Origin of the sequence: Rhodococcus yunnanensis NBRC 103083, assembly GCF_001895005.1 — a bacterium.
Classification (GTDB): Bacteria; Actinomycetota; Actinomycetes; order Mycobacteriales; family Mycobacteriaceae; genus Rhodococcoides; species Rhodococcoides yunnanense.
The window spans coordinates 576,472-634,142 of the sequence record NZ_BCXH01000001.1 but is presented as its reverse complement, the minus strand read 5'-3'; the positions used below and the strand labels follow the sequence as shown (position 1 = coordinate 634,142).

The window sequence follows — 57,671 nt, the reverse complement described above, 5'->3', positions numbered from 1 at the left end:
CGAAGCTGAGCGACGCGACCACCGCAAGCTCGGGTCGGAACTCGACCTGTTCAGCTTCCCCGACGAGCTGGGATCCGGACTCCCGGTGTTCCATCCCAAGGGCGGAATCATCAGGAACGAGCTGGAGAACTATTCGCGTCAGAGGCACATCGAAGAGGGCTACGACTTCGTCAACACCCCGCACATCACCAAAGGGCATCTGTACGAGGTCTCCGGCCACCTCGACTGGTACCGCGACGGAATGTTTCCGGCGATGCACCTCGACGCCGAACTCGACGAGCACGGTGCGGTACGCAAACCCGGCCAGGACTACTACCTCAAACCGATGAACTGCCCGATGCACAACCTGATCTTTCGCTCGCGGGGCCGTTCCTACCGTGAACTCCCGCTGCGCTTGTTCGAATTCGGGACGGTCTATCGCTACGAGAAGTCCGGTGTCATCCACGGGTTGACTCGTGTGCGCGGAATGACCCAGGACGACGCGCACATCTTCTGCACCCGGGAGCAGATGCGTGGTGAGTTGACCAGCACCCTCGAATTCGTGCTGGGCCTGCTCAAGGACTACGGCCTCGACGACTTCTACCTTGAGCTGTCCACTCGTAACCCCGACAAGTCGGTCGGCAGCGACGAGGTGTGGGAGGAAGCGACCAACACTCTCGCCGAGGTGGCGGCGGCGTCGGGCCTCGATCTGGTTCCCGATCCGGGCGGTGCAGCGTTCTACGGTCCGAAGATCTCCGTGCAGGCCAAGGACGCGTTGGGGCGCACTTGGCAGATGTCGACCATCCAGCTCGACTTCAACCTGCCCGAGCGTTTCGAGCTCGAATACACCGGGTCCGGCGGCGTCAAGGAACGTCCGGTGATGATTCACCGCGCACTCTTCGGCTCGATCGAGCGATTCTTCGGTGTGCTCACCGAGCACTACGCAGGCGCATTCCCGGCATGGCTCTCACCGGTTCAGGTCGTCGGTATTCCGGTCGCAGAGGTGCATCAGGACCACTTGTTCGCCGTGATCGCCGAGCTGAAGAAGCGTGGTATCCGCGCCGAGGTCGACGCGAGCGACGACCGCATGCAGAAGAAGATCTTCAATCAGACGGCCCAGAAGGTTCCGTTCATGCTTCTCGCAGGTGAGCGCGACGTCGAAGCGGGAGCCGTCAGTTTCCGGTTCCGCGACGGTACTCAGGTCAACGGCGTTCCGACGGCGCAGGCAGTCGACCTGATCGCCGACTGGGTGGCAGCGCGCGCCAACGTATCTCCGACTGCCTCGCTCGTTCTTCCCGACACGTCAGGAGTGAGCTGAACAATGCCCGAACAGGACGCCGCGATCGTCGACACCGGGCTGGGTGATCCGGATCGTCTGCAGCGATTGTGGACGCCGCACCGGATGTCGTACATCACCGAAGCACCAGGGTCGAAGAATCATTCGAGCGAGCCGTTCTCGGATATTCCCAAATTGACCGACGAGGAAGGCCTCGTGGTCGCTCGCGGCGAACAGGTGTACGCCGTGCTCAACCTGTACCCGTACAACCCGGGGCACACGATGATCGTGCCGTATCGGCGTGTCGCCGCGTTGGAGGATCTGACTCGGGCCGAGAGCGACGAGCTCATGGCCTTCACTCAGCAGATGATCCGAGTCGTCAAGCGGGTGTCGAGTCCGCATGGCTTCAACGTCGGGCTCAACCTCGGTGCAGCTGCGGGCGGCTCGTTGGCCGAACATCTGCATCAGCACATCGTGCCCAGGTGGGGTGGTGACGCCAACTTCATCACCGTTGTGGGCGGCGCGAAAGTGATGCCACAGTTGCTGCGGGACACGCGGGCGCTGCTTGCGTCGGCTTGGACCGAATGAACACAATGCTGCAGGGGGGTGCGTGGTGCTGAGCGTCTTCGGTCGAGCTCCGATGTCCAAGGTGACCGCACCGTTGGGTCGCGCTCTCAACAGCACCGGACTGACTCCCAACTCGGTGACGTTGATAGGCACTGTCGTCACCGTCGCCGCCGCTGTGACCATGTTTCCGGCCGGGTACCTGTTCTGGGGAACCATGGTGATCACCCTGTTCGTGCTGTTCGACATGCTCGACGGTGCCATGGCGCGTGCGCGCGGCGGGGGCACGAAATACGGCGCTGTCCTGGATGCGACGTGCGATCGTGTTGCCGACGGTGCGATCTTCGGTGGACTCGCCTGGTGGGCGGTGTACAGCGAGGACAACAGGTATCTTTTGATCGCCACACTCGTGTGTCTGGTGACCTCGCAGGTCATCTCCTACGCGAAGGCGCGTGCCGAAGCCAGTGGATTGTCGGCGGACGGCGGTTGGATCGAACGGCCGGACAGACTGGTCATCGTCCTCGTCGGAGCCGGCTTGACCGGTGCCGGTCGACATTTCGGCATTCCATGGCTCGACAGCCTGATCTATCCGGCGATGTGGGTACTTGCCGTGCTCAGCGTGGTCACCGTCGTTCAACGGGTGCTGGCCGTACGTCGGTCCGAAGGTGCGCGCGACATCATCGTCAAACCCGAGACGGTGGTTGGCAACGACCGAGACCAGAACGATCAAGGCGATCAGGCCGGATCGTCATGACGATTGCCGAACGCGCCTCCGACGCAGGGTATGCGGCGGGTTGGCGGTTGGTTCGGGCACTCCCCGACGGGCTCGCGCGGAGACTGTTCGACAAGGGCGCCGACGTAGCGGCTGCACGCCACGGCGGACCGAAACAACTTCGCAAGAATCTGGCTCGAGTGCTGGGTGTTGCGCCCGCCGAGGTCCCCGATGAGCTGATTCGAGCCAGCGTCCGGTCCTACGCCAGATACTGGCGGGAGGCATTTCGTCTGCCGTCGATGGATCTGGACTCGCAGGCGGCGGTCATCGACCGCTGCGTGCACGGGCGCGAACATCTCGACGCCGCTCTGGCCGCAGGGTCGGGAGCTGTTCTCGCGCTACCGCACAGCGGGAACTGGGACATGGCCGGAATGTGGCTCGTGCGGTTCTACGGACAGTTCGCCACGGTTGCGGAGCGACTCGAACCCGAATCGCTCTACCAGCGCTTCGTCGACTACCGCGAGAGTCTCGGTTTCGAGATCTTCCCGCTCAGCGGAGGTGAGGTTCCACCTTTCGCCGCGCTGTCGGACCGACTGCGGGCGAACAAGATCGTGTGCCTGCTCAGTGAGCGCGATCTGGCCCGGCACGGAGTTCCCGTGACCTTCTTCGGAGAACCGACCCGCATGGCGGCAGGCCCGGCGAAGCTGGCGGTGGACACGGGCGCTCACCTGCTCGCCGTCCATTGCTATTTCGACGGCGACGGCTGGGGATTCTCCATCTCTCCGCGCATCGACTGCTCTGCCGGAGTCGCCAGCGCCACCCAGGAACTGGCCGATCGCTTCGCGGCGAACATCGCAGCTCACCCAGCGGACTGGCACATGCTGCAGCCTCTGTGGCTCGCGGATCTGAGCGAGCAGCGACGCGCACGGATCGAGGGCACGTGAAGATCGGAATGGTCTGCCCGTACTCACTCGACGTGCCAGGGGGAGTGCAGGCACACGTCGAGCAGCTGGCAAGGGTGTTCATCGAGCGAGGCCACCGTGTCAGTGTTCTTGCGCCCGCGTCCGAGGAGACGGCTCTGCCGGACTTCGTGGTGTCCGCGGGTGAGGCGCTTGCCATTCCGTACAACGGTTCGGTGGCCCGGCTGCGTTTCGGCCCCGTCACGTACGCCCGAATCCGTAGGTGGATCTCGGAGAACGACTTCGACGTGCTTCACATCCACGAGCCGAACGCGCCGAGCCTGTCGATGCTCGCGTTGAAGGCTGCCGAGGGTCCTATCGTGGCGACGTTCCACACGTCGACGACCAAGTCGTTGGTACTGAGTACGTTTCAAGGCGTACTGAGGCCGTACCACGAGAAGATCAGTGGGCGGATCGCGGTGTCGGAGTTGGCCCGGCGGTGGCAGGTCGAGGCGCTCGGTAGCGATGCCGTCGAGATCCCGAACGGTGTCGACGTTCCCGCGTTCGCTCGAGCCCCGATGCTGCCCGGCTATCCGCGGGCCGGTCGTACCGTGCTGTTCCTCGGAAGATTCGACGAGCCGCGCAAGGGGATGTCGGTACTCCTCGGCGCGCTACCTGCACTCGTCGAGCGTCACCACGATCTGGAGATCCTGGTCGTCGGGCGCGGAGACGAGGAGAAGCTGCGCAGGGACGCAGGTGCACTCGCAGGTCACCTCACGTTCCTCGGTCAGGTCGACGACGACGTCAAAGCGTCGGCCATGCGCGGCGCCGACGTCTACTGCGCGCCGAATCTCGGCGGCGAAAGCTTCGGGATCGTGTTGGTCGAGGCAATGGCGTCGGGAACTGCGGTGGTGGCAAGCGAGTTGGATGCATTCCGGCGGGTTCTGCGTGACGGAGTCGCAGGTCTGCTCGTGCCGGTCGACGACTCGGCTGCCCTGGCGGCGGCCATCGACTCGGTGCTGTCGTCCGAGGACGTGCGCCGCTCCCTTGTCGACGCCGCGAGCCGTGTGGTCGTCGAGTACGACTGGCCTGTGGTCGCCGAGCAGATCATGCGGGTGTACGACACCGTGACCGTCGGAGGACAGAAAGTGCGGGCGGCGAGCTGATGACGTTCTCCGCTTTGACGATCCTGATCCTCGCCGTCGTCGCCGCGGTGATTCTGGTGGTCGGACTCTGGGCATACGGCACCGCAAATCGTCTCGACCGACTGCACGTGCGGTCGGACCTCGCCTGGCAGTCGCTCGATGCAGCGCTGGCGCGGCGAGCGGTCGTCGCACGGGCGGTGTCGGCGGCAACCCGCGACAGACTGGACGAATCCAAACATCTGGCGGCGTTGGCCGACGCGGCCGAACGCGCCGATCGCGACATTCGCGAGGACGCCGAGAATGCGGTGTCGGTGGCACTGGGGTCGCTCGATTCTGCAGATCTGCCGCCGCAGCTCGTCGCGGAACTCGCGGACGCCGAAGCCAGGGTCCTGATCGCCAGGCGCTTTCACAACGACGCGGTTCGCGACACATTGGCCCTGCGAACGACGCGTCCGGTGCGGATGTTGCACCTCGGCGGAACCGCACCGCTGCCCAGTTACTTCGAGATCGCCGAACGCTCGGGCGCGGCCACGTTCGGTCATGGGGGTAGGGCAGTTCAGCGGACGTCGTCGCGAGTCGTTCTCGTGGACGAGCGAGGACGGGTATTGCTGCTGCGCGGACACGACCCGACCGTGCCCGAGGTGTACTTCTGGTTCACGATCGGCGGGGCCGTCGAGTCGGGAGAAACCCTCCGCGAGGCCGCATCACGTGAGATTAAGGAAGAGACGGGTCTCGACGTCGCCGCAGAGGACCTGAAGGGGCCGATGTGGCGACGTGTGGCCACGTTCCCGTTCAACGGCACGCTGATCAGGTCCGAGGAGCTGTTCTTCGCGCACAGAACGCAGGAGTTCGAACCCGAGAACGGCGGGTTCACCGATTTCGAGCGCCGAACCGTCACCGGACATCGCTGGTGCACCGAGGACGACATCCGCTTGCTGGCAGCGACCGGTGAGATCGTCTACCCCCAGGATCTGGCCGAGTTGCTCGACGAGGTCAACATCGTGCTCGCGCGTCGCGTCGAACCCGAGGTGCGCGGGATCCGCTGAGTGCAGCGGATGTGATCGGCTTCACTGCAGTCCAGCACTTGCCGATTGGTTATGGGATGGACGCGGTGCGGCGCCTACGATCGACCCGAATTCTTCGTCCGAACCAGCTTCTTCGAATCAGCGAAAAGAACACAGGAGTTTCTCGTGAGCACCCCCATCGTCACCGACAACAGCGGTTCACACGACGCGGTGTCGCAGCCCGGAACCGGGACCGCCCGCGTCAAGCGCGGTATGGCCGAGATGCTCAAGGGTGGCGTGATCATGGATGTCGTCACCGCAGAGCAGGCCAAGATCGCCGAGGACGCGGGAGCCGTCGCGGTGATGGCGCTCGAGCGGGTCCCGGCAGATATCCGGGCGCAGGGTGGCGTGTCGCGGATGAGTGATCCGGACATGATCGACAGCATCATCGCGACGGTGTCGATTCCCGTGATGGCGAAGGCGCGCATCGGGCACTTCGTCGAGGCCCAGATCCTGCAGAGCCTCGGCGTCGACTACATCGACGAGTCCGAGGTGTTGACTCCGGCCGATTACGCCAACCACATCGACAAGTGGAACTTCACTGCCCCGTTCGTCTGCGGCGCGACCAACCTCGGCGAGGCGCTTCGTCGAATCACCGAGGGCGCGGCGATGATTCGTTCGAAGGGTGAGGCAGGTACGGGTGACGTCTCCAACGCCACCACCCACATGCGCAAGATCCGCGACGAGATCCGTCGACTCACCTCGCTTCCCGAGGACGAGCTGTACGTCGCAGCCAAGGAGCTGCAGGCACCGTACGACCTCGTGGTCGAGGTCGCAAAGGCCGGAAAACTTCCCGTCACGCTGTTCACCGCGGGCGGTATCGCCACTCCGGCAGACGCGGCGATGATGATGCAGCTCGGTGCCGAGGGCGTCTTCGTCGGTTCGGGAATCTTCAAGTCCGGCAATCCGAAGGAACGCGCCGAGGCGATCGTCAAGGCTACGACGTTCTACGACGACCCGGACGTTCTCGCCAAGGTGTCCAGGGGGCTCGGCGAGGCGATGGTCGGCATCAACGTCGACGACCTTCCGGTCGGACACCGCTTGGCCGAGCGCGGCTGGTGATGCGAGGGTGAGAGCGCGGTCGTCCGCGCTCTCACCGGTATGCGGCGCGTGAGACCGAGGGTGTGACGACTGCGGGACGGTCGGGGTGATCCCATCGAACGGTGATGTCGGGTTCGGCTGTGCTGTCGCGGTAGTACTGCATGAGCGGCTCGACGGTCCACCGGTCGGACTCGGAGGTACGCCGGCGAAGTGCTCCCTCGCTGAGCAGCAGATGGACGACGACCGCGGCGGAGTCCACACGTCCGAGAAGCGTCGGTCCTGCCAGGACGAGAAGATGATCGGGCGCCGCCTCGACCAGCCGTGATCGTGCGGACCGGTCCGAGGCTTCGTCCCACAGTCTCGGTAGGAAGCTTCCGCGGCCGCCTGCGCGCATCGGAGCGACCACTTCTCGGTCGAGCGCATCGAAATCGAACCAGGCGGTGCGGTACGACAGTTCGTCGGTGCGCGAGTACTCGAAACGCAACGACGCAGGACGCACGTAGTCGTGTAGATCGACGACAGTCGCCGAGCGCCCTTCAGCAGCGGCTCGATCGCGCAGACGTACCGCGAACTCGACCGGATCGGCTGCATCAGCTCCGTCGACGACGACGATTGCGCGCTCGCCGCGTGGGGTGCGTTCGAGGATCGACGAGGTCAGACGGTTGGGGAATATCGGTTCGACGGCAGCCACGGCGCCCATCTTGCCTGGATTCCCGGTTGTTAGCCTTCAGCGTGAGTTACGAGAAAGGTGAACCATGGCCAGTATCGAGGACATTCTCGAACTCGAGCGCATCGAGAACGACATCTTTCGAGGCAGGACATTTCCCAGTCTGCTTCAGCGCACCTTCGGTGGGCAGGTTGCAGGACAGGCGCTCGTGTCGGCAGTCAGCACTGTCGCCGCGGAGTTCCGCGTCCATTCCCTCCACGGCTATTTCATCCGGCCGGGAAACCCGACGGAGCCGACCGTCTACCTGGTCGATCGACTGCGCGATGGTAGGTCGTTCTGTACGCGTCGTGTGACAGGAATCCAGGACGGTCAGGCGATCTTCACGATGTCGGCGTCGTTCCACGTGGAGGACGACGGAATTTCGCATCAGGACACGATGCCGAAAACCATCGCACCGGAAAATCTTCCCGACCCACGTGAGCTGCCCGATTACGACAATTCCTACTACGAGGAGTGGAAGGAATGGGACATCCGGCGTATTCCGCCGGAACAGACCGACAAGCACTCCACCTTCGCAGCTCAGCAGCGTGTGTGGTTCCGCTACCGAGACCGTCTGCCCGACAGCCAGGTGTTCCATGTCTGCGCGCTCGCGTACATGTCGGACATGACGCTCATCAGCTCGGCCAGGGTTCCGCACCCCGGTGTGGTGACGCAGACGGCGTCGCTGGATCACGCACTGTGGTTTCTTCGGCCGTTCCGCGCGGACGAATGGTTGTTGTACGACCAGACGTCGCCGTCTGCCGACTTCGGTCGAGCACTGGCACAGGGCCGAATATTCGACATCGAAGGCAACATGGTGGCAGCTGTCGTCCAGGAGGGACTGATGCGCATCGAGCGCGACACGACCAAGACCGTCTCCGACCCGTTCACCCCGTCGTGAGCGAGCCCACGATCGGCGTGCTCGCGCTGCAGGGTGATGTCCGCGAGCACCTCGCTGCGCTCGAGGCCAGCGGCGCACGCGGAATCGGAATCCGTCGGCCGACCGAACTCGACGCCGTCGACGGTGTGATCATTCCCGGTGGCGAGTCGACGACGATGAGCACTCTGCTGTCGGTGTTCGATCTACTGGAACCGCTGCGGGCTCGGCTGAAGGACGGTCTGCCCGCATATGGATCCTGTGCGGGCATGATCCTGCTCGCCACCGAGATTCTCGACACCAGGCCCGACGCGCAGCACCTGGACGGCCTCGACATCACAGTTCGGCGCAATGCCTTCGGAAGGCAGGTCGACTCCTTCGAGACCGATCTCGATTTCGCCGGCATCGCCGGAGATCCAGTGCGTGCCGTCTTCATCCGGGCGCCGTGGGTGGAGCGTGTCGGACCCGCGGTCGAGGTGTTGGCGACGGTGCCGCAGGGTCCGGCCGAGGGGCGGGTGGTCGCGGTCCGGCAGGCGAACGTGATGGCGACGAGTTTTCACCCCGAGGTGACCGGCGACAGGCGGGTTCATCGGTTGTTCGTCGACCTCGTGCGCTCGGTTTGACCCTGCGCGCGCCATCTGGAGTCGGGCGCGCGTACGCACGCGTAAACTACGCAGACACTTGTATGCAGTACGAAAGGGGCTCCATCGCATGAGCGGCCACTCCAAATGGGCCACCACCAAGCACAAGAAGGCGGTGATCGACGCCAAGCGTGGCAAGTCGTTCGCCAAGCTGATCAAGAACATCGAGGTGGCGGCCCGCACCGGTGGTGGAGATCCCACGGGCAACCCGACGCTCTTCGACGCCATCCAGAAGGCGAAGAAGACCTCGGTGCCCATCGACAACATCGAACGCGCCCGTAAACGCGGTGCCGGTGAGGAAACCGGTGGCGCGGACTGGCAGACGATCATGTACGAGGGCTACGGACCCAACGGCGTGGCCGTACTCATCGAGTGCCTGACCGACAATCGCAACCGTGCCGCAGGCGAGGTACGTGTGGCGATGACGCGCAACGGTGGCAACATGGCCGATCCGGGCTCGGTGTCCTATCTGTTCTCGCGCAAAGGGCTGGTGACCTTGGAGAAGAACGGTCAGAGCGAGGACGACCTCCTCCTGGCCGTACTCGATGCGGGCGCCGAGGAGATCACCGACAACGGCGATACGTTCGAGATCGTCAGCGAACCGACCGATCTGGTCGCTGTCCGTACTGCGTTGCAGGACGCCGGAATCGACTACGACTCGGCCGAAGCCAGTTTCCAGGCCTCGGTTTCCGTTCCGGTCGACGTCGACGGCGCTCGGAAGGTGTTCAAGCTGATCGACGCGCTGGAAGACAGCGACGACGTGCAGAACGTCTACTCCAACGTCGAACTGTCGGACGAGGTGCTGGCCGAGCTCGACGCCGAGTAGTCACCGAGAACTTCCGTCGGTGGGGGTGTCGTACGTCGGTGCGCGAGGATGCCTCCGATACGCTATCGAACAACAGTTCGTAAGCGGAAGGTGTGCAGCGTGATCCTCGAGGTGGCAGGGTGCGTGTGATGGGTGTCGATCCTGGCCTGACCAGGTGCGGGTTGAGCTTGATCGAGGGTGGGGTGGGTCGCAGTGTCGTCGCCCTCGATGTCGACGTGGTGCGTACGCCCGCCGACATGGACCTGGCTCGACGGTTGCTGCGAATCTCCGAAGCTGCGGAGTACTGGCTCGACACCCACAAGCCGACCGTCGTGGCGATCGAGCGAGTGTTCGCGCAACACAACGTCCGGACGGCGATGGGCACCGCTCAGGCCGGGGGAGTCATCGCGCTCGCCGCGGCGCGTCGTGGCATCGATGTCTGCTTTCACACACCCAGTGAGGTCAAGGCTGCGGTAACCGGAAACGGAAGCGCGGACAAGGCCCAGGTGACTGCAATGGTGATGCGGATTCTGGGTCTCCAGACCGCGCCGACACCCGCTGACGCAGCGGATGCGCTCGCCCTCGGAATCTGTCACTGCTGGCGGGCTCCGATGATGGCCAGGATGGCGCAGGCAGAAGCGATGGCTGCGGAACAGAAACGCAAGTACGAACTGCGCCTCGCCGAGGAGCGCAAGGTGCGCGCCGCGGCCGCCAAGAAGCTCGAACGTGCGAAAAGAGAGGCTGGAGCGCGATGATCGCATCGATACGCGGCGAGGTCCTCGAGATCGCGCTCGATCACGCCGTGCTCGAGGCGGCCGGGGTGGGATACCGCGTCAACGCAACACCGGTGACTCTCGGCACCCTCACCCGCGGCGCCGAATCACGTCTGTTGACGACCATGATCGTCCGCGAGGACTCGATGACGCTCTACGGATTCTCCGACAGTGAAGCGCGGGAACTGTTCTCCCTGCTGCTGACGGTGTCCGGGGTCGGGCCGAGAATCGCGATGGCAACTCTGGCCGTCCTCGATCCGCACTCGCTCAGGACGGCGCTGGCCGACAGCAACCTCGCAGCGTTGACCCGGGTACCCGGCATCGGTAAACGCGGAGCCGAACGCATGATCGTGGAATTGCGCGACAAGGTCGACGCGATCGTCGGTTCCTCGGGTGGCTCGTCCATTTCGCCCGGAGCCGCATCAGGCAGTTCGGTGCGCGACCAGATAGTCGAGGCGCTCACCGGCCTCGGGTTCGCCGTCAAGCAGGCCGAGGACGCCACCGACTCCGTGCTGGCAGCTCAGCCGGATGCATCGACGTCGGCTGCGCTGCGTTCGGCACTGGCCTCGCTCGGTAAGAGCAGATGACAGGCGACGACGAGCAGGACGAGTTCGAGGAGTCACAGGTCGTTGCCGGAATGACCGGCGACGACGCCGACGTCGAGACGAGCCTGCGGCCCAAGAGTCTCACGGACTTCATCGGCCAGCCTCGCGTGCGCGAACAACTCCAGCTCGTTCTCACCGGTGCAAAACTTCGCGGTGGAACTCCGGACCACATTCTGATGTCCGGTCCTCCCGGTCTCGGCAAGACATCGATGGCGATGATCATCGCCCAGGAACTCGGAACTTCGCTTCGTCTGACGTCGGGTCCGGCGCTCGAACGCGCGGGTGATCTCGCGGCGATGCTCAGCAACCTCGTCGAAGGCGACGTGCTGTTCATCGACGAGATTCACCGCATCGCGCGACCGGCGGAGGAGATGCTCTACCTGGCCATGGAGGACTTCCGGGTGGACGTCATCGTCGGAAAGGGTCCGGGTGCGACGTCGATCCCGTTGGAAGTCGCGCCCTTCACCCTCGTCGGTGCAACGACTCGTTCCGGAGCTCTCACCGGTCCGCTGCGGGATCGTTTCGGGTTCGTGGCACACATGGACTTCTACGAACCGGAGGAGCTCGAGCGAATACTTCTTCGGTCGGCCGGGATTCTCGGTGTTCCCATCGACAAGGACGGGTGCGCCGAGATCGCCGGTCGCTCGCGCGGAACCCCGCGTATCGCCAACCGGTTGCTCCGTCGCGTGCGGGACTACGCCGAGGTCCGCGGCGACGGAACGGTCACCAAGGACACCGCGAAGGCCGCTCTCGTCGTCTACGACGTCGATCAGCTCGGGCTCGACCGCCTCGATCGTGCGGTACTGAGTGCGTTGATCCGCAGTTTCGGCGGCGGACCCGTCGGGGTCTCGACGCTGGCGGTTGCCGTCGGCGAGGAGCCCGCGACCGTCGAAGAGGTGTGCGAGCCGTTCCTCGTACGTGCGGGCATGGTGGCACGCACCCCGCGAGGACGCGTCGCGACCGCGGCAGCGTGGCAGCATCTCGGCCTCGTGCCACCACCGGATCTGGCAATCGGCGGCATTTCGGTCCGAACCAACGAGTCCCAGCAGGGCTTATTCGAATAATCTGCTGATAATCGGTGGGAGCCGAGCAGATGAACACTGTAGTAATGGCACACTGGGTGCCATGCACGGACTCCGTCGCGGAGTTCGAGCGTGCGCACAGCACGCGACACCAAAGTCGACAACGAAACTTCGAGGACTGACGTAAAAGATGGAACTGCTATTCCCACTCCTGATCGTGGCTCTGCTCGTACCCATGTTCCTCAACGTCCGCAAGCAGAAGCGGGCATTGGCCGACACTCAGTCGTTGCAGGACTCACTGAAGGTCGGTGACGAGGTCGTGACCACCGCGGGCCTGTACGCACGCGTTGTTCTCGTCGAGGACGACACCGTGGACCTTGAGATCGCCGACGGCATCGTCACCACCTGGTCGCGAGCTGTCGTGCGTGAGGTTCTACCCGCGGACACCGACGGTGAAGAAGAATTCACCGCACCGGACGACATCTCCGGGATCGGCGAGACGTCACCGTCGCTCGAGAAGAAGGCGCCCGAGGTTCCGGCAGACGAAACCGTCGAGCAGACAGCGCGTCGGCTCGACAAAGAGTGATTCGACCGCCCACCGTCACCGCTGCCGGATCTGATCCGGCAGCGGTTTCGCGTGCCGGGGAGCGGTCCGTCCGATTCGCGAAGAATTCTTTTCGGATTTTCGTGTCCTGACCACCCACCGCCTGCGTTCACCAGATCGTCCACGCATGCCGTCCATCGCCAAGAGGAGAATCACACACCGTGGCACCTTCCAGCGGATCGGTGCATCCAGCTCGCTATCTCGCCGTCTTCGCGGTGCTGATGGCCGCTGTGTATGCATTGGTCTTCTTCACCGGAGACAAGTCGCCGACTCCCAAACTGGGAATCGATCTTCAGGGCGGTACGCGCGTCACGCTGACCGCACGCACTCCTGACGGCAGCGCACCGAGCCAGGACAGTCTGAAGCAGGCGCAGCAGATCATCGAGACCCGTGTCAACGGACTCGGTGTCTCCGGATCCGAGGTCGTGATCGACGGAGACAACCTCGTCATCACGGTTCCCGGCGACGACAGTGCCCAGGCTCGCTCGCTCGGCCAGACCGCAAGATTGTTCATCCGTCCCGTCGTGACCGCCGCGCAGCCGTCGGCAGGTCAGGCTCCCGCGGCAGAGGCGCCCGCAACTCAAGCTCCTGCTGCCACCGGTGATGCGGTACCGCAGGGGCGTCCGTTCCCGGCGCAGGATCCCAGTGCCGTCGATCCGACGCCTGCGCCCGCCGACCCCACGACGACGGATGTTCCGGGAACGGAAGCTCCAGCCGCGCCCGCGACCGGCACCGAGGCCGAGCAGGCAGCCGACCAGATCGCCGATGCCAAGGCGCTGCGGCAGAGTGAGGACGCTCAGGTCCAGCAGGCTGCACTGGCCACGATCGACTGCAACGCCCCCGATCCACTGCAGGGCAACGACGATCCGGCGCTGCCGCTCGTGGCGTGCTCGACGGATGGCACTGCGGTGTACGTGCTCGGCCCGAGCATCATCGACGGACAACAGATCGACGACGCCACATCGGGGTTCAACTCCCAGCAGTCACGGCACGAAGTAAGTCTGAGCTTCGACTCGGAGGGCAGCAACACCTGGGCCCAGTTCACCGGGGCGAACATCGGCAAGCAGGCGGCGTTCACGCTCGACTCGAAGGTTGTCAGTGCACCGCAGATTCAGGGTGCGACGCCTGCCGGTAGCGCCACGTCCATCACGGGGCAGTTCACTGCTCAGTCGGCATCCGAACTCGCCAACACGCTCAAGTACGGTTCGCTGCCACTGTCGTTCGCTTCGTCGGAAGCCGAGACCGTGTCGGCCACTCTGGGACTCGCGTCGTTGGAGGCGGGTTTGATCGCCGGAGCGATCGGACTGGCTCTCGTTCTCGTGTACTGCCTCGTCTACTACCGGGCTCTCGGACTCCTGACCGCACTGTCGCTGGTGTTGGCAGGTCTGATGGTCTACGGGATTCTCGTTCTGCTCGGCCGATGGATCGATTTCACACTCGACCTTGCCGGAATTGCCGGTCTGATCATCGGCATCGGTATGACCGCCGACTCGTTCGTCGTGTTCTTCGAACGGATCAAGGACGAGATTCGCGAGGGGCGCAGTTTCCGATCGGCGGTGCCACGCGGTTGGGCACGTGCCCGCAAGACGATTCTCTCCGGTAACGCGGTGAGCTTCATCGCCGCCGCGGTGCTGTACGTTCTGGCCGTCGGTCAGGTTCGCGGTTTCGCGTTCACTCTCGGTCTGACGACCATCCTCGATGTCGTCGTGGTGATCCTCGTGACGTGGCCGCTGGTGTACCTGGCGTCGAAGTCCAAGTTCTGGTCCAAGCCCGGGGTCAACGGCCTCGGAGCCGTCGCACAGATCGCACAGGAGCGAAAGCGCGCTGCTGCACGATCGTTGCCGAGCAAGGTCGCCGCCGATGCGCCGACGAAGGGGGCCTGATATGTCCGACACTTCGGAGAATGCCGCGTCCGGAGCCTCAGGCTCGACGCTGCTGGAAGATTCCGGTGTGGATCAGAACGCTCAGCCTCAGCACGGATGGCTCAGTCGTCTGTACACCGGAACCGGTGCGTTCGAGATCATCGGTCGCCGCCGCTTCTACTACCTGCTCACGGCCGCGATCGTGCTGATCTGCCTGCTGAGCATGGTGTTTCGTGGATTCACTCTCGGGATCGATTTCGAGGGTGGAACGAGGATTCAACTGCCGGCAGCGGACAACGTCAGCACCGAACAGGTCGAGACGGTCTTCTCCGACACCCTCGGCTTCGACGCGGTGTCGGTGCAGACCGTCGGTTCCGGTGCTGCAGCGACGGTGCAGGTCCGTTCCGAGGCGCTCGACGCCGGGCAGGTCGATTCGGTCAAGACCGCGCTGTTCGACGCGTTCGCGCCGGTCGACAGCAACGACAACGTCACGCCCAATGCGATCAGCATCTCCGACGTCAGCGAGACGTGGGGTGGGCAGATCACGCAGAAGGCTCTCATTGCCCTCGTCGTGTTCCTGGTGATCGTCAGCATCTACATCTCGATCCGCTACGAACGTGACATGGCGCTGGCGGCGCTCGCGGCGCTCGGATTCGACCTGCTCGTCACCGCTGGGGTGTACTCGCTCGTCGGTTTCGAGGTCACGCCTGCGACCGTGATCGGTCTGCTGACGATTCTGGGATTCTCGCTGTACGACTCCGTCGTGGTGTTCGACAAGGTCGAGGAGAACACTCGCGGAATTCTGCACTTGCACCGCAAGACCTATGCCGAGCAGGCGAACCTCGCGGTGAACCAGACCTTGATGCGGTCGATCAACACCACGGTGATCGGCGTGCTGCCGGTGCTGGCGCTGATGATCGTCGCGGTCTGGTTGCTCGGGGTCGGAACGCTGAAGGACCTTGCACTGGTTCAGCTGGTCGGCATGATCGTCGGTGCGTACTCGTCCATCTTCTTCGCGACTCCGTTGTTGGTGACGTTGAAGGAGAAGTGGGGCCCAGTCTCGGTGCACACCAAGAAGGTGCTCGCCAAACGTGCCGAGGCCGCTGATCGGGCACGCTCGAACAGGCCGGGCGCGGAGAGCGCGACCGGACCTGCGTACCCGCGGACACCCGCACCGGCAACCCCGATACCTGGATCCAGGCCTACCGGAAAGCGAAACAAGAAGAGGCGCTGATGCACGCACGGGTCGGGGTATCGCGTGCGACGACGGCAGTGGTGGCTGCCGTCGTCGCAGGCTCGGTGGTAGCAGGTTGTTCGCCGGCGGAGGACCAGATTCCCTCGATCGGATATGGCATCGACAACGTCCTCACCACCTACAACGCCAGGACGGTCGACGGCGCCGCCTCGGGTGCACGCCAGGCCTTTCCGCGCGTGCAGACCGGGTTCGCCTATCTGGGCCCCGAAGGTGAAGCGCTCGCCGACAACGATATCGGCAGCGCCACGGTGGTGCCTGCGGAGTCACTGACCGTGCGCTACGTCATCGCTCCGCAAGCGGTGTACTCCGACGGTGTTCCGATGACGTGCGACGACCTGGTGCTGACCTGGGCCTCGAACAGCGGCAGGTTCGTCGCCGGCGAGAACGATCTGCCGCTGTTCGATGCGGCGTCCACCGCCGGATACCGAGACATCGACACCGTCGACTGCACGGCGGGTTCCAAGGAAGCGACCGTCACATTTCGCGCGGGGCGGTCCTACACGGACTGGCGAAGCCTGTTCGGCGCCACCGACATTCTTCCTGCGCACGTAGCGGCCCGCGTCACCGGCATACCCGACGTCGTTGCTCCGATCGCTGCAGGCGACCTCGATACGGTTCGGCGGATCGCGGATTTCTGGAACACCGGCTGGAGCCTCGTTCCCGGCGCGATCGACACGTCCTTGCTTCCGTCGAACGGCCCCTATCGGGTCGACTCTTACACCTCCGACGGCGGACTCGTGCTCGTCGCGAACGACAAGTGGTGGGGCATAGCTCCCGCAACCGAGCGAATCATCGTCTGGCCCAAGGGCACCGATGTTCCTGCTCGCGGCGATTCGGGTGAACTCGAGGTCGCCGATCAAGGCGCGGGCGCCGCCGTACCCGGCGAGGGGTTCGAACGCACCGATTTTCCGTCGAAGGGTATCGAACAGCTGACGTTCGCGACCAGCGGCACGCTTGCGCCCTCGGCGGTGCGCCGAGCGCTGGCGCTCTGTTCGCCCCGCGCGCAACTGTTCGACGAGTACGGCCATCCCGGTTTCGACGAGTCGTCAGGAACGGGCTCCGCCGTGGTGGACTCTCGTCTGGTCCAGCCCGACACACTGCTGTATCCGCCGGTTGCCGCGACAGCGGCAGGCCGCTTCCTGCAACCCGACATCGTCACGGCCACAGCCGAGCTGGCTGGTGCAGGCGTGTCGAACCCGACGGTCAGGATCGGCTATCTCGCTCCTGACGCGAGACGCTCGGAGATCGTCGCCGACATTGCGGCAGCATGTGGTCCTGCCGGCATCATCGTCCAGGATGCGGGCTCACCGGACTTCGAACCGTCTGCGCTCCGAACGGGTTCGGTCGATGCGATCCTCGGATCGACTGCGTCGGCGCCAGGGGCTGCGGGGTCGGTGTCCGACGCGTCCGCGCACGACAGCCTGCACTCTCGCACCGGAAACAACGTCGGTGGCTACACCAACACCAGGATCGATGCGATCGTCGACCAACTCGCGGTGGAGACCTCGGACGCAACACAATTGGCGATCGCCACCGAGGGGGAGAACGTCCTGTGGAACGACATGCCGTCGTTGCCGCTGTTCAACTCCCCGCGCACGGTCGTCGCAGCGGAGGGAATGGACAACGTTGTGGTCAATCCGACTGCCGCGGGTTCGGGTTGGAACATGGATCGGTGGATACTGCTTCGGTGAGTAGACACAGAGACGCCGCCGACTCGGCCCGGTCCACAACCGTATCCTCGGCAGAAGAGAACATCGACCGTCTCGTGCGATGGGCGGACGACTTTCCGGTCGCGGGCGTCCGGTTCGCCGACCTGACTCCTGTTTTCGCCGATGCAGAGGGCCTGTCCAGCATCATCGATGCGCTCGCGGTGTCCGGTGAGGGTGCAGATCTCGTCGCCGGGATCGATGCCCGCGGATTTCTGCTCGGCGCCGGAGTTGCGCTGGCTCTCGGCTCGGGTGTGCTCGCCGTGCGCAAAGCAGGAAAGCTACCGCCGCCGGTGGTGTCGCGACGCTACGAACTCGAATACGGCGCAGCAGAACTGGAGATCCCCGAAGCGATCGACGTCTCCGGACGTCGAATCCTCGTCGTCGACGATGTGCTCGCCACCGGAGGCACCATCGCAGCGACGGTGGCATTGCTCAGAAGCAGGGGAGCGGAGGTCGTCGGCGCGGCCGTCGTGCTCGAGATCGCTGCACTCGGTGGGCGCGCCAAATTCGATGGGTACCCGCTCACCTACCTCAAGCAGGTATGAGGACTAAAGTTGCTCCATACTGCGTTCCCACCCGCACGTGAGCAGACCCGCGCACGAAGCAGGCGAGACAGCGCAGACGACGCGGCAGGAGGCGATCACAGTGACCCGTTATGTCGACCAACCCTTGCCCGAGCGGTCCGAGACCGAGACCGACAATCCCACCGCACCCACGTCCGCACCCGCATCGGAACCCGCAGTGGCCGAGGACACCGCACGCACCCCCGCCAGGGGTGCGCCTGCGGTTCCGACATCGGCGTCACGCCGGGTCCGTGCACGTCTGGCCCGCCGCATCACGGCCGGCCGCAACGCCGCTGTGAAGCCGGTGCTGGAGCCACTGGTCAGTCTGCACCGGGAGCTCTACCCGAAAGCAGACCTGGCTCTGCTGCAGCGCGCATACGACGTGGCCGACGAACGCCACGCGACCCAGATGCGCAAGTCCGGCGATCCGTACATCACGCATCCGCTCGCGGTGGCGAACATCCTCGCCGAGCTGGGGATGGATACGACGACTCTCGTCGCTGCGCTGCTGCACGACACGGTGGAGGACACCGGCTATTCGTTGACTCAGCTGACCGCCGAGTTCGGTGAGGAGGTCGCGCACCTCGTCGACGGTGTCACCAAGCTCGACAAGGTGGTGCTCGGTACCGCCGCCGAGGGCGAGACCATCCGCAAGATGATCATCGCGATGGCCCGCGACCCGCGAGTGTTGGTCATCAAGGTTGCGGATCGTTTGCACAACATGCGCACGATGCGGTTTCTGCCGCCGGAAAAGCAGGCGCGCAAAGCCAAGGAAACTCTCGAGGTCATCGCTCCGCTTGCCCATCGTCTCGGGATGGCGACGGTCAAGTGGGAACTCGAAGACCTCGCGTTCGCGATCCTGCATCCGAAGAAGTACGACGAGATAGTGCGTCTCGTCGCCGACCGGGCACCCTCACGTGACACTTACCTGGAGAAGGTGCGGGCCGAGATCAACGCGTCGCTGTCGGCGTCGCGGATCAGCGCGGTCGTCGAAGGTCGCCCGAAGCACTACTGGTCGATCTACCAGAAGATGATCGTCAAGGGTCGCGATTTCGACGACATACACGACCTCGTCGGGGTCCGGATCCTGTGCGACGAGATCCGCGATTGTTATGCCGCGGTCGGGGTCGTTCATTCGCTGTGGCAGCCGATGGCAGGGCGATTCAAGGACTACATCGCTCAGCCGCGGTACGGGGTGTACCAGTCGTTGCACACCACGGTCGTCGGTCCCGAGGGCAAGCCGCTCGAGGTGCAGATCCGTACACGCGAGATGCACCGCACCGCAGAGTTCGGCATCGCCGCGCACTGGCGGTACAAGGAGACACGCGGCAAGCACGGAAGCGACAACGCCGAGGTCGACGACATGGCGTGGATGCGCCAATTGCTCGATTGGCAGCGTGAGGCCGCGGACCCGGGCGAGTTCCTCGAATCGCTGCGCTACGACCTCGCGGTCAAGGAGATCTTCGTCTTCACACCCAAGGGTGACGTCGTCACGTTGCCCGCCGGTTCGTGCCCGGTCGACTTCGCGTACGCCGTGCACACCGAGGTCGGGCATCGCTGCATCGGCGCCAGGGTCAACGGCAGGCTCGTCGCGCTCGAAAGGACACTCGACAACGGCGAGGTCGTGGAAGTCTTCACCTCCAAGGCCGTCACGGCCGGACCGAGTCGTGACTGGCAGGGTTTCGTGGTCTCGCCGCGCGCCAAGACGAAGATTCGTCAGTGGTTCGCCAAGGAACGTCGCGAGGAAGCGCTGGAGGCGGGCAAGGACGCCATCGCCAAGGAGGTTCGACGCGGCGGGCTGCCGTTGCAGCGCCTGATGAACGCCGAGTCGATGTCGACGATCGCGCACGAGCTCCGCTACGTCGACGTATCGGCGCTGTACACAGCGGTCGGCGAAAGCCATGTCTCCGCGCAGCACGTCGTGCAGCGTCTGGTGGCACACCTGGGCGGTGTAGGCGACGTCGAGGAAGAGCTCGCCGAACGGTCGACGCCGTCGACCATCCCGACGCGTCCGCGTCAGGTCGGCGATGCAGGTGTGCTGGTCTCGGGCACCGAAGGGGTCGTGGCCAAGCTCGCGAAGTGCTGCACGCCGGTGCCGGGAGACCAGATTCTGGGATTCGTCACGCGCGGCGGATCGGTCAGTGTGCACCGAACCGACTGCACCAACGCGAAGTCGCTGGGGGAGCAGTCGGAGCGGTTCATCGACGTCGAATGGGCGCCGTCCGCGTCGTCGGTGTTTCTCGTGGCCATCCAGATCGAGGCACTCGATCGGCATCGGCTGCTGTCCGACGTCACCAAGGCGCTCGCCGACGAGAAGGTCAACATTCTGTCGGCGTCGGTTGCGACGTCGGGAGATCGTGTGGCGATCAGCAAGTTCACGTTCGAGATGGGTGATCCGAAGCATCTCGGCCACGTGCTCAATGTCGTGCGCAACGTCGAAGGCGTATACGACGTCTATCGGTTGACTTCGGCGGCCTAGAACGTCCTCCGCGGTGGCGCCCGGTAGGCACCACCGCGGAGAGACGTCGTACTACGAGCTGGTGACGGTCTGCAGCGTGACCTCGGCGTTCGGTGCGCCGTCGCCACCGGGTGTCGAGACCCCGGCCGCAGCGACCGTGTCCAGTGTCGTCAGTCCCTGTTCGGAGATGGTGCCGAACACCGTGTACTGCGGCGGCAGCACCGAGTCCGCGTACACGAGGAAGAACTGACTACCGTTCGTGTCCGGCCCGGCATTGGCCATGGCCACCGTTCCGCGCGGATAGACCACCGGCTGCGACGCTCCGGGATCACCTGCGGGATAGGCCGTTGTCGGATACTCGTTCGCGTACTCGTACCCCGGTCCCCGGCTTCCGAGACCCGACGGGTCGCCGCACTGCAGCACCTGCAGTCCTGGAGACGTCGTGAGCCGGTGGCACGGAGTGTCGTCGAAGTAGTTCTGTGCCGCGAGCGAGGTGAAGCTGTTGACGGTGCACGGAGCCTCGGTGCGGTCGAGCGTGAGCTCGATCGGGCCCTGCGTCGTCGTGATCGCTACATCCACCGTGCCCACCGTGGACACACCGTCCACTGCGGGCGGAGTGTTGTCCTTGATCGCCGGACTGGCGTCCGGGTAGGCGCACGTGGTCGTCGACGCCTCGGCGGTGGGTACCTCGGGAAGCGCACCGAACCGACTCAGATCCAGCGGTTGCTGTGCGGTGGAGGCAGCCGATCCGGTGGTGGACGCTGCGGAATTCGTCGTCGCCGCCGTGGTGTCGGAGCTGTCCGAGGAACAGCCGGCCACCAGTACGGCTACGGCTCCGGCCGCAACGATCAGCGCAGAACGGTGCATGCCAGAACGGTGCATGCCAGAACGGTGCATCACAGGTCGCTCACCACCGATGTGATGTCCACGGGAAGTGCAGGTTTACCGTCCTGCGCGCCACCTTCGGCGCCTGCGGCCGCGATCTTGTCCAAGGTCTCGAGTCCTGTCTCGTCGATCGTGCCGAAGACCGTGTACGCGGGAGGCAACGTCGAGTCGCCGTAGACGAGGAAGAATTGGCTCCCGTTGGTACCCGGCCCGGCGTTTGCCATCGCTATGGTGCCACGCGGGTACGCGATCGGCTCGCTTGCCGCTGGGTCGTCCGCTGCGAACTGGTCGGCAGGGAACTCGTCGGCGAACTGGTAACCGGGCCCACCCATGCCGGTGCCGGCCGGGTCACCGCACTGCAGGACCTGTAGGCCTGCGCCGGTCGTGAGGCGGTGGCACGACGTGCCGTCGAAGTACCCCTGGTTGGCCAGTGATACGAAGCTGTTCACCGTGCACGGCGACTGTGGGTTGTTCAGCGTGAGCCCGATGTTGCCCTGCGTGGTCGACATGCTGTAGCTCAGCGGTTCGTCACTGGTAGGAACACCGTCGGTGCGAGGCGGTGTGTTCGCCTTCGCGGCAGGCTGCGTGGATGCGGGGTAGTCGCAGTTCACCGTCTCGGCGAGCGGCTCCGCGCGTCCATCGGCGATCAGTGTGTCCGAGTTCGGGGTATCGGAGGCAGTCGTATCGGACTCGTCGCTTCCTCTGGTCAGGGCGAACACCACTGCCACGGCGCCCACGACGAGCACTACACCCAGTACCGATCCTGCGATCGTCAGCTGTTTACGCTTCTTCGCCCGCTCCGCTCGACGTGCGAGTTGTCGTTCGAGCTTTCTCTTCGCTGCCTCACGCCGCTGCTCGTTGCTGGGCAATTCGGTGTCCTCCTGCTTGTCCTCGACCGGCGTCCGTGTCGAAAGATCCGGCTGTTCCAGGGCCGAAACCGGCCGTCAGTGAGTGTGCCATTACATCCTGAGAACACACTGACTGGTGTCTTACCTGGCAACTGTTCCAGTGGGTACTGGTGTAGCCGGCAGGAACCTCCCCACTAGTCTTGACGAACCACCTGGCCACAACCGTTTAGGAGTTAGCGCCGTGCTCGTCACCGGATTCCCGGCGGGAATGTTCCAGACCAACTGCTACATCCTCGCGCACGATGGTGCACAGGAGTGCGTCGTCGTCGATCCAGGTCAGGACGCGGCCGAACCCCTGATCGAGTTCCTGAACTCGTCGAACATCACTCCTGTCGCGGTGTTGTTGACCCACGGGCATCTCGATCACACCTGGTCGGTCGAACCAGTGTGCACCAAGTTCGGAATCCCGGCCTACATCCACGACGAGGATCGGTACATGCTGTCCGATCCGCTTCGAGGGACGGGCCCGACCCTCGCTGCGTTGTTGGGTGATGCCGAGTTCCACGAGCCTGCCGACGTGATCGACCTGGTCGGGGGCACGACGCTCGAACTTGCCGGAATCACCTTCGGGGTGTTGCACACGCCGGGGCACACTCAGGGATCGGTCGTGTTCACCACCGACGTGACCGCCCCGGACGGCACTGCCACCATTGCGTTGACGGGGGACACCCTGTTCGCCGGATCCATCGGCCGGACCGACCTCCCCGGCGGGAACCACGAGCAGCTACTGGCTTCGATCGCGAGCACTTTGCTGCCCCTGGCGGACGAGACGGTCATTCTGCCCGGCCACGGGGGACAGAGTTCGATCGGCCAGGAACGAGCGTCGAATCCGTTTCTCGTTGGACTGCCCAGCCCCGAACAAGGAACACTGTGACCGTGAGCAAGCCGTCTACATTCTCTGCGCCCAAGGGCATTCCCGACTACGTCCCCCCGAATTCAGCCGAGTTCGTGGCCGTTCGCGAGGGTCTGCTGACTGCAGCCCGCAATGCCGGGTACGGCCACATCGAGCTTCCGATCTTCGAGGACACCGGGTTGTTCGCCCGCGGAGTCGGTGAGTCGACCGACGTCGTCAGTAAGGAGATGTACACGTTCGCCGACCGCGGTGATCGATCCGTCACTCTCCGTCCCGAGGGCACGGCCGGTGTGATGCGCGCGGTGATCGAGCACGGGCTCGACCGGGGCGCCTTGCCGGTGAAGCTTGCGTATGCGGGACCGTTCTTTCGCTACGAACGCCCCCAGGCCGGGCGCTACCGCCAGTTGCAGCAGGTGGGCGTCGAGGCCATCGGCGTCGACGATCCAGCGCTGGACGCCGAGGTGATCGCGGTCGCCGACACGGGGTTCCGCAGCCTCGGACTGACCGACTTCCGCCTCGAAGTCACCTCGCTCGGCGACGATACGTGTCGTCCGCAGTATCGAGAGTTGCTGCAGGAGTTCCTTCTCGCGCTCCCGCTCGACGCTGACACCCGCATACGGGCGGAGATCAACCCGCTACGTGTTCTCGACGACAAACGGCCCGAGGTGCGTGAGATGACGGCCGACGCGCCGCTGATGCTCGATCACCTGTCCGAGACCGCGAAGGCACACTTCGACGAGGTGCTCGGTCACCTCGATGCGCTGAAGGTGCCGTATGTGGTCAATCCTCGGATGGTCCGTGGGCTCGACTATTACACCAAGACGACATTCGAATTCGTGCACGACGGGCTCGGTGCACAATCCGGAATCGGTGGCGGCGGCCGCTACGACGGGTTGATGGCGCAGCTGGGTGGCCAGGAGCTCTCCGGAATCGGTTTCGGGCTCGGCGTGGACCGTACGATGCTTGCGCTCGCCGCGGAGGGTAAGTCCGCCGGTGCGGCGTCGCGATGCGCGGTGTTCGGTGTTCCTCTCGGCGTCGACGCGAAGGCGCAGATCGTCGCCATCGCGGGCAAGCTACGCGTCGCAGGAATCAGCGTCGATCTGGCGTACGGAAATCGCGGAGTCAAAGGTGCGATGAAGGCCGCCGACAGGTCCGGGGCGCAGTACGCGCTCGTTCTCGGCGACAAGGAACTGGCAGGCAACGTCGTCGTGGTCAAGGAATTGGCGACGGGTGAGCAGAAGGAGATTGCGTTGTCCGAGGTGGTCGCGCACCTGGAGGCCGAACTTGCCGGCTGACGGACACAGCGGTGATCGCGTCGATCTGGATCTCGTACCTGTCGAACTCATCGCTCCGCGGCTTCGCAAGGTAGCCGTCGGCGCCGTTGTCGTCGGCGTCCTGTTGGCGGTGATCGCGAGTTTCTTTCTACCCGTTGCCGTCGCGGTGGTGATCGGCATCGTGGTCGCCGTGCCGACGGCGGGATCGGCATGGGTAGGGCTGCGGCGACGAACCTGGTTGACCGGCAGCATGATGCACGCTCGCGGCGGTGTGCGGACGCGCACGCTCGATGTCTCGAAGGTGGTCTCGGCGGAGATCCAGGTCAGGACCGCACGCATCGATCAGATTTCGCTTCGTGTGTACGACGGGCATGCCCGGATCACGATCGCGCTTGCCCTCTACACCAAGGGCGGGGGTCGTGAGCTGCCGATTCTCGCACTGCGCAAGTTGGCCGACGCCCTGTGGACCAGTGAATTGGTTCCCGCAGCGGCGGTCGCCGCCGTCCTCGTCGATCAGTTGAAAGCAGAAGCGCGCGATGCAGGGCTCGACGAGCGCCCGCTGTATCGCGCAGTCGAGTTGGTGCGGGAGGCAGGGCGAACGCCACTGGCCACCCTCACCGACCGCGAGGTGGCAAACCTGTCGTCCTGATGCGCTGGGTCACCAGAGAGCTAGGTCACCGGAAAGCTAGGTCACCAGGAATGCGTCGAGCACAACCGATTCCGCCGATCGTGAGCCTGATGTGACTACGAGTGCTCGATTGAGATAGGTGAACTGCGGCACTGAAGTGGCGATGTCGAGAGTGCCTCGGAAGTAGTACGTTGCCGGGTCCACGTCCTCCGAGCCGTTCAGCGATTCGATGACGTCTGCGGGGCCGAACTGGAGCCCGCGGTATGTCATCGAAAGATATCCTCCGACAGTCAATTCCAGGGTCAGCTCGGCGGTGAACTCGGTGCACCCGTCGCCGCGGGTCACACCGACGACGGAGGACGATGCCGCCAGTGTTCCTTCGATGTCGGGCCCCGGCGCAGCGCCGCCGAGAATCGGCGTCACCACTCGCTCGCCGGACGGTACCGTGCCCACGTCGACCGGAACGCCGAGCGTCAGTCCCAGCCGGAGAATCGGTTCGAGGGTGGGGATGTTCGGTGCAGTCACGTGGGGGAACGCTCCTTGTGGGATCCGGGCAGTGGGTACACGCTATCCTCCCGTACAGATCGACCCATCACCTGCGCCGGTGACACCCCCGAATCACGCTGTCCTCGTGGCGTCTTGACATGTCCTAGAACAAATGTTCGACTTGTGGCCATGCGATGGTCCGGTCAAACGCTCGACGCCGCCGACGAGGGCGCGCTTCCCGGGCTGGAGCGGTCGGGATTGGTGCGCAGCGTGCAAACCCCGGAGTTCGAGGGCATCACCTTCCACGAGGTCCTGTGCAAGAGCGCACTCAACAAGATCTCCGGTGACGGACCGCTTCCGTTCTCGTGGACCATCAATCCGGCTCGCGGGTGTTCGCATGCGTGCCGCTATTGCTTCGCGCGCCCCACACACGAATATCTCGACCTGGACGCAGGCTCGGATTTCGATACCCAGATAATCGTCAAGACCAATATCGCGGCCGTGCTCCGTAAGGAGCTCGCTCGTAAGTCGTGGAAACACGAGCCCGTCGCGCTCGGCACCAACACCGATCCGTACCAGCGTGCGGAGGGTCGATATCGCTTGATGCCCGGCATCATTCGCGCACTCGCCGAGTCCGGGACACCGTTCTCGATCCTGACCAAGGGCACTCTGCTCAGACGCGATCTGCCACTCTTGGCGCTCGCGGCCCAGCAGGTGGACGTGCACATCAACGTCAGCCTTGCCATCCATGACGCCGATCTGCAGAAGCAGATCGAGCCGGGTACGCCGAGTCCGCGGGCGCGCCTCGATCTGATCAAGGCGGTGCGTGACGCGGGTTTCCCGTGCGGCGTCATGGTTGCGCCGGTCATCCCGTTCCTCACCGACGGTGCTCGCCAGCTCGACGCGCTCTTCGCTGCACTGGCCGAGGCGGGTGCCACCTCGGTCACGGCGATGCCGATGCACCTGCGGTCCTCGACGAAGGACTGGTTCATGTCGTGGCTCGCCGAGGAGCATCCGGCGCTCGTGCGTCGCTACCGGCAGCTCTACGGGCACGGCGCCTACGTCACGCCCGAATACACAGCATGGCTTCGTGGGCGCATCGATCCGCTTCTGGACCGCTACGGGTTCGGCACCGGTGAGTCGCGCTCGATGCCAGCGAACGTACCGGCGGCACCCGGTCCAGCCGAGCAACGGGAGCCTGCGCCCACCCTGTTCTGACGCTCGAACGCTCTAACGAAGAGCGGGTGGGTTGTTCAGATCTCGAGCCGAGAAGGTGTCGCATGCTGCTACCTGCCCGGTTCGGTAGCCCGAGGCGAACCACGCTTGTCGTTGTTCGGACGATCCGTGCGTCCAGCCCTCTGGATTGACCCGGCCGCTCGACGCCTGCTGGATTCGGTCGTCGCCGACGGACGACGCCGCGGACAGCGCGTCGGAGATGTCGGTGTTCGTCAGCGGTTCCAGGAACGGCTCGCCGGTGTTCGGATCCTCGATCACCGCGGCATGGTGTGCCCAGACGCCTGCGTAACAATCGGCCTGGAGTTCGACGCGGACAGCGCCGGACTCGGCACCCTGCGGATCCTGCTGTGCGCGGCCGATGTCGCCGAGTTGATTCTGGATGTGGTGGCCGATTTCGTGCGCGACGACGTACTCCTGCGCGAGAGGTCCGCCGCTCGAACCGAAACGATCGACCAGTACCTGGAAGAAGCTGGTGTCGAAGTACGCGGTCGAATCGGCAGGGCAGTAGAACGGGCCGACGGCACTGGTGGCGTTGCCGCAACCGGTGCTGATCGAACCCGAGAACAGTCGCACCTCCGGTTGGACGTACGCGACTCCGGTCTGCGGCTGCAGCTGTGATTCCCAGACCGTGTCGAGGCTGCCGACGGTGAAGTTGACCCGGCAGTCGACATTCGCATTCGCGTCGGCGCCTGTCTCGCAGTTCTCCAACGTGCCCGAACCGGAGTACTGACCGGAGTTGTCCGTGCTCCCGCTCAACTGGCCGAGGATCGAGCCAGGGTCCCCGCCGAACAACAGAGCGAGGACCAGGATGACAAGGCCACCCGCGCCTCCGCCGAGCGCGATCTTGCCGCCCTTGCCTCCGCCACCGCCCCCGCCGACCGATACGCGGCCGGGCTGCATCCTTGCGCCTTCTCTGAACGTCATCTCTGGTGTCCTTCCGGCAAGAACGTCGCACTCGTCGAGGTGTCGACGGCCCGTCGCCGCGGGCCGTCGAGTAGCAGCTTCCCATGCTGTGGAGGTATCGCGTTTCCGGTCGGGCCATGTGTCTCCGTAGGATCGATACTCGACGAAGAATCTCGACCCCATTTTTTCGAAAGGAAAACCGTGCTGCGCACCCACCTCGCCGGCTCACTCCGAGCCGAGCACGTCGATAGAACAGTCACACTGACGGGTTGGGTGGCGCGTCGACGCGATCACGGCGGTGTGATCTTCATCGACCTCCGCGATGCATCCGGCGTCGCCCAGGTCGTCTTCCGTGAGGGCGATGTCGCCGAGCAAGCTCACCGTCTCCGCGCCGAGTACGTCGTCAAGGTGACAGGGAAGGTCGAGCAGCGGCCCGAGGGTAACCAGAACTACGAGATTCCGACCGGTGCGATCGAGGTCGACGCATCCGACATCGAGGTTCTCTCCGAGAGCGCGCCGCTGCCGTTCCAGCTCGACGACCAGCCGGGTGAGGAAGCCCGGCTGAAGTATCGCTACCTGGATCTGCGCCGCGAAGGACCCGGCCACGCCATCCGTCTGCGGTCGCACGTCAACGCTGCAGCTCGCGGAGTGCTCGCGCACCACGAGTTCGTCGAGGTGGAGACGCCGACACTGACGCGATCCACCCCCGAGGGCGCTCGTGACTTCCTGGTGCCCGCCCGCCTGCAGCCGGGCAGCTTCTACGCCCTGCCGCAGAGCCCCCAGTTGTTCAAGCAGCTGTTGATGGTCGGCGGCATCGAGCGCTACTACCAGATTGCGCGGTGCTACCGCGACGAGGACTTCCGCGCCGATCGTCAGCCGGAGTTCACGCAGCTGGACATCGAGATGAGCTTCGTCACACAGGACGACGTGATTCTTCTCGCGGAGGAGATCCTCGAAGCGCTGTGGAAGCTCGTCGGATATGAATTCACGACGTCGATTCCGCGCATCACCTACGCGGAATCGATGCGCCGCTACGGATCCGACAAACCGGATCTGCGCTTCGACATCGAGCTCGTCGAGTGCACGGATTTCTTCTCCGACACCACGTTCCGCGTATTCCAAGCACCGTACGTCGGTGCTGTGGTGATGCCGGGTGGCGCGTCGCAGCCACGCAAGCAGCTCGACAAGTGGCAGGAATTCGCCAAGCAGCGTGGCCACAAGGGTCTCGCGTACGTCCTCGTCGGCGAGGACGGCACCCTCGGTGGACCGGTTGCCAAGAACCTGACCGATACCGAACGAGACGGTCTCGCCGCTCATGTCGGTGCCAAGCCCGGTGACGCCATCTTCTTCTCGGCCGGCCCGATCAAGGCGTCCCGCGGTCTACTCGGTGCAGTGCGCGGTGAGATCGCACGCAAGCTCGACCTGATCGATCCCAAGGCATGGGCGTTCGTGTGGGTCGTCGACGCGCCTCTGTTCGAGCCCGCATCCGACGCGACCGCCAGTGGTGACGTCGCCGTCGGTTCCGGCGCATGGACAGCGGTTCACCACGCTTTCACCTCGCCCAAACCCGAGTCGATGGAGACCTTCGACACCGAACCCGGATCGGCTCTCGCCTACGCCTACGACATCGTGTGCAACGGCAACGAGATCGGCGGCGGCAGTATTCGTATCCACCGCAAGGACATTCAGGAACGCGTCTTCGCCATCATGGGCATCGGAAAGGAAGAGGCTCAGGAGAAGTTCGGTTTCCTTCTCGACGCCTTCAGCTACGGCGCACCTCCGCACGGCGGAATCGCGTTCGGATGGGATCGCATCACGGCGCTGCTCGCAGGTGTCGACTCGATCCGCGAGGTCATCGCGTTCCCGAAGTCGGGCGGCGGCGTCGACCCGCTGACCGATGCGCCTGCAGCCATCACCCCGCAGCAGCGCAAGGAATCCGGAATCGACTTCAAGCCGGAGAAGAAGGCAGAGACCAGCAGCGATGGGGGCGACGCCGACTCGGCTGCAACTCCGGTGTGACCCGCACGGGCAGGTAGTGCGTCACACAGGCCTGCCGCCCGTCACGATTCGGTAGGCGTACGTCGACGCGATCATCGTGATCGGGATGGTCACCAGTAATCCGAGGCCACACGGGATTGCGCCGAGAATGTTGATGCCGACCAATGCCAGAGCCAGCAGGAACAGCTGGCCGGCATTGGTCGATATCGCGCGGAAGCTGGATTTGATGGCGGTGATCGCATCTTCGTTGCGGTCGACGACGAATTGCAGAGTCCACCAGGTCAGAAACGCCAGAATGACGCCGGGGATGATCAGAAGGATCAGGCCTATCGTCACGACGATGCCGACGATGATGCTGGCGAGGACGATGGCGACGACGTTCGCGAACTGGAAGAACGATCCGATGGCGGGTTTGGTGCCGTCCACCTCGTGGAGTGCGCCTCGGACCAGAGCGGCATTGATCAGGTAGCCGACGACTGCGCCGACGAGGGCGCCGACGACTCTCCACACGCCGAATGCATCCGAGAAATCATCCGATGTGTTGAATCCGCCGAAGATCAGATTGACGACTATCTGGATGACCGCCGCGATCAGCACTATGCCGATCCACACACCGGCGTTGTTCTTGAACTTGTTCCAGCCGAACGAGATCGCGTCTCCGACGCTCACCGTGGTCGGCGCACCACCTCCGTAACCGGAAGGCCCGTAGTTCCCGGGAGGGGGTGGGTAGTTGCCGGGAGGTGGGTAGCCGCCGGCTGGCGGGTAGTTGCCGGGAGGGGGTGGGTAGTTCCCGGGCGGCGGGCCGCCGGCTGGCGGGTAGTTCGGCGGGGGTGGTGTCGACCCTCGGTCGGGCGGCTCGACTCTGCCCGGATCCGGCCTTTCCGGATCGGGATTGCTGCCGTACTGCGGTCCGTTCGGTGGGTTCTCGCTCACGGTGATCACTCCTCGTCAGGGGGCTCGCAGACAAGTGTGCGCCGACACCGGTCGGTGTGAGAGGTCAATTGTCGGAATCGGGGGCCACGAGAAGCGACGAGAGCCCGCCATTGTCGGGCAATGGCGGGCTCTGAGTAAACAGTTCTCTGTCGGTCTAGCGGATCTTGACGACCTGCGTTCCGCCGGCCAGCTCGTCGTGCTTGCCCTGCTTGGTCGGGCTCGAGTTGATCGTCACCGCAACGACGATTTCCGCGATGAAACGGAGATTACGTAGTTGGAGCGACGTGACCGGCGGTGAGCACGCGGTAGGCGTAGGTCGCCGCGATGACGGTGACCGGGATGGTGACCAACAATCCCAAACCGAAAGGAATGGACCCCACAAAATTGACAGCGAACAACGCAAGTAGTAGCAGGAGAACTTGACCGAGATTGTCCGTCACTATCTTGAAACTCGCTTTGATCGCATCGATCGGAGAACTGTTGCGGTCGACTACGAACTGCAGAACGAACGCCGTCAAGATTGCGATGACGATGCCCGGGAGGTAGCAGAGGACGAAGCCGATTCCGGTCGCCAGTCCGACAAGTAGCGATGCGCCGATCACGTTGCCGACGTTCTGGAACTGGAAGAACGATCCGAAGCCCGGCTTGATTCCGTCGACTTCGTGCAGGGCGCCACGGATGAATGCGGCGTTGAGTAGGTAACCGACGAGAGCGATGACGATCAGGAAGAATAGGAAGCCGAAAGAGAAAAAGGAGAGCGACCCCGATTCGACAGAGCCGTCGTCATCGATCGTGGGTCCGCTGCTGAACACAGCGGCAAGAAAGATGAAGTACAGCACCGCAACGATGGCAACGGCGGCCACCGTGAAGCCGATCCATACGCCTACGTTGGACTTGAATCGGTTCCACCCGTAATTGAGGGCAGCGCCTACATCCAAGCGAGGTTGGGTCGACCCGCCAAGGTCGCCGTAATTCCCTGGCGGCGGTGGGTAATTCCCTGGCGGCGGTGGGTAGTTGCCGGGTGGTGGGTAGTTGCCGGGTGGTGGGTAGCTTCCGCCAGAGGGCGGATTTCCGCCCTGCGGTGGGGGAAAGCTTTGCGGTGGCGGGTAGTTCCCGGGATGTGGGTAGTTGCCGGGAGGTGGATTTCCACCCTGCGGTGGCGGATAGCCCCCGGGTGGCGAGTAACCGCCACCCGGCCCCTGGGGTGTGCCCTGATCCGGTTTTTCAGGATCACGACCGCCGTACTGCGGTCCGTTGGGTGGGTTCTCGCTCACGAAATTTCCCCTCGCCTGGAGTCATGAAATGTGATGAAAGAAGTCTGAGTGAATTCGCAAGTGAGCGAACCCCACGCGTGGGGACCATGTCAAGCAGTACACGCGTCCTCGGACTGCACATTTGGGACACGATTCTCGGCGAGCGCGGGAACTGGGTGACCTCTAGGGTTGGTGGTTCTAACCCATACCGGCACATGTGAGGGGCTCGTCGTGGGCATCAAGGTCGCACTGGAACACCGAACGAGCTATGCATTCGACCGAATGGTGCAGGTGTATCCGCACGAAATTCGGCTTCGTCCTGCACCGCATTCGCGGACTCCGATCGAGGCATATTCGTTGGCGATCGAGCCGGCGGAACATTTCGTCAATTGGCAGCAGGACGTTTTCGGCAACTTTCTGGCGCGTGTGGTATTCCCCGAGCGCACCGACCATATGTCGATCACGGTCGGTCTCGTCGCTGACATGGCGGTGATCAACCCTCTCGATTTCTTCGTCGAGGACTGGGCAGAGCACTTCGGGTTCGACTACGAGTCGGAGGATGTGCCCGACCTGGAGCCGTATCTGCGTCCGGTCGACGAGGAAGAAGCAGGAACGGGTCCTGGCCCGGTGGTCACGGCGTGGGTGGAGAAGTTGGAGGCTGCAGTCCGCGAGCGAGGTCCGAAACTTCGGACCATCGATTTTCTCGTGATGGCCAACCAGGCGGTGCTCGGCGACGTCGGATATTCGGTGCGGATGGAGCCGGGCGTCCAGTCGCCAGATCACACACTGACCTCGGCTGTCGGATCGTGTCGCGACTCGGCATGGTTGCTGGTTTCGATACTGCGGCAGATGGGTTTGGCGGCGAGGTTCGTCTCCGGGTACCTCGTGCAGTTGGCATCCGATGTGAAATCGCTCGACGGTCCGTCCGGCCCTGCAGCGGACTTCACCGATCTCCACGCCTGGACCGAGGTGTACCTGCCCGGCGCGGGATGGGTCGGTATGGATCCCACGTCCGGGTTGTTCGCCGGTGAAGGGCACATACCACTGTCGGCGACGCCGCATCCGTCCACTGCAGCAGCGATTTCGGGCGCGACCGGCAAGTGCACGGCCGAACTCGACTTCTCCAACACCGTCGTTCGAGTTCACGAGGACCCGCGCACCACGCTTCCGTACACCGAAGAGCAATGGACGTCGATTCTGGGCACGGCGGCCGTGCTCGACGAACGCATGGTCGGGCAGGACATCCGACTGACGGTCGGCGGTGAGCCGACGTTCGTCGCCATCGAGAATCAGGAAGCGCCCGAGTGGAACACCACAGCGGACGGACCACACAAACGTCTGCTCGCCAGTGCCCTCGCCGAACGCCTTCGCACCATCTACGCGCCCGACGGACTCGTACAGCGCAGCCAGGGCAAGTGGTACCCCGGCGAGCCGTTGCCCCGGTGGCAGGTCGGATTGTTCTGGCGCACCGACGGCGAAGCATTGTGGACGGATTCGGATCTGATTGCCGACCCGTGGCTACCCGACGACGAGAAGCCGGCACCCGTGGACGCATCGTCCTCGCGTGCCCTCGTCGAGAGTGTGGCCGAAGCACTGGGACTGCCCGCGCGGCAGGCTCGTCCGGCGTACGAGGATCCACTCGTACGGTTGCTCGATCTCGTGCGCCAACCGTACGGCGACCCACCGGGGGACGACGACGATCTGGAACCGGGCAGGGATTCGGCCGATGCCAGGGCCGAGCTGCTGAAGCGGCTCGACACCAGCACCGACGAGCCTGCAGCGTTCGTACTCCCGATCGGTCGAACTCCGGGCGGGGACGCCTGGCAGAGTGCGGACTGGACACTGCGTCGAGGTCGTCTCGTCCTCCTCGAGGGGGATTCGCCTGCGGGTCTTCGCCTCCCGCTCAACGCAATTTCGTGGAGCGGAGGTCGGCCCGAGAACCCAGCGGATCCGACGGCCCCCGTCGCACCTCTGCCGTCGCAGCAACGGACCCAGCGGCCACCTCGGCCCGTTGATCCGGTCGAAGCGCGGTACGCACGCCTGGTGGAATCGAACGAGGCGGCCCGCGGCAGCGTCGGGGGCGACGATGTGACAGCCCTCGTCGCCGAAGTACGTGACGGGGTCCTGCACGTGTTCATGCCGCCGACGAATCAGCTCGACGATTTCGTCGAGCTGGTCTCGCTCGTGGAGAACGCGGCGGCGGCAATCGGTACCCCGGTCGTCGTCGAGGGCTACGGGCCTCCGTCGGACCCGCGGATACAGACATTGACCGTGACTCCCGACCCGGGCGTCATCGAGGTGAACGTGCAGCCGGTGTCGTCGTGGGCCGAGCAGAACGACCTGATGCAGACTCTGTACCGAGAGGCTCGTCAATCACGTCTGAGTACCGAGGGCTTCGACAACGACGGCACCACGCGGGGAACCGGCGGCGGAAACCACATCACTCTCGGCGGCAGCACTCCATCCGATTCACCGATCCTTCGACGGCCGGACCTGTTGGTCTCGCTCCTGACGCATTGGCAGCGGCACCCGTCGTTGTCGTACCTGTTCTCCGGTCGCTTCGTCGGCACGACGTCGCAGGCACCGCGTGCCGACGAGGGGCGAGAGGAATCGCTGTACGAGCTGGAAGTTGCTTTCAGCGAGATCAAGAGGCTGACGGGATCGGACCGATCGGCGTCACCGTGGGTCGTCGATCGGGCCCTGCGACATCTGTTGACCGATATCACGGGCAACACCCACCGCGCCGAATTCTGCATCGACAAGCTGTACAGCCCCGACAGCACGCGAGGCAGGCTCGGTCTGTTGGAGCTGCGCGGGTTCGAGATGCCTCCACACCATCAGATGGCGATGGTCCAGTCGCTTCTGGTTCGGTCGATGGTGTCGAGATTCTGGGACGAGCCGCTGGAGGCCCCACTGATCCGGCACGGTGCGAACCTGCATGGCAGATACATGCTGCCGCACTTCCTGATCGCCGACATCGGCCGGGTTGCGGAGGACCTGCGTGAACACGGCATCGAGTTCGACACCAGCTGGCTCGATCCGTTCACCGAGTTCCGTTTTCCGAGGATCGGCACGACGGTCGTCGGCGACGCCGAACTCGAATTGCGCGGGGCGATCGAACCGTGGAACACACTCGGCGAGGAGTCGACATCATCGGGAACGGCGAGGTACGTCGACTCGTCGGTCGAACGAATCCAGGTCAGTGTGGCCGGAGCGGACGAGGGCAGGTATCTCGTCACGTGTAACGGGGTTCCGGTTCCGCTGTTGCGGACCGAGCGTCAGGATGTTCAGGTCGCGGGTGTTCGGTACCGCGCCTGGCAGCCACCGAGCGCGCTGCATCCGACGATCGAGGTACAGAGCCCACTGCACTTCGACCTCATCGAAAAGCAGACCGGACGTGCGCTCGGTGGATGCACGTATCACGTGGTTCACCCAGGTGGGAGGTCCTACGATGGTCCACCGGTCAACTCCGTCGAGGCCGAAGCTCGTCGCAACGGCCGGTTCGAAGAGGGCGGATTCGCGGCCGGGAAGGTCGACGTAGCAAGATTGGTCGAGATGCACGCTCGACAATCGATCGATGTCACCGCGCCCGGAATGCTCGACCTCCGTCGCACGGGTGTCTACTCCGTGTAGCGGCGGCACGATCGAGCAACGAGTCGAACCTGTGAAGACCGCCGGTGCCAGCGCGGACCGGTCTCTTCCGACGGAAGGAATGACGACTCGATGGTGCCCGTCGATACTCTCGGTCCAGGCTCGGAGAAGGTCGTCGGCCACGCCGGGCCGTCAACCACGCCTTCGGTGTCCGAGCAAGTGATTTCGGAGTATCGCGCGCGCCGCGACGCAGTCACCGGCAGCGTCGGCCGCTACGACGAGCTCCTCGGCGCCGATGCTGCGGTGCGGCCGCAATGGGCCGAACTGGTACGGGGCCTCGACGACGCTGGGCGCGGCAGTGAACGGGCTCTGCAGTCGAGGGTTCGTCGCCTCGTCGACGACCACGGAATCACGTACAACCCGATTCCGATCGACGGGTCCGAGAGCGTCGCGTCGCCCGTTCGTTGGGGTCTCGACGGCATTCCGTTGGTGGTGGCCGCCGACGACTGGGATGTACTGGAAGCAGGGCTGATCCAACGTTCGAGGTTGTTGGATGCGCTTCTCACCGATCTCTACGGTCCGATGGACACGGTTCGGCAGGGATTGGTTCCACCCGAGTTGGTCTTCGGCGACCCGGGATACCTGCGCGCGGCACACGGGATAACGATCCCTGGACCGCGGCAGCTGTTCATCCATGCCGCAGATGTCGGCCGCGGCAGCGACGGTCGCTTCAGGGTGTACGCCGATCGCACTCAGGCACCGTCGGGCATCGGTTATGCACTGGCCAACCGTCGCGTGATGTCCCGCGCGACACCGGAACTCTTCCAGGACACCAATCCTCGGCCACTGTCGACGTTCGCGAGGGCGATGCGGCTCGCGCTGATCGACGCCGCACCCGCAGCTGCCGAGGACCCGGTCGTCGTGGTGCTCAGTCCTGGATCGCATTCGGAGACCGCATTCGACCAGGCCTACCTCGCGACAGTTCTCGGTTTTCCGCTGGTCGAGAACGCCGATCTGGTGGTTCGCGACGGGTGCCTGTGGATGCGGTCCCTCGGGAAACTGCGCCGCGTCGATGTCGTGCTGCGTCGTATCGATGCGGAATTCGCCGATCCACTCGACCTCCGACCCGATTCTCGTCTCGGCGTCGTCGGGCTCGTCGAGGTTCTGCGTCGCGGCGCGGTGACGGTGGTGAATACGTTGGGAAGCGGTGTGCTCGAGAGTGCGGCCCTGTTGCCGCTGCTGCCCGCCATGAGTCGTGCGCTGCTCGACGAGGATCTGCTTCTCGAATCGACACCGACCTATTGGGGCGGTGATTCTGCTGCGTTGTCGCACATGCAGGCGCATATTCGAACGCTCGTGTTCCGCTCGATCACCACCCGAAAGTCCGTCGTCGGTCATGAACTGACGACGGGCGGAGTGGAGACGCTCCTACGCCGCATCAGCGCCGAGCCGTGGAAGTGGGTCGGTCAGGAGGTCCCCGAGTTCGCGGTCGCTCCGGGTTCCGGATTCGGCGGCGACGTCGGCGCCGCCGAAGTGGGGATGCGGCTGTTCAGTGTCGCGCAGCGGGTCGGTTACACACCGATGGCGGGAGGTCTGGGACAGGTGCTTCTCACCTCTCCTGTCGCGGATCCCTTGATCACCGTGGCGTCCAAGGACGTCTGGGTTCGATCGGCCGAACGTGTGACGCCTGCCGATTCGGCTCCGCACACCCCGCCGGCGTCCGTGGAGGAACTGCCGCAGTACGCGGCGGCAACGGTCGATGTCGTCAGCTCCCCACGGGTACTGGGGGACATGTTCTGGCTGGGGCGGTACGCCGAACGCGCCGAGGACATGACGCGCCTTCTGATCGCAGCGCGTGAGCGACTGCAGGACTATCAGTCGATGCCGTGGCTCGACGGTAGCGACAGCCTGCCGATCCTGCTCGAGGCTGTCACGCGGGTATCGGGCACCGGCCCCGGCTTCTTCGACGCAGATGTTCGCATCGATGCGGTGGCGGAGATGCGGTCACTGACCTTGTCGGTGGACCGGCTGGGCTCGCTCGCTCAATCGATCGACCGGCTGCAGCACGCGGCGCGAGGAGTGCGAGATCAGCTCTCCAACGACACCTGGGCGGTGCTGAACCGCATCGACACCGCACTCGAGGACCTGGAGACGGCCAGTGCAGGTGACGGCGCCCAGCTGGCTGCCTCGCAATCCTCGGTGCTGCGCGGGCTGCTCTCACTCAGTGGACTCGCATCGGAGTCGATGGTGCGCGATCCGGGGTGGTACCTGATGGATTCCGGCAAGCGGATCGAGCGTGGTCTGCAGTTGACCGCCTTGCTGTCGGCAACGCTGAGCCACGCACTCACCCCGTCCACCGAGCAGGCTGTCATCGACTCGGTGCTGTCCGCCGCCGAGTCGTCGGTCATCTACCGACGCCGCAACCGCGGGCGAGCACGCCCTGCCGCGGTGGCTCAACTGCTGTTGTTCGACGAGGGCAACCCACGTTCGCTGGTCTATCAGCTCGACCGCCTCAAACACGACCTCGGTTCACTGCCCGACGCGTCGGGAACCTCGCGCGCCGAGGTGTTGGTCGAGCAGATGGCGGTCCGGCTGCGCCGGGTGGATCCGGGCGATCTGGAATCGGTCGACGCGTCCGGCCGTCGCATCGATCTGCTCGATCTCGTCGACGGGATCCATGCGCAGCTCGAGGAGCTCTCTCGCGTCATCCTCGCCACCCACATGGTGCTTCCTGGCGGCACACAGCCGCTGTGGGGCACAGTCGGCAGGCGCGCGATCCCGCGCACGATCGGTTCGACGAACGGTGACGGAGCATGAGCAGGCGATACCGCATCAAACACATCACCACGTATTCGTATTCGGATCGGGTGACCTCGTCGTACGGCCGCGGATTCCTGGCGCCTCGCGATACCGAATCACAGCGCTGCGTGGAGAAGTCCGTGACGGTCGAACCGTCGCCGACCGATCAGTCCTTCGGGGTCGACGTCTACGGCAACGAGGACGTGTACTTCCACGTCAGCTCCGATCACGAGAAGTTGGTCGTCACCGCGGATTCGCTCGTCGAGGTCGATCCACCGAGCTCGGCGGAACTGGCGATCGGAAAGGCGCTGCCCTGGGAAGACGCACGCCCCAGAGGGGTGAGCGGAGTTGCGTCCGACGGCGAGGCGGCCGTTGCCGTCGAATTCGTGCTGGATCTGGACACACCGGAGATCACCGATGCGGTGTGCGAGTACGCGGAGGCGAGCTTCGCCGACGGGCGCGCCCTTCGTGAGGTCGTCGTCGACCTGACTCACCGGATCTTCACCGACTTCACCTACCAGTCCGGTTCGACGACGGTCTCGACCAAGGTCGCCGACGTCCTCGACGCCAGATCCGGAGTGTGCCAGGACTTCGCGCGCCTCGCGATCGCGTGTCTTCGGTCGAAGGGGCTCGCTGCACGCTACGTGTCCGGATACCTCGCGACCGAGCCGCCGCCGGGCAAGGAACGCATGATCGGGGTGGACGCAACACACGCCTGGGCCGCGGTGTGGTCACCAGGCGGACAGTGGCTGGCCTTCGATCCGACCAACGACCAACTGGTCGACGAGCGCTATGCCACCGTTGCCTGGGGTCGCGACTACGCGGACGTGCCGCCGTTGCGAGGTGTCATCTACACCGAAGCAGAGGAGAGCAGTATTTCGGTGTCCGTGGACGTGGCGCCGCTCACCTGACGACCGCGTGTGATCGTGATGAAATTGCTACCGGATCTTTCCCCAGGTCGTCGGTAAAGCATCCGATTCGTTGTACGTGAGAGGCCACTGTTCGTCGTACCGACCGGGTACCTTGGTAGCCGATGACCGCAACATTGGCAGACCCTGTCTCCGAGGTAGTAGCAGCCGCGCAGCAGTTGCTCACCAAGCGCACGGGCGCACCCGTCACACTTGTCGATCCAGTCGATCTGGGTGGAAGTGGACAGGCGATCGTTCTCCGTGTCCGCGTGGCCGAGAACCCATTTCAGTTGCCACGAACACTGGTGATCAAGCAGGTGCGTGAGAGTGCGGCGGAGGCCGAGCTTCCGACGGAGTCGGAAACCAGCGGCAGTCGGTCCGCATTTCTGCGTGAGGCGGCGTCGTACCAGTTCGCCACCGCACTGGCCACGGACAGCAGGCCGGGACCGGATCTGCTCGCCTACGATCTGAGCGCACGCCTTCTCGTGCTCAGCGACCTCGGCGATTCCAGCCCCATCACCGCGCTGCTCAAGCACTCCGATGCCGGGTCGGTCACCAATTCGCTCATGGCGATGGCGCAGGCCCTCGGCCGGATGCACGCCGCGACTGTCGGCCGAGAAGACGATTTCGCTGCCCTGCTCCGGCGCGTCGGGCTTCCGCATTCGGCCGACGGAATCGCGGCCCAGATTCCCGATGCTCTCGGTGCCGTGCCCCGGATGTTCGCGGACGATCTCGGGATAGCCGAGACCCCGACGTCGATTCTCGAACGAGTCGAACGCAGCGGCCGTCTGTTCGCGCACGGGGCGTTCCGCGCCTTCAGCCCTTCCGATCTGTGCCCCGACAACATCATCGTGAACGAGGAAGGTGTTCGGTTTCTCGACTACGAGTGGGGCGGCTTCCGTGACGCCACGCTCGACATCACCTATGCGCTTGCGTCCTTCCCTGGATGCCTGTGCCACTTCGAATTGTCGGCCGATCGCGCGCAGGCAATGATCGACGCGTGGCGGGCCGAGGTCGTCGGCATCTGGCCTCACCTCGCCGACGATCGTGTGCTGGCATCGAAGATTCTCGACGCGCAACTGATCTGGGTCTGGTTGTCGACCTACTGGTTCCTCCCGAACGATCACACCCGAATCGCCGCCGCACGGGAACACCATCTCTCGGTACCGCGGTCGGCGGCGCTGCTCTCCCGTTGGACCGTACTGGTGGACCAGGCGGTCCGCACCGGCGATTCGGATGTGGCGGAATTCGCGGCGCACGTGGTGGCTGCGCTGCGAGTGAAGTGGGACCGGTGAGCACGTCGTTCCAGGTGAAGTAGCGTTCGGGTAGTGAGTACAGGTTTCGGTGCGGGTTTCGACGACGGTGAAGAAGAAGGCGGTTTGTTCGAGGCACCGGCGGCTGCCGAGGACGGCTTCGTCGCCGAACCGGCGCCGTCTCGTCCGTACGTACGGCCCGACGCTCCGCTCGCTGTTCGCATGCGGCCCACCACTCTCGACGAAGTGGTCGGACAGTCGCATCTACTTGCGCCAGGGGCTCCGCTTCGGCGTTTGGTCGAGGGCTCGGGCGCATCCTCGGTGATGTTGTACGGCCCACCCGGAACGGGCAAGACGACGCTGGCGTCGCTGATCTCGGGCGCAACGGGCCGCAAGTTCGAGGCTCTGTCGGCTCTGTCGGCGGGAGTCAAGGAGGTACGCGCTGTCATCGACCTCGCCAGGCGCCGGTTGACCGCAGGCGAGCAGACCGTTCTGTTCATCGACGAGGTGCATCGGTTCTCCAAGACTCAGCAGGACGCGCTGCTGGCGGCCGTGGAGAATCGGATCGTCCTGTTGGTGGCCGCGACAACGGAGAATCCGTCGTTCTCGGTGGTGTCGCCGTTGCTGTCGAGGTCGCTCGTGCTGCAGCTTCAACCGTTGAGTTCCGAGGACATCGAGCTGTTGCTCAGCAGGGCGTCGAACGATCCGCGTGGCCTCGACGGTGCGGTGACCATCGCCCCCGACGCGATGGCTCATCTCGTTCGGCTTGCCGCAGGGGATGCGCGGCGCGCGTTGACCGCGTTGGAAGCCGCGGCGGGCGCTGCCGGTGGCCCGGTACTAGATCTGGCCACGGTCGAGGCGAGCGTGGACAAGGCAGCAGTTCGATACGACCGAGACGGCGATCAGCACTACGACGTCATCAGTGCCTTCATCAAGTCGATTCGCGGGTCCGACGTCGACGCTGCTCTGCACTACCTGGCGAGGATGATCACCGCAGGGGAGGATCCTCGGTTCATCGCACGCAGGCTCGTCGTACATGCCAGTGAGGATGTAGGAATGGCGGACCCGACAGCACTGCAGACCGCTACTGCCGCGGCGACGGCGGTGCAGCTCATCGGCATGCCGGAGGCCAGACTTGCGCTCGCCCAGGCGACGATCCACCTGGCCACGGCCCCGAAGTCGGGTGCGGTGATCGCCGCTCTCGGCGCTGCGATGGCGGACGTGGCGGCGGGAAAGTCGGGTCCAGTACCTCCGCATCTACGTGACGGGCACTACAAGGGCGCCGAAGCTCTGGGCAATGCGGTCGGATACAAATATCCGCACAGCGATCCGGGCGGGGTGCTCCGTCAGCAGTACCCGCCGGACGAACTGGTCGGTGTGAACTACTACGAGCCGACCGATCACGGGGTCGAGCGCGAAATCGGCACCAGGGTGGGCAAGCTTCGAAGGATCGTCCGAGGCAGGTGACGGGTGCTCGTGGTGGGGATTGCACGGCAGGCGATATCCGCACGTTAACCTGTAACAGTGCAGACCCATGACATTCGCAGGCGTTTCCTCGACCACTTCGTGAAAGCCGGACACACCGAAGTGCCCAGTGCCTCCTTGGTGCTCGACGACCCCAACCTGCTGTTCGTCAACGCAGGCATGGTGCAGTTCGTGCCGTATTTCCTGGGTCAGCAGACTCCTCCTTACTCGACGGCGACCAGCGTCCAGAAGTGTGTTCGTACACTCGACATCGAGAATGTCGGTATCACGACCCGCCACAACACCTTCTTCCAGATGGCGGGAAACTTCTCGTTCGGCGACTACTTCAAGCGCGACGCGATCAGGCATGCCTGGGCGCTGTTGACCAACAGTGTCGACGACGGTGGCTACGGATTCGATCCGGAGCGAATCTGGGTCACTGCATATCTGGACGACGACGAGGCCATCGCGCTGTGGAAGGAGCTCGCCGGTATTCCGGACGAGCGGATCCAGCGCCGCGGAATGGCGGACAACTACTGGTCCATGGGCATCCCCGGACCGTGCGGGCCGTGTTCGGAGATCTACTACGACCGCGGACCCGAGTTCGGCATCGACGGTGGACCCGAGGCCGACGAGGATCGGTACATCGAGATCTGGAATCTCGTGTTCATGCAGAACGAACGCGGTCAGGGCGTCAGCAAGGACGATTTCGAGATCCTCGGGCCGCTGCCGAAGCAAAACATCGATACCGGCATGGGCGTCGAGCGCGTCGCGTTCCTGCTGCAGGGCGTCGACAACGTGTACGAGACCGACCTGGTCCGTCCCGTCATCGCCAAGGCCGAGGAGCTGAGTGGGCGGCGGTACGGAACCGACCACGAGGACGACATTCGGTTCCGGGTCATCGCCGACCATGCGCGCACCGCAGCGCTGCTCATCTCCGACGGGGTCAACCCCGGCAACGACGGCCGCGGTTACGTGTTGCGCCGACTGCTGCGACGTATCGTCCGTTCGGCTCGGTTGCTCGGCGCGCCCGACCAGACCATGGCTCAGTTCATCACCGTCGTCCGCGACACGATGGCTGAGTCGTACCCTGATCTCGTCAGCGGATTCGACCGCATCCTGACCGTTGCCGTCGGCGAGGAGACCGCTTTCCTCAAGACATTGACCTCGGGATCGAAACTGTTCGACACGGCCGCCGAGACGGTCAAGTCCGCAGGCAAGAAGACGATCGGCGGTGCCGAGGCGTTCGCTCTGCACGACACGTACGGCTTCCCGATCGATCTGACGCTGGAAATGGCGTCGGAAGCAGGTCTGGCCGTCGACGAAGAAGGCTTCCGCTCGTTGATGACCGAGCAGCGCCAGCGTGCGAAGGAGGACGCTCGCGCGCGCAAGCACGCCCACACCGACCTGTCGGTGTACAAGGATTTCGTCGATCGCGGTCCCACCGAATTCACCGGATTCGACGAACTGTCCTCCGAGGCGAACGTCCTGGCACTGATCTCCGGCGGCGTCCGAGTCCCGACGGCCACGGCAGGCGAATCGGTCGAGGTGATCCTCGATCGCAGTCCGTTGTATGCGGAGTCCGGTGGTCAGATCGCAGATATCGGTACGATATCGGCTCCCGGTCTTCGCGTGAAGGTCGACGATGTCCAGAAGATCGCCAAGAAGGTCTGGACGCACAAGGTCACGGTCGAGACCGGGCAGATCACCGAAGGAGACGTGGTCCGTGTCGACGTCGATCCGGCGTGGCGCAAGGGCGCGACACAGGGACACTCGGGTACCCACATGGTGCATGCTGCACTGCGGCAGGTGCTCGGCCCCAACGCAACTCAGGCAGGCTCGCTCAACAAGCCCGGTTACCTGCGGTTCGACTTCGCCTGGCAAGGCGGGCTGTCCGAATCACAGCGCAATGACATCGAAACGGTGACGAACGACGCCATCGGTGCCGATTTCGCGGTGAACACCTCGATCACGGACCTCGACAGTGCCAAGGCGATGGGCGCCATGGCGCTCTTCGGTGAGAACTACGGCGACGAGGTACGCGTGGTCGAGATCGGTGGACCGTTCTCGATGGAACTGTGCGGTGGTACGCACGTGCAGCACTCGTCGCAGATCGGTCCCGTGACACTGCTCGGCGAGTCGTCGGTCGGTTCAGGGGTCAGGCGTGTCGAGGCATTCGTCGGACTGGATTCGTACCGATACCTGGCGAAGGAACGCGCGTTGCTCGCCGGCGTTGCGTCGTCGCTGAAGGTGCCGAGCGAGGAAGTTCCCGCACGAGTCGAGAATCTCGTGGAGCGGCTCCGAATCGCGGAGAAGGAACTCGAGGCGGTCAAGGCTGCGTCGGTGCTGGCCTCCGCGGGCGGTCTGGCAGAGTCTGCCGAACGCATCGGCAGCGTGCGCGCGGTCATCGCGCAGGCACCGGACGGTGTGGGCGGCAACGATCTTCGCACTCTCGCCGCAGATGTGCGTGGACGCCTCGGATCCGACCCTGCCGTCGTGGTGTTGTTCGGCACGGTCGACGGCAAGGTGCCGTTCGTCGTCTCCGCCAACCGGGGTGCACAGGACGCTGGAGTGAAGGCAGGCGATCTGGTGTCGAGCTTCGGACCGGCGATCGGTGGCCGCGGAGGCGGCAAGGGTGAGACCGCGCAGGGCTCGGGATCGAACCCGGACGGGATCGCCGAAGCGCTGACCGGAGTTCGGGTTCGGATCGCAGAACTCGCCGACTCCTGATCGTGGCGGATTCCACGGGGAAGTCCGCAGGCCCGCACCGCGAACCGGATCGTCCCGGTGCCGACGATCCAGGGCCGGGCCGTCGGATAGCGATCGACGTCGGAAGTGTGCGCATCGGAGTCGCATCGAGTGATCCAGGCGGAGTGCTGGCAACTCCCGTGGAGACGGTGCCGCGTTCGAAGGTGAAGGGGCCCGATGCGCCCGACGTGAGCCGGATCGTCGATATCGCCCACGAATACGAGGCCGTCGAAATCGTCGTAGGGCTGCCGCGGACTCTTCGCGCGGAAAGCGGACCGGCCGTCAAGGCGGCGGAACGGTTCGCTCGGACGTTGTCGAGGCGCCTGCCCGGCGTGCCGATACGCATGGCCGACGAAAGATTGACTACCGTGACTGCGGCGCGTGCACTTCGCGAAAGCGGTGTACGCGCAAAAGCACAGCGTTCGGTGATAGATCAGGCCGCTGCGGTTGCCATTCTGCAGGGGTGGCTCGACGAGAGGTCCTCGCGCTTGAACGCGATACGCACACACGGCAGCACCCCGTCCGAAGAGCAAGGTCGAATCCCGGAGGTCGGCGAGTGAACAACCATGGGTCCACAGACCGGGGTCGGTACCTGGACGAGGACGAGGCTCACACGGATCCGATCGGGTACCCGGTCGGTGAGGGGAGCGAATTCCATCGGGCTGTGCACAGTCGAGGTCCACGCGAGGTCGGCCGCAGCCGCTCACAGGTGCGGCAGGATCGGGCTGCAGCCAAGCGGAAGCGTCGGGGGCGCACTGTCGGGCTGGTTCTCGGGCTCGTTCTGGTGGTGGTCGTCGCCGGCGGCGGATACTACGTATTCGACCGGATGACCGGTGGTACGGGCGGACCGGAGGATTTCGCGGCGGGCAGTCCTGGCCCGTCGGTGGTCGTTCGCGTGCATCCAGGTGACACGGCCGAGCAGATCGGAGCCGCGGCGACGGAGAAGGGAATCGTGGCCAGTTCGGGTGCGTTCATGGGGGCGGCCGTTCAGAACTCCTCGATGTCGACGGTGCAGCCCGGCTACTACCTGATACCGAGCAATGTGCCCGCGTCGCAGGCCGTGAGCGCTCTTGTCGATCCGAGTGCGCGAGTGGGAAATGTCGTCATCGCCGAAGGTAGGCAGCTGCATGATTCCAGCGACGTCAACACCGACGCGGTGAAGAAGGGTATCTACACGCTGCTGTCGGAAGCGAGCTGCATCGACACCACCGGCAATGGGCCGACGTGTGTGTCGTACGACGAGTTCAACGCGGCAGGCGGGGTGGACGATCCCGCCGCGCTCGGTGTTCCGGACTGGGCAAGCGCGCAGGTCCGTGGAGTTCCCGATCGCGATCGCCAGCTCGAGGGACTCATTGCCGCTGGGACATGGGATTTCGATCCGACGGCGTCCCCGGTGGACATACTCGGACAGCTCGTGGCGGAGAGCGCCCAGACCTACGAGAGCACCGGAATTCTCGCTGCGGGCGCCCAATCCGGCCTCGATCCCTACCAGACGTTGGTTGCTGCGTCACTCGTCGAACGTGAGTCGCTACCGGCGGACTTCAGCAAGGTCGCGCGTGTGATCATCAACCGTCTCGCCGCGCCACAGAAGCTCGAGTTCGACTCGACGGTCAACTATGCGCTGGACACGACCGAGGTCGCGACGACCGATGCCGACCGTGCAGCCGTGACGCCGTGGAACACCTATGCGATGGAGGGGCTGCCTGCAACTCCGATCGCGGCGCCGAGTGTCGGTGCGGTGCAAGCAGTCGAGGCGCCCGCCGACGGGGATTGGCTGTACTTCGTGACCATCAATCAAGCGGGGGACACGTTGTTCACCCGTGACTACGACGAGCACCTGGCGAACATCGGCAAAGTCGAGGACGGCTTCCTCGAAAGCGGGCGGTGATCGTGCGGGCGGCGGTACTCGGTAGTCCGATCGAACACTCGAAATCGCCGGTGCTCCATGATGCTGCGTATCGCGCACTCGGGCTGGACGATTGGACGTACGAGCGGATTCTGTGCACGGGCGAGCAGCTTCCAGGGCTCGTGGGTGGTCTCGGGCCGGAGTGGGTCGGTCTATCGGTGACGATGCCGGGGAAGGTCGCCGCGCTCGAATTCGCCGGCCAACGAACGGACCGAGCCGTGCTGGCGGGGTCGGCCAATACTCTCGTACGACACGCGGGCGGGTGGCGCGCCGATTGCACCGACGTCGACGGTGTGACGGGCGCTCTCTCGGAGTCCGGTGTCGTCGACCTGGCAGGACGCTCTGTCGTCGTGGTCGGGGCCGGTGGCACGTCGAGGCCTGCCGTCGTAGCACTCGCCGGCCTCGGCGCGGCCTCGGTGACCGTCGTGGCTCGCTCGCGCGAACGGGCGCAAGCCACCCTCGCGTGCGCGAGCGAGTCGGGGATGCGTGCGGCATTTCTCGACGTGTCGGACGGAGACCTCGCAGGAGTGTGCAGCCGTGCGTCGGTGCTGGTCAGTACCGTTCCGGCAGTCGGCGCGGCACCGGTGTCCGCTGCTCTGGCCGAAGCGCCCGTCGTGCTCGATGCGATCTACGATCCGTGGCCCACGCCGCTGGCTACGGCTGTTCACGTGGCGGGCGGCATCGTGATTTCGGGCCTGTCGATGTTGCTGAACCAGGCGTACGGACAGGTCGAGCAGTTCACCGGGATGCCTGCGCCGAGAGAGGCCATGCGGGCCGCGATCGCCTCGCTCTGAGCGAGTTCTGTCCACAAGCACCGTCGTCGTCCACAGGGCAAACTCCGACCAGGCCTTCCGGCGCGGCGCCGACCGTCGGATGCATCAGCATGAACCGATGGAAGCAACCAGAGTGTCCGCAGTGATTCTCGCCGGTGTCGCAGGTGCGTGCGTCGGTGTCGCGTCGACGGCCGTCCTTCGCGGCGCACGAGCAGAATGGCGGCCGACGGGCGCCGCTCCGATGACGGCCGCGGGATGGGCGGCCGTTTCGCTGTTGGGTGGTACGGCGAGCGTCGCCGTGCTGGCGTGGTGGTGTGCGTGCCTGTCGAGCATCGACGTCGGGTCGAGGCGCCTGCCGAACGTCCTCACTGCCGCGGGAGCGATCGTCATCGGCGTTCATGCCGCTGTTCTCGATCGGTTTCCTGCGATGCTGGTGGGAGCGGCGGGCCTGTTCGGCTGCTACCTGGTGGTGCATGTGGTGATGCCGCGCGCGTTCGGCGCAGGTGATGTGAAGCTGGCGTGGCCACTCGGCGGCGTCGCCGCAATGGCAGGCATCGACGCCTGGGCGGTTGCCGCACTTGCGGCGCCGCTGCTCACCGGTGTCGCCGGCGTGATCGTCGCGGCGTGTGGTCGGCGTCGGGCTCGTGTTCCGCACGGTCCCGCGATGTGCCTGTCGACCCTGCTGGCACTCGCGGCGTGATGGACGTGAAAAGATGACGCAGTGCTGCGCTGGATAACTGCCGGAGAATCTCACGGTCCCGCCCTCGTGTCCATCCTCGAAGGAATGGTCGCGGGTGTCGAGGTGACCTCGGACGACATTGCTGCTCAACTGGCCAGGCGCCGACTCGGTTACGGCCGTGGGGCCCGAATGAAGTTCGAGGCGGACAAGGTGACCATCACGGGTGGTGTCCGTCATGGACGCACTCTCGGCGGTCCCATCGCAATCGAGGTCGGCAACACGGAGTGGCCCAAGTGGGAGCAGGTCATGTCGGCCGATCCCATCGACGAGACGGTCCTCGCGGACCTGGCTCGCAACACCCCGCTGACGCGCCCGCGTCCCGGGCACGCCGACTACTCGGGGATGCTGAAGTACGGCTTCGAGGATGCGCGTCCGGTTCTCGAACGCGCGAGCGCACGAGAGACGGCCGCTCGCGTGGCCATCGGTACCGTCGCACGTCGGTTCCTGAAGCAGGCATTCGGCGTCGATGTGGTCTCCCACGTCATCTCGATCGGCGCCTCCGACCCATATGTCGGCCTGCCGCCGTCGGGTGACGACCTGGACGCGATCGACGCGAGTCCGGTGCGCGCCTTCGACAAGGCGGCCGAGGAGTCGATGATCGCCGAGATCGAGGCTGCCAAGCGTGACGGCGACACTCTCGGAGGCGTGGTCGAGGTGGTGGTCCACGGGCTGCCGGTCGGTCTCGGCTCGTTCGTCAGCGGTGAGCGGAGGCTCGATGCTCGCCTCGCTGCAGCGTTGATGGGGATTCAGGCCATCAAGGGTGTCGAGGTCGGCGACGGTTTCGAGACCGCGCGCAGACGCGGAAGCGCGGCCCACGACGAAATCACACCCGGCCCCGACGGTGTCCTTCGATCGACCAACCGTGCGGGCGGCATCGAAGGTGGAATGACCAACGGCGAGGCACTTCGGGTGCGCGCCGCCATGAAGCCGATCTCGACGGTTCCACGCGCTCTGGCCACGGTCGACATGGCGACAGGCGAGGAAGCTGTGGCAATCCACCAGCGCTCGGACGTGTGTGCAGTTCCAGCCGCCGGTGTCGTCGCCGAGACCATGGTTGCGCTCGTGGTGGCGCAGGCCGCTCTCGAGAAGTTCGGCGGGGATTCGTTGGCGGAGACGGTAAGCAACGTCGATCACTACGTGAAGGGCACCGCCGCCCGCCCTCCGCGATGACACCGTATGCGGTGCTGATCGGTCCGCCCGGTGCCGGCAAGTCGACCATAGGACGCAGGGTCGCTCAGGCCTTGGACTTGGAGTTGCTCGATACCGACGTCGCGATCGAGCAGACTACGGGAAGAACCATCCCGGACATTTTCTCGCAGGACGGCGAACCGGCCTTCCGTGTCATCGAAGAGAAGGTAGTGGCGGAGGCCCTGGCCACGCACACCGGGATAGTCTCGCTCGGCGGAGGTTCGATTCTCTCCGAGCGCACTCGCTCGCGGTTGGCGTCGCAGACCGTCGTCTACCTGGAGATCAGTGTCGCCGAGGGGCTGCGTCGAACAGGCGCCAATTCGGCGAGGCCGCTGCTGGCAGGGGCGGATCCGCGTGCGAAGTATCAGAGCCTGATGCGCATTCGGCGGCCACTGTATCGGTCCGCTGCCACAATTCGAGTGCGAACCGATGGCCGAAGCCCAGCTCGCGTCGTCACACAGGTGGTGGCAAAGCTCAAGCAGCATCACGAGCAGGCAGGTGCGTCGACACCGCCCGCGCACAACGACTGAATCGAGTGGATGAAGGTGAATCAATGACCGAGCCCGTACGCGTCATGGTCGAGACTGCCGCGCCGTACCCGGTGATCATCGGTAGGGGACTGCTGACCGATCTCGTGGAGGAACTGGCGGGAACCGCCACGGTAGCGATCTTCCACCAGCCGCCGTTGGCCGACACGGCCGAAGCGGTACGAGAAGCACTGGCCGACAAGGGTATCGACGCCCACCGAATCGAGATTCCGGACGCGGAGGACGGCAAGGAACTTGCGGTCGCCGGATTCTGCTGGGAGGTTCTGGGTCGTATCGGTCTGACTCGGAGTGATGCGGTGGTCAGCCTCGGCGGAGGTGCCGCCACCGATCTGGCGGGTTTCGTTGCCGCAACGTGGATGCGCGGAGTGAAGATCGTTCACGTTCCGACGACGCTCCTGGCGATGGTGGACGCAGCAGTCGGAGGCAAGACGGGAATCAACACCGAGGCAGGAAAGAATCTTGTCGGTTCGTTCCACGAACCCTCGGCTGTGCTCGTCGATCTTGCGACGCTCGAGACAGTCCCACGACACGAAATCGTCGCCGGGCTCGCCGAGATCATCAAGACCGGATTCATCGCCGATCCGGTGATCCTCGACCTGATCGAAGCCGATCCCCAGGCCGCGCTCGATCCGACGGGAACGGTTCTACCCGAGCTGATACGGCGTTCGGTCGAGGTCAAGGCTCGTGTGGTCGCGGCAGATCTGAAGGAATCGAGCCTTCGGGAGATTCTGAACTACGGACACACCCTCGGACACGCGATCGAGCGCCGCGAGCGGTACCGCTGGCGTCATGGTGCCGCGGTGTCGGTGGGATTGGTGTTCGCCGCGGAGTTGGGCAGGTTGGCTGGGCGGCTCGACGACGCCACTGCCGATCGCCATCGGAGCATTCTCGAATCGGTCGGTCTTCCCACCTCGTACGACGGTGAGGCGTTCGGCGATCTCTTGAAGGGCATGCAGACGGACAAGAAGAATAGAGCCGGGATGATCAGGTTCGTGGTTCTGGACGGATTGGCGAAGCCAGGCCGACTCGAAGGACCCGATCCGGCCCTTCTCGTCGCTGCCTACTCGGCCGTGGCGAAGGATTCCCCCCAGGGGACTTCGGGGATCTTGTTGTAGATCGGGTCCAGCCGTACTAGCTGTCGTTCCCATGCTTCTTCGACGACTCCTCGTGGGAAGTCGCATCGGGATCGACGGCCTGGAAAACCTCGGTGTCGGCGTTGTCGTCGGCCCAGTGCGATCGGCCGGCATCCTGGCTCGGCGGCGGGGAGACGCGTGAGGAGTCGGGCACCTGGCCTGTGCCGACCAGGTGACGGTCGTGACGCTGCTTCTCACGTTCGGCATCGGCGGTCGCCAATTTCTTCTTCGCATCGCGTGAGGTGAGGAGCCGGCCGAGGAATACCGAGATCGTTGCCGGGATGAAGATCACGAGGATCGTGAACGCGGCGCCCGAGGTCAGTTCGAAGAACAGCGAGTTCTGGCCGAGGCTGAAGTCGACGATCAGCCCGACCAGCCACGAGAGCAGACCTGCCAGCAATCCGCCGAGCACTGCTGCCTTGAGCCAGAGCATCGTCAGATCGGCGCCGTATTCGGGGTCCGGGTTCGCTCGGCGGTCACGGATTCCGTCGAGCCCTGCCCATACGACGACCGCGAGCAGTACGACGGCCATGCCGATCCATCGCAGCTGTGACCCGTGCAGAGGCCACTGCGCTACCGCTGCCCCCAGCAGTATTCGCACCCCCACGTTGATCAGACCCATGCCGATTCCGCGTACCACCCACCCAGTCATGGACAACAGCCTATCCGTACTCGTCGGTAAGTGTGTCCGGCCCCACAGAATTTCGCAGTCGATCGTCCCCAGCCTGCGCGCAGTGCGACGACAGTCCGCGCGCAGTGCGACGGCGGTAAGTTGTAGGGATGTCTACCGACCAGAGCCGTGCCCGCGACACGATTCGAATGAACTTCGGCGCCCGCCGGGCCGCGCTCAGGCAATCGATGCACGCCCTCGAACTCGACTCGGTCTTCGTCACCGATCTGCTCAACATTCGATATCTGACCGGATTCACCGGCTCCAATGCTGCACTCGTGGTGTCGGCGGCAGATTCGGCCGGCAACGAGGACAATTCGGTCATCTGCACCGACGGCCGATACCTCACCCAGGTCGCGGAGCAGGTGCCCGATCTACGGGCGTTGATCGATCGTGCCTCGGCAGAGGCACTGCTCGCCAGCGATGCCACCCCGAAGACGGGGCCCGTGGGTTTCGAGAGTCATGTCGTCACAGTCGATCAGCACCTGGCGTGGAGTTCGCTCGATCCGGCACCGAATCTCGTCCGCAGTCCCGGGCTCGTCGAGGAATTGCGGATGGTGAAGGACGAAGACGAGATCGGGTTGCTTCGTGATGCGTGCCGCGCGGCGGACGACGCGTTCGCAGGTCTCGTAGAACGAGGCGGTATCCGGGCGGGCCGCACCGAACTCGACGTTGCTCGCGAACTCGAATCTCTGATGGTCGCCGCAGGCGCCGACGGCATTTCGTTCGAGACCATCGTCGCCGCGGGCGCGAACTCGGCGGTGCCGCACCATCGGCCGACCGACGCTGTGCTTCGGTCGGGTGATTTCGTGAAATTCGACTTCGGCGCTCTGGTCGGCGGATATCACTCGGACATGACCCGCACGGTGGTGCTCGGCACGCCCGAGGCGTGGCAGACCGATGTCTACGATCTGGTTCTCCGGTCGCAGGCGGCAGGCCGCAACGCATTGGCACCGGGGGTGAGCACCGCATCCGTGGACGCTGCGTCACGTTCGGTCATCGATGATGCCGGGTACGGCGAGCTGTTTCTGCACGGACTCGGGCACGGGGTCGGACTCGAAATTCACGAAGCGCCGGGAATCGCGCGCGCCAGCACCGGTACACTTCTCTGCGGTGCAGCCGTGACCGTCGAACCGGGTGTGTATTTCTCAGGGCGCGGAGGCGTTCGGATCGAAGACACGCTCATCGTTCGCGAGGATGGTCCCGAGTTGCTCACCATGACCAGCAAGGAACTTACTCTCGTGTGAAGCGCGGCGGTTCCTGCACACGAGAATACGAGGAGACGTAAAAGCCAGTGGCTTCCACCAGCGATTTCAAGAACGGTCTTGTCCTCAGCATCGAGAATCAGCTGTGGTCGATCATCGAGTTCCAGCACGTGAAGCCGGGCAAGGGCCCAGCGTTCGTGCGCACCAAGCTCAAGAACGTCCTGTCGGGCAAGGTCGTCGACAAGACGTTCAACGCCGGTGTGAAGGTGGAGACGGCAACGGTCGATCGCCGGGACATGACGTACCTGTACCACGACGGCAGTGACTTCGTCTTCATGGACGGGGACACGTACGACCAGATCTCGATCAGCGAAGCAGTCGTCGGCGACGGTGCTCGCTTCATGCTCGAGAACATGCAGGTTCAGGTTGCGACCCACGAGGGCGCACCGCTGTACGTGGAGCTTCCGGTCACCGTCGAGCTCGAGGTCAAGCACACCGATCCCGGCCTGCAGGGCGATCGCTCCACCGGCGGAACCAAGCCTGCCACGCTCGAGACCGGAGCCGAGATCTCGGTCCCACTGTTCATCAACACCGGGGACAAGCTCAAGGTCGATTCGCGTGACGGAAACTACCTCGGGCGTGTGAACTCCTAACGTGTCATCGAAGAAGACGTCAGCGCGCACCGAGCCGGTGAAGAAGCTCGGTGCGCGGCACAAGGCGCGGAAACGGGCAGTGGATTTCCTGTTCGAGGCGGAGGCGCGTGACACGGACCCGGTGAATCTCACCAAGGAACGCATCGAACTCGCTCGCGGCGACGACTCGATCGCCCCGGTGAGCGAGTACACCGAGACACTCGTCGTCGGGGTCGCGGAGAACTTGGATCGGTTGGACGGTGTGATCGCCGACCACCTGACCGATTGGACTCTGAATCGTCTTCCCGCCGTCGATCGTGCGATCCTGCGCGTGGCCGTGTGGGAGTTGTTCCATGCAACCGACGTTCCACCGGTCGTCGCGGTGGACGAGGCCGTCGAGCTCGCGAAGCAGTTGTCGACCGACGATTCGCCGTCGTTCGTGAACGGTGTTCTCGGCCAGATCGTTCTCGTGGCCCCTCAGGTGCGTGCTGCTGCGGCCGCAGTGTCCTCGCGACCGGATCGGGCCATCTCGGACGAGACCCCGTCCAATTCCTGACAGCCGATCTTTGGCGTATCCCCGCGAACGGGCAGGGATAGGCGATTGCTAGGCTCGTGCACTGTCAGACATCCTTTAACGATCCGTCCAGAGAGGCGGAGAAGGAGGTCGTAGTTTGCCTGCGCCCGAAATACCCCCAGGTCCGTCCCGTGAGCTGTTGTCCGCCGCGGACGTAGGCCGGACCATCGCGCGAATGGCGCACCAGATCATCGAGAAGTCCGCGTTGGACTCCGGAGATGCGCCCCGAGTGGTTCTCCTGGGTATACCTACCCGTGGAACGATCCTCGCCGAGCGGCTGGCCGAGCGGATCGAGGTGTTCTCCGGTGTTCGGCCACCTCTCGGGTCATTGGACATCACGCTCTACCGCGACGATCTGCGGAACAAACCTCACCGGCCGTTGGAGCGCACGTCAGTTCCCTCCGGCGGAGTCGACGATGCCGTCGTCGTTCTCGTCGACGATGTTCTGTTCTCCGGTCGCACCGTTCGCTCGGCCTTGGATGCTCTGCGTGACCTGGGGCGCCCCCGGGCGGTTCAGCTGGCAGTCCTCATCGACCGAGGACACCGGGAGCTTCCGCTGCGCGCCGACTACGTCGGTAAGAATGTTCCGACCGCGCGCTCCGAGGACGTCTCGGTTTCGCTCACCGAGCACGACGGCCATGACGGAGTCACGTTGTCGGCCGGGAGCGTCACGCGATGAAACATCTGTTGTCCGTCGCGGATCTGACTGTCGAATCCGCGACCGAATTGCTGGACGAGGCCGACCGTTTCGAGCAAGCGCTCCTCGGACGAGAGGTCAAGAAGCTTCCGACCCTGCGTGGGCGGACGGTCATGACCGTCTTCTTCGAGAATTCGACGCGTACGCGCGTGTCCTTCGAAGTGGCAGGCAAATGGATGAGTGCGGACGTCATCAACGTCAGTGCCAGCAGCTCCTCGGTGTCGAAGGGGGAGTCGCTGCGCGATACCGCCATGACTCTCCGCGCCGCCGGTGCCGATGCCTTGATCGTGCGTCACCCGGCTTCCGGTGCGGCGCATCAGATCGCTCAGTGGACCAGAGGTCAAGGCGATGGCGGCGGTCCTGCGGTCATCAATGCAGGCGACGGAACCCACGAGCATCCGACCCAGGCGCTGCTCGACGCACTGACCTTGCGTCAGCGGCTCGGAAGTATCGCAGGCAAGCGCGTCGGGATCGTCGGGGACATCCTGCACAGCCGTGTCGCGCGCTCCAACGCGATTCTGCTCGCGACACTGGGTGCCGATGTCGTTCTCATCGCACCGCCGACGTTGCTTCCCGTCGGTGCGTCCAGCTGGCCGGTTCGGGTGTCGCACAACATCGACGCCGAGCTGCCTGCACTCGATGCGGTTCTGATGCTGCGGGTGCAGGCCGAGCGGATGAACGGCGGTTTCTTTCCGTCGCCGAGGGAGTACTCGATCACGTACGGGTTGTCGCAGAAGCGAATGGACATGCTTCCCGATCACGCCGTCGTGCTGCACCCAGGGCCGATGCTGCGCGGCATGGAGATCGCATCCTCGGTAGCTGATTCACCCAGAACTGCAGTACTGCAACAGGTTACGAATGGAGTTCACGTGCGCATGGCGGTTCTGTTCCGATTGCTCGTCGGTTCGGACGGTGGTACGCAATGAGCGTCCTACTGCGCGGAGTGCTGATCTACGGCGAAGAACCGGCCACCGATGTGCTGATCGACGACGGCCAGATCGTCGCCATCGGGACCGATCTCGATGCGGCCGACGCCGATGTCGTGGAGGCTGCCGGACAGATTCTGCTTCCCGGTTTCGTCGACCTGCACACGCACCTTCGTGAGCCTGGCCGCGAGGATACCGAGACGATCGAAACCGGCTCTGCTGCGGCCGCGCTCGGTGGATACACCGCAGTGTTCGCGATGGCCAACACGTCTCCGGTGGCGGACTCCGTCGTCGTGACCGACCACGTCTGGCGACGCGGGCAAGAGGTCGGTCTGGTCGATGTGCATCCGGTCGGCGCGATCACGGTGGGTCTGGCGGGCAAGCAACTCGCCGAGATGGCGACGATGGCTGCAGGCGTCGGCAAGGTTCGTCTGTTCTCCGACGACGGCCATTGCGTCGACGATCCGCTCATCATGCGTCGAGCTCTGGAGTATTCGAGTTCGCTCGGAGTGCTCATCGCGCAGCACGCCGAGGAGCCGAGGCTGACCGTGGGTGCGCTCGCTCACGAGGGACCGACGGCTGCGCGTCTCGGTCTCGCGGGTTGGCCGCGCGCGGCGGAGGAATCGATCGTCGCGAGGGACGCGCTGCTCGCCCGGGACGCAGGCTCGCGCGTGCACATCTGCCACGCGTCCACGGCAGGCACCGTCGAGTTGCTGAAGTGGGCTCGGGGGCAAGGGATTTCGATCACCGCCGAGGTGACGCCGCATCACCTGCTCCTCGATGATTCGAGGTTGGAAACATACGACGCCGTCAACAAGGTCAACCCGCCGTTGCGTGAGGCATCCGATGTCGAGGCGCTGCGACGTGGGCTCGCCGACGGCACCGTCGACTGCGTCGCAACCGACCACGCACCGCATGCCGAGCAGGACAAGTGCTGCGAGTTCTCGCAGGCCAGGCCGGGCATGCTCGGACTGGAGACGGCACTGTCGATCGTCGTACAGACGATGGTCGAGCCAGGACTTCTCGATTGGCGCGGAGTTGCGCGCGTGATGAGTGAGCGTCCGGCGGAGATCGTGGGTCTCCCCGATCAAGGCCGCCCCGTCGAGGTGGGGGAGATCGCGAACCTGACACTCGTCGATCCGAACGCGAGCTGGACGGTCGTGGGCAAGGATCTGGCCAGCGTCGCACACAACACGCCGTTCGAGGCCATGACGCTTCGGGGCAGGGTGACCACGACTCTGCTTCGTGGGCGGATCACCGTGCGTGACAGCGCGGTTCGTACCAGCTCGGAGGTCTGAGGTATGGACAGAGTTCTCATCGTCGTCGCGTTCGTCGTGTTCTGGATCGCGATGATCGCCTTGATCTTCTGGGGATGGCGTGGGCGTCAGAGGCGTCAGGCCGCGACGATCGGCACGTTTCCCGACGCACCCGCCGAGCTCGGCACGACACTGATCGAAGCCTCCACCGGGTTGTATGTCGGCAGCACGATCGCGCCGAGTTGGCAGGACCGTGTGGCGGTCGGAGACATCGGCCACCGTGCCACCGCCGAGCTGTCCCGATACGACAAGGGAATCCTGCTCGAGCGGACCGGTGAGTCCACCATCTGGATTCCTCAGGAGTCGGTGCGCGCGATCAGAACCGAACGCGCCCTGGCAGGCAAGGTCATGAGCAAGGACGGCCTGCTGGTCATCCGCTGGGCGCTGCCGACCGGAACCGAGATCGACACCGGCTTTCGAGCCGACGACAAACTCGTCTACCCCAGGTGGGTAGGCACCGAGACAGACACGAACGATTCTAAGGAGACAACCGCGTGAGCAGCGCAGTTCTTGTTCTGGAGGACGGCCGGACTTTCCGCGGCACCACCTTCGGGGCTGAAGGTAGGACCCTCGGCGAGGCAGTCTTCTGCACCGGAATGACCGGTTACCAGGAAACCCTGACCGACCCCAGTTACCACCGTCAGATCGTCGTCGCCACGGCGCCGCAGATCGGCAACACCGGAT

The 57,671-nt window shown here is 64.6% G+C and carries 53 protein-coding genes and 1 pseudogene (2 of these 54 only partly in view); 45 read left to right on the top strand and 9 right to left on the bottom strand.

Annotated elements, in window-relative coordinates:
• The 7 genes in view from thrS to pdxS are tightly spaced (at most 51 nt apart) and all read left to right on the top strand, a layout consistent with a single transcriptional unit that may run on beyond the window.
• Window positions 1-1,297: the 3' portion of a threonine--tRNA ligase gene (gene thrS / locus RY1_RS02790; RefSeq protein ID WP_139279719.1), read on the top strand. The gene continues 761 nt to the left of window position 1, outside the view; the window shows 1,297 of its 2,058 coding nt (coding positions 762-2,058); the start codon falls outside the window, past its left edge; its stop codon occupies window positions 1,295-1,297.
• Between the two features lie 3 nt (window positions 1,298-1,300).
• Window positions 1,301-1,843, top strand: coding sequence for an ATP adenylyltransferase (locus RY1_RS02785; protein WP_072801949.1), 543 nt, complete (start codon window positions 1,301-1,303; stop codon window positions 1,841-1,843).
• Between the two features lie 25 nt (window positions 1,844-1,868).
• Window positions 1,869-2,573, top strand: coding sequence for a phosphatidylinositol phosphate synthase (gene pgsA, locus RY1_RS02780; RefSeq protein WP_072802278.1), 705 nt, complete (start codon window positions 1,869-1,871; stop codon window positions 2,571-2,573).
• Window positions 2,570-3,475 (top strand): phosphatidylinositol mannoside acyltransferase, encoded by a 906-nt coding sequence (locus tag RY1_RS02775; protein ID WP_072801948.1) that lies wholly within the window; start codon window positions 2,570-2,572, stop codon window positions 3,473-3,475. Before pgsA ends, RY1_RS02775 begins: the two co-directional genes overlap by 4 nt.
• Entirely contained in the window at window positions 3,472-4,596 is a 1,125-nt protein-coding gene (locus RY1_RS02770) for a glycosyltransferase family 4 protein (RefSeq protein ID WP_072801947.1), read from the top strand. The genes RY1_RS02775 and RY1_RS02770 overlap by 4 nt, the downstream gene beginning before the upstream one ends.
• A complete protein-coding gene (locus RY1_RS02765; protein ID WP_072801946.1) occupies window positions 4,596-5,621 on the top strand; it encodes an NUDIX hydrolase in 1,026 nt (341 codons plus the stop codon). The genes RY1_RS02770 and RY1_RS02765 overlap by 1 nt, the downstream gene beginning before the upstream one ends.
• A 51-nt stretch (window positions 5,622-5,672) precedes the next feature.
• On the top strand, window positions 5,673-6,701 hold the full coding sequence (pdxS, locus tag RY1_RS02760; RefSeq protein WP_371829435.1) for a pyridoxal 5'-phosphate synthase lyase subunit PdxS: 1,029 nt from the start codon (window positions 5,673-5,675) through the stop codon (window positions 6,699-6,701).
• A 31-nt stretch (window positions 6,702-6,732) separates the two neighbouring features.
• On the opposite strand, the gene RY1_RS02755 is transcribed toward pdxS, so the two are convergent.
• Complete coding sequence (locus RY1_RS02755) at window positions 6,733-7,380, bottom strand: nucleoside/nucleotide kinase family protein (protein ID WP_072801945.1); 648 nt, start codon at window positions 7,378-7,380, stop codon at window positions 6,733-6,735.
• Window positions 7,381-7,435: 55 nt separating this feature from the next.
• On the opposite strand from RY1_RS02755, the gene RY1_RS02750 reads away from it, so the two are divergent.
• The 12 genes from RY1_RS02750 to RY1_RS02695 all read left to right on the top strand — a co-directional run bounded on the left by RY1_RS02750 (window position 7,436) and on the right by RY1_RS02695 (window position 20,581).
• Complete coding sequence (locus RY1_RS02750) at window positions 7,436-8,287, top strand: acyl-CoA thioesterase (protein ID WP_072801944.1); 852 nt, start codon at window positions 7,436-7,438, stop codon at window positions 8,285-8,287.
• A complete protein-coding gene (gene pdxT / locus RY1_RS02745) occupies window positions 8,284-8,886 on the top strand; it encodes a pyridoxal 5'-phosphate synthase glutaminase subunit PdxT (protein ID WP_072801943.1) in 603 nt (200 codons plus the stop codon). The genes RY1_RS02750 and pdxT overlap by 4 nt, the downstream gene beginning before the upstream one ends.
• An 88-nt stretch (window positions 8,887-8,974) precedes the next feature.
• Complete coding sequence (locus RY1_RS02740) at window positions 8,975-9,730, top strand: YebC/PmpR family DNA-binding transcriptional regulator (RefSeq protein ID WP_072801942.1); 756 nt, start codon at window positions 8,975-8,977, stop codon at window positions 9,728-9,730.
• Between the two features lie 119 nt (window positions 9,731-9,849).
• Complete coding sequence (gene ruvC, locus RY1_RS02735; RefSeq protein ID WP_072802276.1) at window positions 9,850-10,464, top strand: crossover junction endodeoxyribonuclease RuvC; 615 nt, start codon at window positions 9,850-9,852, stop codon at window positions 10,462-10,464.
• Window positions 10,461-11,069 carry a Holliday junction branch migration protein RuvA gene (gene ruvA, locus RY1_RS02730; RefSeq protein WP_072801941.1) on the top strand — a complete coding sequence of 203 codons (609 nt, stop codon included), beginning with the start codon at window positions 10,461-10,463 and terminating at the stop codon, window positions 11,067-11,069. The genes ruvC and ruvA overlap by 4 nt, the downstream gene beginning before the upstream one ends.
• The gene (gene ruvB / locus RY1_RS02725) at window positions 11,066-12,151 is read left to right on the top strand and encodes a Holliday junction branch migration DNA helicase RuvB (RefSeq protein WP_072801940.1); all 1,086 of its coding nucleotides are present in this window, start codon (window positions 11,066-11,068) and stop codon (window positions 12,149-12,151) included. Before ruvA ends, ruvB begins: the two co-directional genes overlap by 4 nt.
• Window positions 12,152-12,299: 148 nt before the next feature.
• Complete coding sequence (yajC, locus tag RY1_RS02720) at window positions 12,300-12,695, top strand: preprotein translocase subunit YajC (protein WP_072801939.1); 396 nt, start codon at window positions 12,300-12,302, stop codon at window positions 12,693-12,695.
• Between the two features lie 179 nt (window positions 12,696-12,874).
• Complete coding sequence (gene secD / locus RY1_RS02715) at window positions 12,875-14,596, top strand: protein translocase subunit SecD (protein WP_174565302.1); 1,722 nt, start codon at window positions 12,875-12,877, stop codon at window positions 14,594-14,596.
• A gap of 1 nt (window position 14,597) precedes the next feature.
• A complete protein-coding gene (secF, locus tag RY1_RS02710) occupies window positions 14,598-15,809 on the top strand; it encodes a protein translocase subunit SecF (RefSeq protein ID WP_072801938.1) in 1,212 nt (403 codons plus the stop codon).
• Complete coding sequence (locus RY1_RS30430; RefSeq protein WP_072801937.1) at window positions 15,809-17,521, top strand: ABC transporter substrate-binding protein; 1,713 nt, start codon at window positions 15,809-15,811, stop codon at window positions 17,519-17,521. Before secF ends, RY1_RS30430 begins: the two co-directional genes overlap by 1 nt.
• A complete protein-coding gene (locus RY1_RS30425; RefSeq protein ID WP_072801936.1) occupies window positions 17,518-18,084 on the top strand; it encodes an adenine phosphoribosyltransferase in 567 nt (188 codons plus the stop codon). The genes RY1_RS30430 and RY1_RS30425 overlap by 4 nt, the downstream gene beginning before the upstream one ends.
• 196 nt (window positions 18,085-18,280) lie before the next feature.
• Window positions 18,281-20,581, top strand: a complete 2,301-nt coding sequence (locus RY1_RS02695) for a RelA/SpoT family protein (RefSeq protein ID WP_245819480.1) — start codon at window positions 18,281-18,283, stop codon at window positions 20,579-20,581.
• Between the two features lie 51 nt (window positions 20,582-20,632).
• On the opposite strand, the gene RY1_RS02690 is transcribed toward RY1_RS02695, so the two are convergent.
• Both RY1_RS02690 and RY1_RS02685 read right to left on the bottom strand, forming a co-directional pair.
• A complete protein-coding gene (locus RY1_RS02690; protein WP_072802273.1) occupies window positions 20,633-21,427 on the bottom strand; it encodes a peptidylprolyl isomerase in 795 nt (264 codons plus the stop codon).
• Window positions 21,428-21,456: 29 nt separating this feature from the next.
• Window positions 21,457-22,314: a peptidylprolyl isomerase gene (locus tag RY1_RS02685; protein ID WP_072801935.1), complete on the bottom strand. Its 858-nt coding sequence runs from the start codon at window positions 22,312-22,314 to the stop codon at window positions 21,457-21,459.
• Window positions 22,315-22,534: 220 nt separating this feature from the next.
• On the opposite strand from RY1_RS02685, the gene RY1_RS02680 reads away from it, so the two are divergent.
• Genes RY1_RS02680 through RY1_RS02670 form a run of 3 tightly spaced genes read left to right on the top strand, consistent with a single transcriptional unit; the run spans window position 22,535 to window position 25,129 of the window.
• Window positions 22,535-23,227: an MBL fold metallo-hydrolase gene (locus RY1_RS02680; protein WP_072801934.1), complete on the top strand. Its 693-nt coding sequence runs from the start codon at window positions 22,535-22,537 to the stop codon at window positions 23,225-23,227.
• Between the two features lie 2 nt (window positions 23,228-23,229).
• Complete coding sequence (hisS, locus tag RY1_RS02675) at window positions 23,230-24,501, top strand: histidine--tRNA ligase (RefSeq protein WP_072802272.1); 1,272 nt, start codon at window positions 23,230-23,232, stop codon at window positions 24,499-24,501.
• On the top strand, window positions 24,491-25,129 hold the full coding sequence (locus tag RY1_RS02670; RefSeq protein WP_072801933.1) for a hypothetical protein: 639 nt from the start codon (window positions 24,491-24,493) through the stop codon (window positions 25,127-25,129). Before hisS ends, RY1_RS02670 begins: the two co-directional genes overlap by 11 nt.
• A 36-nt stretch (window positions 25,130-25,165) precedes the next feature.
• On the opposite strand, the gene RY1_RS02665 is transcribed toward RY1_RS02670, so the two are convergent.
• Complete coding sequence (locus RY1_RS02665; RefSeq protein ID WP_072801932.1) at window positions 25,166-25,633, bottom strand: DUF3237 family protein; 468 nt, start codon at window positions 25,631-25,633, stop codon at window positions 25,166-25,168.
• Window positions 25,634-25,783: 150 nt separating this feature from the next.
• Between RY1_RS02665 and RY1_RS02660 the strand changes: the two genes are divergently transcribed.
• Window positions 25,784-26,812, top strand: coding sequence for an Rv2578c family radical SAM protein (locus RY1_RS02660; RefSeq protein WP_072802271.1), 1,029 nt, complete (start codon window positions 25,784-25,786; stop codon window positions 26,810-26,812).
• A gap of 12 nt (window positions 26,813-26,824) precedes the next feature.
• Here RY1_RS02660 and ypfJ read toward each other — a convergent pair whose 3' ends face one another.
• Window positions 26,825-27,754 carry a KPN_02809 family neutral zinc metallopeptidase gene (ypfJ, locus tag RY1_RS02655; protein WP_072802270.1) on the bottom strand — a complete coding sequence of 310 codons (930 nt, stop codon included), beginning with the start codon at window positions 27,752-27,754 and terminating at the stop codon, window positions 26,825-26,827.
• Between the two features lie 180 nt (window positions 27,755-27,934).
• Here ypfJ and aspS point away from each other — a divergent pair, with 180 nt between their 5' ends.
• Window positions 27,935-29,752, top strand: coding sequence for an aspartate--tRNA ligase (gene aspS / locus RY1_RS02650; RefSeq protein ID WP_072801931.1), 1,818 nt, complete (start codon window positions 27,935-27,937; stop codon window positions 29,750-29,752).
• A 21-nt stretch (window positions 29,753-29,773) separates the two neighbouring features.
• Here the strand turns inward: aspS and RY1_RS02645 are convergent, their stop codons facing one another.
• From RY1_RS02645 to RY1_RS02640, 3 genes and pseudogenes are all read right to left on the bottom strand, one after another.
• Window positions 29,774-30,664, bottom strand: coding sequence for a DUF2189 domain-containing protein (locus tag RY1_RS02645; protein WP_072802269.1), 891 nt, complete (start codon window positions 30,662-30,664; stop codon window positions 29,774-29,776).
• Window positions 30,665-30,818: 154 nt separating this feature from the next.
• Window positions 30,819-30,929 (bottom strand): annotated as a pseudogene (locus RY1_RS30420) (RDD family protein); the annotation flags it as partial.
• A gap of 1 nt (window position 30,930) precedes the next feature.
• Window positions 30,931-31,938: a DUF7544 domain-containing protein gene (locus tag RY1_RS02640; RefSeq protein WP_072801930.1), complete on the bottom strand. Its 1,008-nt coding sequence runs from the start codon at window positions 31,936-31,938 to the stop codon at window positions 30,931-30,933.
• Between the two features lie 210 nt (window positions 31,939-32,148).
• On the opposite strand from RY1_RS02640, the gene RY1_RS02635 reads away from it, so the two are divergent.
• From RY1_RS02635 to aroB, 13 genes are all read left to right on the top strand, one after another.
• A complete protein-coding gene (locus RY1_RS02635) occupies window positions 32,149-35,550 on the top strand; it encodes a transglutaminase family protein (protein WP_072801929.1) in 3,402 nt (1,133 codons plus the stop codon).
• A 90-nt stretch (window positions 35,551-35,640) separates the two neighbouring features.
• A complete protein-coding gene (locus RY1_RS02630) occupies window positions 35,641-38,325 on the top strand; it encodes a circularly permuted type 2 ATP-grasp protein (protein WP_072801928.1) in 2,685 nt (894 codons plus the stop codon).
• The gene (locus tag RY1_RS02625; RefSeq protein ID WP_072801927.1) at window positions 38,322-39,218 is read left to right on the top strand and encodes a transglutaminase family protein; all 897 of its coding nucleotides are present in this window, start codon (window positions 38,322-38,324) and stop codon (window positions 39,216-39,218) included. Before RY1_RS02630 ends, RY1_RS02625 begins: the two co-directional genes overlap by 4 nt.
• Before the next feature lie 122 nt (window positions 39,219-39,340).
• Complete coding sequence (locus tag RY1_RS02620; protein ID WP_072801926.1) at window positions 39,341-40,510, top strand: protein kinase family protein; 1,170 nt, start codon at window positions 39,341-39,343, stop codon at window positions 40,508-40,510.
• 33 nt (window positions 40,511-40,543) lie between these two features.
• Complete coding sequence (locus tag RY1_RS02615) at window positions 40,544-41,935, top strand: replication-associated recombination protein A (protein ID WP_072801925.1); 1,392 nt, start codon at window positions 40,544-40,546, stop codon at window positions 41,933-41,935.
• 57 nt (window positions 41,936-41,992) lie between these two features.
• Window positions 41,993-44,662: an alanine--tRNA ligase gene (gene alaS, locus RY1_RS02610; protein WP_072801924.1), complete on the top strand. Its 2,670-nt coding sequence runs from the start codon at window positions 41,993-41,995 to the stop codon at window positions 44,660-44,662.
• A 2-nt stretch (window positions 44,663-44,664) separates the two neighbouring features.
• A complete protein-coding gene (ruvX, locus tag RY1_RS02605; protein WP_072801923.1) occupies window positions 44,665-45,240 on the top strand; it encodes a Holliday junction resolvase RuvX in 576 nt (191 codons plus the stop codon).
• Window positions 45,237-46,568, top strand: a complete 1,332-nt coding sequence (locus RY1_RS02600; RefSeq protein ID WP_174565301.1) for an endolytic transglycosylase MltG — start codon at window positions 45,237-45,239, stop codon at window positions 46,566-46,568. The genes ruvX and RY1_RS02600 overlap by 4 nt, the downstream gene beginning before the upstream one ends.
• Before the next feature lie 2 nt (window positions 46,569-46,570).
• Window positions 46,571-47,380: a shikimate dehydrogenase gene (locus RY1_RS02595; protein ID WP_072802267.1), complete on the top strand. Its 810-nt coding sequence runs from the start codon at window positions 46,571-46,573 to the stop codon at window positions 47,378-47,380.
• Between the two features lie 97 nt (window positions 47,381-47,477).
• Window positions 47,478-48,059 (top strand): prepilin peptidase, encoded by a 582-nt coding sequence (locus tag RY1_RS02590; protein WP_371829434.1) that lies wholly within the window; start codon window positions 47,478-47,480, stop codon window positions 48,057-48,059.
• 21 nt (window positions 48,060-48,080) lie between these two features.
• Window positions 48,081-49,268 (top strand): chorismate synthase, encoded by a 1,188-nt coding sequence (gene aroC, locus RY1_RS02585; protein WP_072801922.1) that lies wholly within the window; start codon window positions 48,081-48,083, stop codon window positions 49,266-49,268.
• A complete protein-coding gene (locus RY1_RS02580; protein ID WP_072801921.1) occupies window positions 49,265-49,816 on the top strand; it encodes a shikimate kinase in 552 nt (183 codons plus the stop codon). The genes aroC and RY1_RS02580 overlap by 4 nt, the downstream gene beginning before the upstream one ends.
• Before the next feature lie 23 nt (window positions 49,817-49,839).
• Window positions 49,840-50,949, top strand: a complete 1,110-nt coding sequence (gene aroB, locus RY1_RS02575; protein ID WP_072801920.1) for a 3-dehydroquinate synthase — start codon at window positions 49,840-49,842, stop codon at window positions 50,947-50,949.
• A gap of 16 nt (window positions 50,950-50,965) precedes the next feature.
• On the opposite strand, the gene RY1_RS02570 is transcribed toward aroB, so the two are convergent.
• Entirely contained in the window at window positions 50,966-51,619 is a 654-nt protein-coding gene (locus RY1_RS02570; protein ID WP_072801919.1) for a B-4DMT family transporter, read from the bottom strand.
• 161 nt (window positions 51,620-51,780) lie between these two features.
• Here RY1_RS02570 and RY1_RS02565 point away from each other — a divergent pair, with 161 nt between their 5' ends.
• The 8 genes from RY1_RS02565 to carA all read left to right on the top strand — a co-directional run.
• Complete coding sequence (locus tag RY1_RS02565) at window positions 51,781-52,884, top strand: M24 family metallopeptidase (RefSeq protein WP_218019770.1); 1,104 nt, start codon at window positions 51,781-51,783, stop codon at window positions 52,882-52,884.
• Between the two features lie 47 nt (window positions 52,885-52,931).
• Window positions 52,932-53,495: an elongation factor P gene (efp, locus tag RY1_RS02560; protein ID WP_072801917.1), complete on the top strand. Its 564-nt coding sequence runs from the start codon at window positions 52,932-52,934 to the stop codon at window positions 53,493-53,495.
• 1 nt (window position 53,496) lies between these two features.
• Window positions 53,497-54,030, top strand: a complete 534-nt coding sequence (gene nusB / locus RY1_RS02555) for a transcription antitermination factor NusB (RefSeq protein WP_072801916.1) — start codon at window positions 53,497-53,499, stop codon at window positions 54,028-54,030.
• 115 nt (window positions 54,031-54,145) lie between these two features.
• Window positions 54,146-54,727: a bifunctional pyr operon transcriptional regulator/uracil phosphoribosyltransferase PyrR gene (gene pyrR / locus RY1_RS02550; protein WP_072801915.1), complete on the top strand. Its 582-nt coding sequence runs from the start codon at window positions 54,146-54,148 to the stop codon at window positions 54,725-54,727.
• Entirely contained in the window at window positions 54,724-55,671 is a 948-nt protein-coding gene (locus RY1_RS02545) for an aspartate carbamoyltransferase catalytic subunit (RefSeq protein WP_072801914.1), read from the top strand. The genes pyrR and RY1_RS02545 overlap by 4 nt, the downstream gene beginning before the upstream one ends.
• Window positions 55,668-56,969, top strand: a complete 1,302-nt coding sequence (locus RY1_RS02540) for a dihydroorotase (RefSeq protein ID WP_072801913.1) — start codon at window positions 55,668-55,670, stop codon at window positions 56,967-56,969. Before RY1_RS02545 ends, RY1_RS02540 begins: the two co-directional genes overlap by 4 nt.
• Window positions 56,970-56,972: 3 nt before the next feature.
• On the top strand, window positions 56,973-57,485 hold the full coding sequence (locus RY1_RS02535) for a PH-like domain-containing protein (protein ID WP_072801912.1): 513 nt from the start codon (window positions 56,973-56,975) through the stop codon (window positions 57,483-57,485).
• On the top strand, window positions 57,482-57,671 hold the 5' portion of the coding sequence (gene carA / locus RY1_RS02530) for a glutamine-hydrolyzing carbamoyl-phosphate synthase small subunit (protein ID WP_072801911.1). Its footprint extends 944 nt past the window's final position; 190 of the gene's 1,134 nt are visible here — the first part of the coding sequence; its start codon is at window positions 57,482-57,484; its stop codon lies beyond the right edge, outside the window. The genes RY1_RS02535 and carA overlap by 4 nt, the downstream gene beginning before the upstream one ends.

What these genes read in the sequence shown, in the direction of transcription:
- RY1_RS02785 (WP_072801949.1), top strand. Translation starts at nt 1,301, where the DNA reads ATGCCCGAACAGGACGCCGCGATCGTCGACACCGGGCTGGGTGATCCG.
- RY1_RS02775 (WP_072801948.1), top strand. Translation starts at nt 2,570, where the DNA reads ATGACGATTGCCGAACGCGCCTCCGACGCAGGGTATGCGGCGGGTTGG.
- RY1_RS02765 (WP_072801946.1), top strand. Translation starts at nt 4,596, where the DNA reads ATGACGTTCTCCGCTTTGACGATCCTGATCCTCGCCGTCGTCGCCGCG.
- pdxS (WP_371829435.1), top strand. Translation starts at nt 5,673, where the DNA reads ATGGGATGGACGCGGTGCGGCGCCTACGATCGACCCGAATTCTTCGTC.
- RY1_RS02755 (WP_072801945.1), bottom strand. Translation starts at nt 7,380, where the DNA reads ATGGGCGCCGTGGCTGCCGTCGAACCGATATTCCCCAACCGTCTGACC.
- RY1_RS02750 (WP_072801944.1), top strand. Translation starts at nt 7,436, where the DNA reads ATGGCCAGTATCGAGGACATTCTCGAACTCGAGCGCATCGAGAACGAC.
- RY1_RS02740 (WP_072801942.1), top strand. Translation starts at nt 8,975, where the DNA reads ATGAGCGGCCACTCCAAATGGGCCACCACCAAGCACAAGAAGGCGGTG.
- ruvA (WP_072801941.1), top strand. Translation starts at nt 10,461, where the DNA reads ATGATCGCATCGATACGCGGCGAGGTCCTCGAGATCGCGCTCGATCAC.
- ruvB (WP_072801940.1), top strand. Translation starts at nt 11,066, where the DNA reads ATGACAGGCGACGACGAGCAGGACGAGTTCGAGGAGTCACAGGTCGTT.
- yajC (WP_072801939.1), top strand. Translation starts at nt 12,300, where the DNA reads ATGGAACTGCTATTCCCACTCCTGATCGTGGCTCTGCTCGTACCCATG.
- secF (WP_072801938.1), top strand. Translation starts at nt 14,598, where the DNA reads ATGTCCGACACTTCGGAGAATGCCGCGTCCGGAGCCTCAGGCTCGACG.
- RY1_RS30430 (WP_072801937.1), top strand. Translation starts at nt 15,809, where the DNA reads ATGCACGCACGGGTCGGGGTATCGCGTGCGACGACGGCAGTGGTGGCT.
- RY1_RS02690 (WP_072802273.1), bottom strand. Translation starts at nt 21,427, where the DNA reads ATGCACCGTTCTGCGCTGATCGTTGCGGCCGGAGCCGTAGCCGTACTG.
- RY1_RS02660 (WP_072802271.1), top strand. Translation starts at nt 25,784, where the DNA reads ATGCGATGGTCCGGTCAAACGCTCGACGCCGCCGACGAGGGCGCGCTT.
- ypfJ (WP_072802270.1), bottom strand. Translation starts at nt 27,754, where the DNA reads ATGACGTTCAGAGAAGGCGCAAGGATGCAGCCCGGCCGCGTATCGGTC.
- RY1_RS02630 (WP_072801928.1), top strand. Translation starts at nt 35,641, where the DNA reads ATGGTGCCCGTCGATACTCTCGGTCCAGGCTCGGAGAAGGTCGTCGGC.
- RY1_RS02625 (WP_072801927.1), top strand. Translation starts at nt 38,322, where the DNA reads ATGAGCAGGCGATACCGCATCAAACACATCACCACGTATTCGTATTCG.
- RY1_RS02620 (WP_072801926.1), top strand. Translation starts at nt 39,341, where the DNA reads ATGACCGCAACATTGGCAGACCCTGTCTCCGAGGTAGTAGCAGCCGCG.
- RY1_RS02590 (WP_371829434.1), top strand. Translation starts at nt 47,478, where the DNA reads ATGGAAGCAACCAGAGTGTCCGCAGTGATTCTCGCCGGTGTCGCAGGT.
- RY1_RS02580 (WP_072801921.1), top strand. Translation starts at nt 49,265, where the DNA reads ATGACACCGTATGCGGTGCTGATCGGTCCGCCCGGTGCCGGCAAGTCG.
- aroB (WP_072801920.1), top strand. Translation starts at nt 49,840, where the DNA reads ATGACCGAGCCCGTACGCGTCATGGTCGAGACTGCCGCGCCGTACCCG.
- RY1_RS02570 (WP_072801919.1), bottom strand. Translation starts at nt 51,619, where the DNA reads ATGACTGGGTGGGTGGTACGCGGAATCGGCATGGGTCTGATCAACGTG.
- RY1_RS02545 (WP_072801914.1), top strand. Translation starts at nt 54,724, where the DNA reads ATGAAACATCTGTTGTCCGTCGCGGATCTGACTGTCGAATCCGCGACC.
- RY1_RS02540 (WP_072801913.1), top strand. Translation starts at nt 55,668, where the DNA reads ATGAGCGTCCTACTGCGCGGAGTGCTGATCTACGGCGAAGAACCGGCC.
- RY1_RS02535 (WP_072801912.1), top strand. Translation starts at nt 56,973, where the DNA reads ATGGACAGAGTTCTCATCGTCGTCGCGTTCGTCGTGTTCTGGATCGCG.